The sequence below is a fragment of the Dickeya lacustris genome, assembly GCF_029635795.1.
GTDB lineage: Bacteria > Pseudomonadota > Gammaproteobacteria > Enterobacterales > Enterobacteriaceae > Dickeya > Dickeya lacustris.
The window spans coordinates 1,958,331-2,016,001 of record NZ_CP114280.1 but is presented as its reverse complement, the minus strand read 5'-3'; the positions used below and the strand labels follow the sequence as shown (position 1 = coordinate 2,016,001).

52 protein-coding genes, 1 tRNA gene, 1 other RNA gene and 3 pseudogenes (1 of these 57 only partly in view) are annotated in these 57,671 nt (G+C 53.2%); 32 read left to right on the top strand and 25 right to left on the bottom strand.

Going from position 1 to position 57,671, the window contains the following annotated elements:
• The 9 genes from O1Q98_RS09135 to O1Q98_RS09095 form a co-directional block, all read right to left on the bottom strand.
• Positions 1 to 915 carry the 5' portion of a dipeptide ABC transporter ATP-binding protein gene (locus tag O1Q98_RS09135; protein ID WP_125258143.1) on the bottom strand. The gene continues 828 nt to the left of window position 1, outside the view, so 915 of the gene's 1,743 nt are visible here — the first part of the coding sequence; it begins with the start codon at positions 913 to 915; the stop codon falls past the left edge of the window.
• Positions 915 to 1,811: an ABC transporter permease gene (locus tag O1Q98_RS09130; RefSeq protein WP_416232399.1), complete on the bottom strand. Its 897-nt coding sequence runs from the start codon at positions 1,809 to 1,811 to the stop codon at positions 915 to 917. Before O1Q98_RS09130 ends, O1Q98_RS09135 begins: the two co-directional genes overlap by 1 nt.
• Entirely contained in the window at positions 1,801 to 2,766 is a 966-nt protein-coding gene (locus O1Q98_RS09125; RefSeq protein WP_125258144.1) for an ABC transporter permease, read from the bottom strand. The genes O1Q98_RS09130 and O1Q98_RS09125 overlap by 11 nt, the downstream gene beginning before the upstream one ends.
• On the bottom strand, positions 2,744 to 4,375 hold the full coding sequence (locus O1Q98_RS09120) for an ABC transporter substrate-binding protein (protein ID WP_125258145.1): 1,632 nt from the start codon (positions 4,373 to 4,375) through the stop codon (positions 2,744 to 2,746). Before O1Q98_RS09120 ends, O1Q98_RS09125 begins: the two co-directional genes overlap by 23 nt.
• 197 nt (positions 4,376 to 4,572) lie before the next feature.
• Positions 4,573 to 5,115 carry a YagU family protein gene (locus tag O1Q98_RS09115; protein WP_125258146.1) on the bottom strand — a complete coding sequence of 181 codons (543 nt, stop codon included), beginning with the start codon at positions 5,113 to 5,115 and terminating at the stop codon, positions 4,573 to 4,575.
• 457 nt (positions 5,116 to 5,572) lie between these two features.
• Complete coding sequence (ubiI, locus tag O1Q98_RS09110; protein ID WP_125258147.1) at positions 5,573 to 6,781, bottom strand: FAD-dependent 2-octaprenylphenol hydroxylase; 1,209 nt, start codon at positions 6,779 to 6,781, stop codon at positions 5,573 to 5,575.
• Between the two features lie 22 nt (positions 6,782 to 6,803).
• Entirely contained in the window at positions 6,804 to 7,982 is a 1,179-nt protein-coding gene (gene ubiH, locus O1Q98_RS09105; RefSeq protein ID WP_125258148.1) for a 2-octaprenyl-6-methoxyphenyl hydroxylase, read from the bottom strand.
• A gap of 32 nt (positions 7,983 to 8,014) precedes the next feature.
• Positions 8,015 to 9,340: a Xaa-Pro aminopeptidase gene (pepP, locus tag O1Q98_RS09100; RefSeq protein ID WP_125258149.1), complete on the bottom strand. Its 1,326-nt coding sequence runs from the start codon at positions 9,338 to 9,340 to the stop codon at positions 8,015 to 8,017.
• A 139-nt stretch (positions 9,341 to 9,479) separates the two neighbouring features.
• On the bottom strand, positions 9,480 to 10,064 hold the full coding sequence (locus O1Q98_RS09095; protein WP_125258150.1) for a YecA/YgfB family protein: 585 nt from the start codon (positions 10,062 to 10,064) through the stop codon (positions 9,480 to 9,482).
• A 265-nt stretch (positions 10,065 to 10,329) separates the two neighbouring features.
• Here O1Q98_RS09095 and zapA point away from each other — a divergent pair, with 265 nt between their 5' ends.
• From zapA to O1Q98_RS09080, 3 genes are all read left to right on the top strand, one after another.
• Positions 10,330 to 10,659, top strand: coding sequence for a cell division protein ZapA (gene zapA / locus O1Q98_RS09090; RefSeq protein WP_125258151.1), 330 nt, complete (start codon positions 10,330 to 10,332; stop codon positions 10,657 to 10,659).
• Positions 10,660 to 10,741: 82 nt separating this feature from the next.
• Positions 10,742 to 10,924: non-coding RNA, 6S RNA (gene ssrS / locus O1Q98_RS09085), on the top strand.
• Between the two features lie 52 nt (positions 10,925 to 10,976).
• Entirely contained in the window at positions 10,977 to 11,609 is a 633-nt protein-coding gene (locus O1Q98_RS09080) for a 5-formyltetrahydrofolate cyclo-ligase (RefSeq protein WP_125258152.1), read from the top strand.
• A 7-nt stretch (positions 11,610 to 11,616) separates the two neighbouring features.
• Here O1Q98_RS09080 and nadR read toward each other — a convergent pair whose 3' ends face one another.
• From nadR to serB, 3 genes are all read right to left on the bottom strand, one after another.
• The gene (nadR, locus tag O1Q98_RS09075; RefSeq protein WP_125258153.1) at positions 11,617 to 12,864 is read right to left on the bottom strand and encodes a multifunctional transcriptional regulator/nicotinamide-nucleotide adenylyltransferase/ribosylnicotinamide kinase NadR; all 1,248 of its coding nucleotides are present in this window, start codon (positions 12,862 to 12,864) and stop codon (positions 11,617 to 11,619) included.
• 189 nt (positions 12,865 to 13,053) lie between these two features.
• A complete protein-coding gene (gene radA / locus O1Q98_RS09070) occupies positions 13,054 to 14,439 on the bottom strand; it encodes a DNA repair protein RadA (protein WP_125258154.1) in 1,386 nt (461 codons plus the stop codon).
• Between the two features lie 105 nt (positions 14,440 to 14,544).
• Positions 14,545 to 15,522 (bottom strand): phosphoserine phosphatase, encoded by a 978-nt coding sequence (gene serB / locus O1Q98_RS09065; protein WP_125258155.1) that lies wholly within the window; start codon positions 15,520 to 15,522, stop codon positions 14,545 to 14,547.
• A 129-nt stretch (positions 15,523 to 15,651) separates the two neighbouring features.
• Between serB and O1Q98_RS09060 the strand changes: the two genes are divergently transcribed.
• On the top strand, positions 15,652 to 16,332 hold the full coding sequence (locus O1Q98_RS09060) for a YtjB family periplasmic protein (protein ID WP_125258156.1): 681 nt from the start codon (positions 15,652 to 15,654) through the stop codon (positions 16,330 to 16,332).
• Between the two features lie 15 nt (positions 16,333 to 16,347).
• Here the strand turns inward: O1Q98_RS09060 and tam are convergent, their stop codons facing one another.
• Positions 16,348 to 17,124, bottom strand: a complete 777-nt coding sequence (gene tam / locus O1Q98_RS09055) for a trans-aconitate 2-methyltransferase (protein ID WP_125258157.1) — start codon at positions 17,122 to 17,124, stop codon at positions 16,348 to 16,350.
• Between the two features lie 532 nt (positions 17,125 to 17,656).
• Between tam and prfC the strand changes: the two genes are divergently transcribed.
• The 11 genes from prfC to O1Q98_RS09000 all read left to right on the top strand — a co-directional run bounded on the left by prfC (position 17,657) and on the right by O1Q98_RS09000 (position 26,507).
• A complete protein-coding gene (gene prfC, locus O1Q98_RS09050) occupies positions 17,657 to 19,246 on the top strand; it encodes a peptide chain release factor 3 (RefSeq protein WP_125258158.1) in 1,590 nt (529 codons plus the stop codon).
• A gap of 159 nt (positions 19,247 to 19,405) precedes the next feature.
• Complete coding sequence (locus O1Q98_RS09045) at positions 19,406 to 19,546, top strand: hypothetical protein (RefSeq protein WP_164512944.1); 141 nt, start codon at positions 19,406 to 19,408, stop codon at positions 19,544 to 19,546.
• Between the two features lie 48 nt (positions 19,547 to 19,594).
• The gene (gene osmY / locus O1Q98_RS09040; protein ID WP_125258159.1) at positions 19,595 to 20,224 is read left to right on the top strand and encodes a molecular chaperone OsmY; all 630 of its coding nucleotides are present in this window, start codon (positions 19,595 to 19,597) and stop codon (positions 20,222 to 20,224) included.
• A 114-nt stretch (positions 20,225 to 20,338) separates the two neighbouring features.
• Positions 20,339 to 20,527, top strand: coding sequence for a CsbD family protein (locus O1Q98_RS09035; RefSeq protein ID WP_164512945.1), 189 nt, complete (start codon positions 20,339 to 20,341; stop codon positions 20,525 to 20,527).
• Between the two features lie 9 nt (positions 20,528 to 20,536).
• On the top strand, positions 20,537 to 21,373 hold the full coding sequence (locus O1Q98_RS09030) for a TatD family hydrolase (RefSeq protein ID WP_240632703.1): 837 nt from the start codon (positions 20,537 to 20,539) through the stop codon (positions 21,371 to 21,373).
• Between the two features lie 234 nt (positions 21,374 to 21,607).
• A complete protein-coding gene (locus O1Q98_RS09025) occupies positions 21,608 to 22,327 on the top strand; it encodes a 4'-phosphopantetheinyl transferase family protein (RefSeq protein WP_125258174.1) in 720 nt (239 codons plus the stop codon).
• A 63-nt stretch (positions 22,328 to 22,390) separates the two neighbouring features.
• Complete coding sequence (locus O1Q98_RS09020; protein ID WP_125258160.1) at positions 22,391 to 23,149, top strand: SDR family oxidoreductase; 759 nt, start codon at positions 22,391 to 22,393, stop codon at positions 23,147 to 23,149.
• Positions 23,150 to 23,265: 116 nt separating this feature from the next.
• The gene (locus O1Q98_RS09015; protein ID WP_240632704.1) at positions 23,266 to 23,694 is read left to right on the top strand and encodes a hypothetical protein; all 429 of its coding nucleotides are present in this window, start codon (positions 23,266 to 23,268) and stop codon (positions 23,692 to 23,694) included.
• Entirely contained in the window at positions 23,597 to 25,246 is a 1,650-nt protein-coding gene (locus O1Q98_RS09010; RefSeq protein WP_240632705.1) for a methyl-accepting chemotaxis protein, read from the top strand. The genes O1Q98_RS09015 and O1Q98_RS09010 overlap by 98 nt, the downstream gene beginning before the upstream one ends.
• A gap of 515 nt (positions 25,247 to 25,761) precedes the next feature.
• Entirely contained in the window at positions 25,762 to 26,385 is a 624-nt protein-coding gene (locus tag O1Q98_RS09005) for an HD domain-containing protein (protein ID WP_125258161.1), read from the top strand.
• Positions 26,382 to 26,507 (top strand): hypothetical protein, encoded by a 126-nt coding sequence (locus O1Q98_RS09000; protein WP_269975610.1) that lies wholly within the window; start codon positions 26,382 to 26,384, stop codon positions 26,505 to 26,507. Before O1Q98_RS09005 ends, O1Q98_RS09000 begins: the two co-directional genes overlap by 4 nt.
• On the opposite strand, the gene O1Q98_RS08995 is transcribed toward O1Q98_RS09000, so the two are convergent.
• On the bottom strand, positions 26,504 to 26,737 hold the full coding sequence (locus tag O1Q98_RS08995; protein ID WP_416232400.1) for a hypothetical protein: 234 nt from the start codon (positions 26,735 to 26,737) through the stop codon (positions 26,504 to 26,506). The genes O1Q98_RS09000 and O1Q98_RS08995 overlap by 4 nt on opposite strands.
• Before the next feature lie 180 nt (positions 26,738 to 26,917).
• Here O1Q98_RS08995 and O1Q98_RS08990 point away from each other — a divergent pair, with 180 nt between their 5' ends.
• The 5 genes and pseudogenes from O1Q98_RS08990 to ahpF all read left to right on the top strand — a co-directional run bounded on the left by O1Q98_RS08990 (position 26,918) and on the right by ahpF (position 32,080).
• A complete protein-coding gene (locus O1Q98_RS08990; protein WP_125258162.1) occupies positions 26,918 to 27,745 on the top strand; it encodes an ABC transporter ATP-binding protein in 828 nt (275 codons plus the stop codon).
• Positions 27,729 to 28,742 (top strand): ABC transporter substrate-binding protein, encoded by a 1,014-nt coding sequence (locus tag O1Q98_RS08985; protein WP_125258163.1) that lies wholly within the window; start codon positions 27,729 to 27,731, stop codon positions 28,740 to 28,742. The genes O1Q98_RS08990 and O1Q98_RS08985 overlap by 17 nt, the downstream gene beginning before the upstream one ends.
• A gap of 32 nt (positions 28,743 to 28,774) precedes the next feature.
• Positions 28,775 to 29,770 carry a FecCD family ABC transporter permease gene (locus tag O1Q98_RS08980; protein WP_125258177.1) on the top strand — a complete coding sequence of 332 codons (996 nt, stop codon included), beginning with the start codon at positions 28,775 to 28,777 and terminating at the stop codon, positions 29,768 to 29,770.
• Positions 29,771 to 29,874: 104 nt separating this feature from the next.
• Positions 29,875 to 30,440 (top strand): annotated as a pseudogene (gene ahpC / locus O1Q98_RS08975) (alkyl hydroperoxide reductase subunit C).
• 80 nt (positions 30,441 to 30,520) lie between these two features.
• Positions 30,521 to 32,080: an alkyl hydroperoxide reductase subunit F gene (gene ahpF / locus O1Q98_RS08970; protein WP_125258165.1), complete on the top strand. Its 1,560-nt coding sequence runs from the start codon at positions 30,521 to 30,523 to the stop codon at positions 32,078 to 32,080.
• Between the two features lie 282 nt (positions 32,081 to 32,362).
• Here the strand turns inward: ahpF and uraD are convergent, their stop codons facing one another.
• Entirely contained in the window at positions 32,363 to 32,845 is a 483-nt protein-coding gene (gene uraD / locus O1Q98_RS08965; RefSeq protein WP_125258166.1) for a 2-oxo-4-hydroxy-4-carboxy-5-ureidoimidazoline decarboxylase, read from the bottom strand.
• A gap of 592 nt (positions 32,846 to 33,437) precedes the next feature.
• On the bottom strand, positions 33,438 to 35,744 hold the full coding sequence (locus O1Q98_RS08960) for a heavy metal translocating P-type ATPase (RefSeq protein ID WP_125258167.1): 2,307 nt from the start codon (positions 35,742 to 35,744) through the stop codon (positions 33,438 to 33,440).
• Positions 35,745 to 35,814: 70 nt separating this feature from the next.
• Here O1Q98_RS08960 and cadR point away from each other — a divergent pair, with 70 nt between their 5' ends.
• The 7 genes and pseudogenes from cadR (at position 35,815) to O1Q98_RS08925 (ending at position 43,197) form a co-directional block, all read left to right on the top strand.
• Positions 35,815 to 36,243, top strand: coding sequence for a Cd(II)/Pb(II)-responsive transcriptional regulator (gene cadR / locus O1Q98_RS08955; protein WP_125258168.1), 429 nt, complete (start codon positions 35,815 to 35,817; stop codon positions 36,241 to 36,243).
• A gap of 33 nt (positions 36,244 to 36,276) precedes the next feature.
• Positions 36,277 to 36,609: pseudogene (locus O1Q98_RS08950) on the top strand (hypothetical protein).
• Positions 36,610 to 37,422: 813 nt separating this feature from the next.
• Positions 37,423 to 37,560 (top strand): hypothetical protein, encoded by a 138-nt coding sequence (locus tag O1Q98_RS08945; RefSeq protein WP_164512943.1) that lies wholly within the window; start codon positions 37,423 to 37,425, stop codon positions 37,558 to 37,560.
• Positions 37,561 to 37,629: 69 nt separating this feature from the next.
• Positions 37,630 to 38,804 (top strand): IS3 family transposase gene (locus O1Q98_RS08940; RefSeq protein ID WP_423201727.1). Its coding sequence is split into 2 segments (ribosomal slippage): positions 37,630 to 37,888 and positions 37,888 to 38,804, totalling 1,176 coding nucleotides; the frame shifts between segments, so codons are not numbered across the junction.
• Positions 38,749 to 40,116, top strand: coding sequence for an ABC-three component system protein (locus tag O1Q98_RS08935; RefSeq protein WP_125258178.1), 1,368 nt, complete (start codon positions 38,749 to 38,751; stop codon positions 40,114 to 40,116). Before O1Q98_RS08940 ends, O1Q98_RS08935 begins: the two co-directional genes overlap by 56 nt.
• Positions 40,113 to 40,832: an ABC-three component system middle component 1 gene (locus O1Q98_RS08930; RefSeq protein ID WP_125258179.1), complete on the top strand. Its 720-nt coding sequence runs from the start codon at positions 40,113 to 40,115 to the stop codon at positions 40,830 to 40,832. The genes O1Q98_RS08935 and O1Q98_RS08930 overlap by 4 nt, the downstream gene beginning before the upstream one ends.
• Positions 40,825 to 43,197: an AAA family ATPase gene (locus O1Q98_RS08925; RefSeq protein WP_125258180.1), complete on the top strand. Its 2,373-nt coding sequence runs from the start codon at positions 40,825 to 40,827 to the stop codon at positions 43,195 to 43,197. The genes O1Q98_RS08930 and O1Q98_RS08925 overlap by 8 nt, the downstream gene beginning before the upstream one ends.
• Positions 43,198 to 43,350: 153 nt before the next feature.
• Here the strand turns inward: O1Q98_RS08925 and ccdB are convergent, their stop codons facing one another.
• The 8 genes from ccdB to aspA all read right to left on the bottom strand — a co-directional run bounded on the left by ccdB (position 43,351) and on the right by aspA (position 50,347).
• On the bottom strand, positions 43,351 to 43,656 hold the full coding sequence (gene ccdB / locus O1Q98_RS08920; RefSeq protein WP_125258181.1) for a type II toxin-antitoxin system toxin CcdB: 306 nt from the start codon (positions 43,654 to 43,656) through the stop codon (positions 43,351 to 43,353).
• 2 nt (positions 43,657 to 43,658) lie between these two features.
• Positions 43,659 to 43,877, bottom strand: coding sequence for a type II toxin-antitoxin system antitoxin CcdA (gene ccdA, locus O1Q98_RS08915; RefSeq protein WP_012773205.1), 219 nt, complete (start codon positions 43,875 to 43,877; stop codon positions 43,659 to 43,661).
• A gap of 434 nt (positions 43,878 to 44,311) precedes the next feature.
• Positions 44,312 to 44,387: transfer RNA gene (locus tag O1Q98_RS08905), tRNA-Phe, on the bottom strand.
• Between the two features lie 150 nt (positions 44,388 to 44,537).
• Positions 44,538 to 45,113 (bottom strand): division control transcriptional repressor DicD, encoded by a 576-nt coding sequence (gene dicD, locus O1Q98_RS08900; RefSeq protein ID WP_125258182.1) that lies wholly within the window; start codon positions 45,111 to 45,113, stop codon positions 44,538 to 44,540.
• A 119-nt stretch (positions 45,114 to 45,232) separates the two neighbouring features.
• Positions 45,233 to 46,978 carry a protein-disulfide reductase DsbD gene (locus tag O1Q98_RS08895; RefSeq protein ID WP_125258183.1) on the bottom strand — a complete coding sequence of 582 codons (1,746 nt, stop codon included), beginning with the start codon at positions 46,976 to 46,978 and terminating at the stop codon, positions 45,233 to 45,235.
• The gene (cutA, locus tag O1Q98_RS08890; protein WP_125258184.1) at positions 46,954 to 47,298 is read right to left on the bottom strand and encodes a divalent cation tolerance protein CutA; all 345 of its coding nucleotides are present in this window, start codon (positions 47,296 to 47,298) and stop codon (positions 46,954 to 46,956) included. Before cutA ends, O1Q98_RS08895 begins: the two co-directional genes overlap by 25 nt.
• A 136-nt stretch (positions 47,299 to 47,434) precedes the next feature.
• Positions 47,435 to 48,736: an anaerobic C4-dicarboxylate transporter gene (locus O1Q98_RS08885; RefSeq protein WP_125258185.1), complete on the bottom strand. Its 1,302-nt coding sequence runs from the start codon at positions 48,734 to 48,736 to the stop codon at positions 47,435 to 47,437.
• Between the two features lie 171 nt (positions 48,737 to 48,907).
• Positions 48,908 to 50,347 (bottom strand): aspartate ammonia-lyase, encoded by a 1,440-nt coding sequence (gene aspA, locus O1Q98_RS08880; protein ID WP_125258186.1) that lies wholly within the window; start codon positions 50,345 to 50,347, stop codon positions 48,908 to 48,910.
• A gap of 431 nt (positions 50,348 to 50,778) precedes the next feature.
• Between aspA and O1Q98_RS08875 the strand changes: the two genes are divergently transcribed.
• The 5 genes from O1Q98_RS08875 (at position 50,779) to ubiA (ending at position 55,124) form a co-directional block, all read left to right on the top strand.
• A complete protein-coding gene (locus tag O1Q98_RS08875; RefSeq protein ID WP_125258187.1) occupies positions 50,779 to 51,285 on the top strand; it encodes an FxsA family protein in 507 nt (168 codons plus the stop codon).
• A 194-nt stretch (positions 51,286 to 51,479) separates the two neighbouring features.
• Positions 51,480 to 51,773 (top strand): co-chaperone GroES, encoded by a 294-nt coding sequence (locus O1Q98_RS08870; RefSeq protein ID WP_164512946.1) that lies wholly within the window; start codon positions 51,480 to 51,482, stop codon positions 51,771 to 51,773.
• Positions 51,774 to 51,823: 50 nt separating this feature from the next.
• Positions 51,824 to 53,470 (top strand): chaperonin GroEL, encoded by a 1,647-nt coding sequence (gene groL / locus O1Q98_RS08865; RefSeq protein WP_125258189.1) that lies wholly within the window; start codon positions 51,824 to 51,826, stop codon positions 53,468 to 53,470.
• Positions 53,471 to 53,723: 253 nt separating this feature from the next.
• Entirely contained in the window at positions 53,724 to 54,239 is a 516-nt protein-coding gene (ubiC, locus tag O1Q98_RS08860) for a chorismate lyase (protein WP_125258190.1), read from the top strand.
• Positions 54,240 to 54,275: 36 nt separating this feature from the next.
• Positions 54,276 to 55,124: a 4-hydroxybenzoate octaprenyltransferase gene (gene ubiA / locus O1Q98_RS08855; protein ID WP_125258191.1), complete on the top strand. Its 849-nt coding sequence runs from the start codon at positions 54,276 to 54,278 to the stop codon at positions 55,122 to 55,124.
• Positions 55,125 to 55,165: 41 nt separating this feature from the next.
• Here the strand turns inward: ubiA and plsB are convergent.
• Positions 55,166 to 57,653, bottom strand: a pseudogene (gene plsB / locus O1Q98_RS08850) (glycerol-3-phosphate 1-O-acyltransferase PlsB).
• Between the last annotated feature and the right edge of the window lie 18 nt (positions 57,654 to 57,671).

Here is a 57,671-nt window from a genome sequence, read left to right as displayed (position 1 = left end):
TGGTCGCTCTGCTCTTGTCAGCGAGGAGAGGTGCGCCGAGGCCTGCGAACCCAGCGGGTTTTCGCCCGCCAGCCAGTGGCCTCGGGTCGCGGCGGTTGGAATAGCCGCCAGCAGTTTACGGGTATAGGGGTGCTGTGGCGAGGAGAGTACCTGCCGCGCATCGCCTTGTTCGACCAGCGCCCCTTTTTGCATCACCATGACGTGGGTGGCGACCTGGGCGACAACCGCCAAATCGTGCGTTATCAGCAATACGCCATGACCGGCTTCGGCCAGCGCCGTAAACAGCTTGAGTACCTGCTGTTGAACGGTGGCATCCAGCGCGGTTGTTGGCTCATCGGCGATGAGCAATTTGGGGCCAGCAGCCAGCGCGGAGGCTATCAGTGCCCTCTGGCGCAGGCCGCCGGAGAGCTCATGCGGGTACTGGGCGGCGCGGTTGATTGGGTCAGGAATACCGACGTCACTGAGTAATTGGGCGACGCGGGCGGCAACGTCATGGCGGCTTGCCAGCCGGTGCGTAAGCAGCGGCTCGGCCACTTCCTGACCGATGCGGCGTAACGGGTCGAGCGACACCAGTGCATCTTGCAGGACGAAACCTATCTCGCGGCCACGAATCTGTTGCCATTGCCGGTCATTCAGGGTGCGCAGGTTACAGCGGCTGCCGTCGTGACGTACCAGTTCGATGACGTTTGCCTGAACCTGAGCGCGTTCACCGGCCAGCCCGACCAGCGTGCGGGCGGTGACGGATTTACCCGAACCGGATTCGCCCACCAGCGCCAGAATCTCACCGGGGTTGACCTGAAAAGAGAGGTGGCGAACGGACTCGACCGGCCCGTGCGGGCCGGGGAATGTCACGTGCAAATCTTCAACGCGCAGCAGCGGGGCGGCTGTCGTCAATGGCGAGTCTGTCTGGCTCATCAGCCTTCTCCTCTGGCCAGCAGGGTTTGCAGGCGGCGTCCCAGCAGCGTAATCGCAATCACAGATAATGCGACGATGCTGGCAGGAAACAGGCTAACCCAGGGGGCAATATCCAGAAAACTGCGGCCATCAGCCAGCAGCGCTCCCCACTCGGCGGTGGGCGGCACGACGCCTAAGCCTAAAAAACTGAGCGCCGATGCAGAGAGCACGGCATTACCGATGCCGATAGTCGCCAGAATCAGCAAAGGCCTAAGCGTATTGGGCACAATATGGCGCAGCACGATGTAGATTGGGCTTTCGCCCAGCGCAATCGCGTGCTCGACATAGCCGGATTGGCGCACTTGCAGCACCTGTGAACGCACCAGCCGCGCATAACCGGCGATACCGGCAAGGCCGACCGCCAGCAGGGTATTTTCCGGGCCGCGCCCGAGTACCGCGATAACCAGCAGCGCCAGCAGCATTTCCGGGAAGGCCAGCATGATATCAAGCAGCCTCACCAGCACCTGTTGCACGGCACGCGGGGCCAGCGCCGACAGCGTGCCAAGCAGAATGCCGCCTGCGCAGGCTATCAGCATTGCGCCAACGCCGATACTCAGCGACAGCGACGTGCCGTACACCACGCGAGTAAACACATCGCGCCCCAGCGTGTCGGTGCCAAACCAATGTCCGGCCCCCGGCGGCTGAAGCACGGCGCTGATATCGATATCGTCGGGTTTTAGTGGCGTAAATAGCGTTGGGAAGAACACGGCCAGCAGCAGCAGTAATACCGCGATAGCTGGCAGCAGCGTGGTGGGGGCGCGCCACGGGCTACGAAAGAAGGCGCTGCGCCAGGCGTTGATGCGCGCCAGTGAAAGACTGTTCATGAAAGAGGTCGTGTTTAACGGTTCACTGCTCATAGGCATTCGCCTTTTTTCGCAAACGGGGGTCGATAATCAGGTATAAGGCATCCACCAGCAGGTTGATGACCACAAATAACAATGCCGAGAGCATCACCAGGCCGAGCACCAGCGGCATGTCGCGGCTTTCAATGGCGTGCAGGGTTATCTGGCCGATACCGGTGCGGCCAAACACCGTTTCGGTGAGCACCGAACCGCTTAATACGCCCGCCAGCAGCGTTCCGGTGAGCGTTGAGGCGGCAAGGGCGCTGTGGCGTAGCGCATGGCGCAGGCGTAACAGGCTTTCACTGACGCCGCGAGTGCGTACCGTCAGGGCAAAGGGCTGTGACAGCGCCTCTTCCAGTCCGTCGCGCAGCACCTGACTTAATAGCGCCGCCAGCGGCAGGCTGAGAGTGATGACCGGTAAGACCAGCGCAATCACGCCGTCGTTACCCATCACCGGGAACCACTGTAGATGAAAGCTGAACACGCTCAGTAGCACAATTCCTACCCAGTAAACCGGCGTACTCAGGAGCGTGAGCTCCAGCCAGGAGAGCAGCGCGCGTAAGCGCTGATTCCGGCCCGCAGTCAGCAGCGCGTTAATGATAGCCAGCAGCAATGCCAGCACCAGCGCACTGAGCGCCAGTTGCACCGTCTGCCCCATCGCCTCTCCGATAAGGCCGATAACCGGCTGGCGGTACTGGTAGCTGGTGCCAAAATCGCCAAGCAGCGCCTGACCACAGTAGTGCAGATATTGTACCCAAACCGGCTGATCGAGCCCGAATTGCTTAATCAGCGCGGTGCGGTAGGCCGCATCCACCACATTATCGCCCCCGCTCAGGATAGCGACCGGATCGCCGGGCACCAGCTTGACGGCAATGAATGTCAGGGTGGCTGCGCCCCAGAGCACAGCCACAATGGTGAAAAGACGCTGGAGGGCCGCGACGGCCAGATTACGGTTTAAGCCAGACATCATAGAAGTTCGGTTTCGCGTTAGTGGCCCAGCTAATGCCTTGCACCTTCTTCGACAGGCCTAACTGGAAGGCTGGCACGAATAATGGCACGGCATACGCCTGCTCTATCAGTTCATGCTGGATTTGGCTGTAGAGCTGCTGGCGCTCGGCATCACCGGCTCCAATCGCTTTTCTCAGCTTGTCATCCAGCGCGCTGGCATGGCTGAAGTTGTTGCCATTCGGCGGAATGTAGTTGGAGTCAAACACGGTACGCAGAATGTCTGGCTCGGCGCGCACAAAGTAGTTGGACGCAATATCGTAGTCATTGCCGTTGGTACGGCTGGTAAAGCCTCCGGCATCCACCGGGTTCAGTTGCAGGTCGATACCGGCCTGTTTCACCTGGTACTGCACCGCCTGGAACAGCGTGACATCAGTGGCTTCCGACGATGCGGTACTGTAAACGAAGTTTACCGTCAGGCGTTTGCCCTCTTTGGTGCGATAGCCTTCGGCATCTTTGCTTTTCCAGCCAGCGTCATCGAGCAGGCGGTTAGCTTTGTTGATATCAAAGCCCCACAGTGAAGCGACTGATTTATCGTAATAAAGCGTCGAGGGGCCGAGAATATTATCAGCCGCTTTTACCGTACCGAAAAACGCCACTTTGGCGGCAGAAGCCGCATCCACCGCGCTCTGAAAAGCCTGACGGACTTTTACGTCCTGGAACGGGCCACGCGAGGTGTTGAGGTACAATACCCGGTTAACGCCGGGGTTCTCGCGCGCAATCAGTTCCAGTTTCGGGTCGCTTTTCAGGCTGGCCGCATTGGCAGGGGGAACGGCGTCTATCGCCAACACCTGGCCGCTGCTTAACGCGCCAAGACGCACGGAAGATTCCGGCAGGTATTTGAATTCGATACGGTCAAGGTACGCCGGGCCAGTGTGCGTAGCGTAACCGGGGCCCCAGTGATAATCCGGGCGTTTTTTCAATTGGCTGCCGCTGCCTTTGACGAACGATTCCAGAATGAACGGGCCGGAACCGACCACCGTATTACTGGTGTTTGGCGTGTTCTTCAGGTAAGTCGCGGACTGAATGCCGAGATACGGCAGGCTCAGACCCTGTAGCAGGGCGGCAAACGGTGTTTTATAGCTTATCACCACGGTGTAATCGTCCGGGGTGGTGATGCTGTCTATCGGCCCCAGCAGCGACTTAGCGTAACTGGAGGTGGTTTTCGGGTCGAGAATGCGCTCAAGGTTGTATTTTACCGCTGCGGCATCCAGTTTGGTGCCGTCGCTAAACGTCACGTCCTTGCGCAGGTAGAAAGTATACCGGGTGTTGTTGTCGGTGATGTCCCAGCGCTCGGCAAGCCATGGTGTAAAGCTATTGTCTGGTGCCTGACCGACCAGCGAGTCCACCACATTGCGCCCCACCAGTGCGGCGACGGAAAAGGCCGTGATAGACGGGTCGATAACCGGGGTGTCGCTGCCAAGGCCGATAGTGAGCGTACCGCCTTGCACCGGGGTGTCCGCCGCGTGAACCGCAGGCGTAGCGGTAATGGTCAGCGCCAGTAATCCGGCGGTGAAAAGGGGTGTGTGAGCCGGTTTTTTATATGTCTTTGATACTGAAAAATATTTTTCCATTCCCTGAGTCCTCAAGCTAGACCTTGTCATAAGGATAGTGGTTATGGCACCACTCTAGGGGGGAATGCAGTGCTATGTAAAAGTATAAAAAATTATTTTTAATGCTTAAAAGAATATAAAAAACACGCTCAGACAGAAAAAACGCCCTAACCCGCATGAGGAAGGGCGCGTTGAAATGTGAGAGTCGCAGGCCGGACTCAGTGCGCGTGTTGTGGATGCCGCACGTCGTCTTCTGACTGACGGGTGAAGCGGTTACGCAAATCACGTCGCGCCAGTTCAGCCACCCAGAAGCAGAACATGTGGCCAAAAATTTCCGAGAAATGTTCGGCAAACGGTTGATCCCACGGCGCAGGCACGGTGCCGAACAGCGGCAACAGTACCACATGGAATACCGCCCACAGCACCAAACCGTAGCATGCACCCTGCCACAGTTTGATTCGCGGCCAGAATTCCGCCACCACGCAATAGAGCACGCTAAAGGTAATTGAAAAACCAAAGTGCATAATAAAGCTCATGATAGGACGCGGATTGCCATTAAATAAATACGTCAGATGCGAGAGATCAAATGACATTCCTAACTGCTGCAATAGCTGTTGCGGCGGATTAGTGAGATCTCTTGCCGGTGTCCTTGGTGGGAACGGTATTTCCCAGCCGAATTTAGCGATGGCGCAGATTATCCCGGCAATAAAGCCAATAATTATCGCCAGTATGATTTTGTCCTTAATAGTGCGAGCCTGCATTTTTATCTCCTTGATATTTTTAATGTAAAAGGCAATCCATGCCGATTTTGTGAACCATTAGAATTGCCATTCTCAATAGCATACGCTTTTCTTTTTAATTATTCGAGAAAAGTGAGTGCATTCATTTTTAAAGCGATATTTATTAGTGATAATATATTTTGTGATTATTTATCTGCGGGGTTTTTATATTTTTACATGTTTGTTGCTGATGGGTTATATATGTAGGGTGAAAATAAATGTACTGATAAATAATGGTATGGATCGAGAATGTGTGCAGCACGGATATAAAGTAAACATCACTGGCTTGCTTTTCCGCTCGACCACATTGAACGTGTGGGCGAGGTATTTCACCAGCGGCCACATGCGGCGGAATACCTCTTCGATGAAAGGTGATGTCATCATCAACGAAGAGGCAATGTGGCCGAATCGGTTAGGGTCTGTTGTCAGACTGGCGCTGTTATCGCGTGTGGCCCAGCCATTCCGGTAAGTCATGCAGCCCCATGGCCTGGCGCACCAGCGTCGGTTTCACGCCCGGCAGCGTATCGGCAAGTTTCAGCCCGATATCGCGCAACAGGCCGCTGGCCGGGTGGCGGCTGGCAAACAGCGTGCGAAACCCTTGCATACTGGCCAGCATCATCGCGGCGCTGTGTTTGCGTCGCCGTTCATAGCGGCGCAGGTAGAGATGTTGGCCGATATCTTTCCCCTGAGCTTGCAGCCGTTTGAGCTCGGCGATTAATTCTGCCGCATCCATCAAGCCGAGGTTGACGCCCTGACCGGCCAAGGGATGAATAGTGTGTGCGGCATCGCCCATCAATACCAGCCGGTGTGCGGCAAAGCTGCGGGCGTAGCGTGCGGTCAGCGGAAAACACTGGCGTTCGCTTTCTGGCGTGCAGCGGCCCAGATGCATATCGAACGTGATGGCCAGCTGTTTTTCAAATTCAGCCTGCGGGGCATGTTCCATTTCTTGCGCCCGTTCGGGCGGCAACGACCAAACAATCGAGCACAGGTGCGGGTCACTGAGTGGCAAAAAGGCCAGAATACCGTCGCCGTGAAACACCTGACTCGCCGTCGCCCGGTGAGGGTGTTCGGTACGAATTGTCGCTACCAGCGCGTGATGGCCGTAATCCCAAAAAGTGAGCGGGATATCGGCGTGTTGGCGTAACCAGGAGTGCGCGCCATCGGCACCGACCACCAGCCGTGCGGTCAACATGCTGCCGTCGTCGAGGGTGATGAAGGCTTCATTTTCTCCCCAGGCCACCTGTTGCAAATGCGCATGGGAGAACAGCGTGACATCGCGCGATTGTGCTGCCTGTTGCCAGAGCGCCCATTGAATCACGTCATTTTCAATGATGTGGCCGAGCCGGGTGAAACCGAGGTCTTCACCACAAAAATGAATCTGCCCAAAGCTGTCTTTATCCCAGACATACATGTTGTTGTAGGGGCTAAGACGCTGCGCTTCAATCAGCGGCCAGGCATTGAGTTTGCGCAGCAGCGCTTCACTGGCAGCGTTGATAGCCGAGACGCGTAGCGCGTGCTCACTGAGGGACGGCGCGCTGACGTCGTGTTTTTCCAGCACGGCGACACGTAAGCCGCTGCCTTGTAAGCCACAGGCCAGCGCCAGACCGACCATACCACCGCCCACGATAACCACATCAAATGATTGCATAGAGAATGAATTCCTGTCTGTGTTAACGCTCGACCCAACCCAGCGTTCGTCGTGCCAGCGCATAGCGCAGCAAGGGCAGGTGGTTCATCGCCATCAACCCCAGATTACGGCCCACTTCCATCGGCAACCGTTGGTTAGAGAACAGTTTGACCAGGCCGTCGGTCAGCGCCACGGTATGGTTTTGATCCGGCAAGCGGCGCTGCTGATAACGCTGCAACACCTGCTGACCGCCGATGTCCTCGCCTTGGCACGCTGCATCGACCAGCGTTTGCGCCAGCGTCATCACATCGCGCAGGCCGAGGTTAAACCCTTGCCCGGCAATCGGATGCAGCGTTTGTGCCGCATTGCCGACCAGCGCCAGCCGATGGCCAATGTGCTTGCTGGCTTTGACCAGCGCCAGCGGGTAGCTGTGACGTGTACCGACCTGTTTAAACTCACCCAGTCGCCAGCCAAACGCACGCTGGAGCTGCTGGCGAAAGTGCGCCTCGCTCCAGTGGTCAATTTCAGCCTGCAGCGATAGCGGGTGGCACCAGACCAGCGCGCTGCGCCCCTGGCTCATCGGCAACAGCGCCAGCGGGCCGTGGGCGGTAAAGCGTTCATAGGCTCGACCACCGTGCGCTTCAGCGGTGGTGACATTGGCAATCACCGCCACTTGCGAGTAGGAAGAGGACTGCCATTCGATGCCCGCCTGTTGCGCCAGCGCCGAGCGTGAACCATCGGCGGCAACCAGCAATTGACCAGTGAGCCGGGTGCCGTTATCGAGCAATACGCTGACGCTTTGCGCCTGCCGCTCGCAAGAGATGACCGTTGCCGGGCAGTGCAGGCGCACGCCGGGAGCGCGTTGCAGCAAGGAGAACAGGCGTTCACCGGCTTCATGCAACTCAATCACATGGCCTAGTGCCGCCAGATGATAATCGCGCGCCTGCAAATGTACCCGACCTGCGTGGCCTTGATCGCTGACGTGAATATCGGTGATGGCCGTTGCCACGGATGACAATGCCTGCCACACGCCTATCGCCGCCAATTGAGTACAGGTGCCTTGCGCCAGTGCGATAGCGCGTGCGTCAAAGCCCGGGTGCGGGTGCTGTGAGGGCTGGTGAGTTTCCACCAAATCGATGGCCATACTGCCGCCGGACAAATGCGACAGCGCCAGCGCCAGCGTCGCGCCCGCCATGCCGCCGCCCACAATGATGATGCTCATGGTGTAATTGCTGCTCCGATGTGGTGGCAACGTCAACTCTTGCTGGCGGCGTTCGCCATCAGCGCTTCAATTTCATCCGGGTCTTTGACTACCGCTGCGGTCAGCACCTCATTACCGTTTGCGGTGATGACGATATCGTCTTCAATACGAATGCCGATGCCGCGATATTGCGGTGGAACGTCAGCATCCGGTGCGATATACAAACCGGGTTCAACGGTGAGCACCATGCCTGGTTGCAGTTCCCGGCCCCGGTCGCTGCTGCCGTAATCGCCGACGTCATGCACATCCATACCCAGCCAGTGGCTGAGGCCGTGCATGAAAAACGCCCGGTGCGCCTGTTCGCTGAATAGCGTGTCAACGTCGCCCTGCAGGATGCCTAAACGGATGAGGCCACGCAGCATGATCCTGACCACTTCTTCATTCACTTCACGGATGCTGCGGCCCGGTGCGAACAGTTCAATGGCGCGCTGTTCCGATTCCAGCACAATGTCATAAATGGCGCGCTGTGCCGGGGTGAATTTGCCATTGACGGGAAACGTGCGCGTGATGTCGCCCGCATAGCCCTGGTATTCGCAGCCAGCGTCGATCAGCACCAGATCGCCATCGCGCAGTGCGCATTCATTTTCGGTGTAATGCAGAATACAGGCGTTTTCGCCGCCGCCAACGATGGTGTTGTAAGCCGGATAGCGCGCGCCGTGGCGGTTGAATTCGTGGTGGATTTCGCCTTCCAACTGGTATTCGAACATACCGGGACGGCATTTCTCCATCGCGCGGGTGTGGGCCAGTGCGCTGATTTCACCGGCGCGGCGCAGGATATCGATTTCCGCAGGCGATTTGAATAAGCGCATTTCGTGCACCCAGGGACGCCAGTCAGTCAGGGTTGGCGGGGCTTTAAAGCCTTTACGTGAGCCGCCGGTACGCAAGGTGTCCAGCGCTGCAAACACCAGTTTATCGGCGTAAGCGTATTCGCCCTGAGCGTGGTAAACCACATCTAAGCCATTAAGCAGCAGATGCAAGTGTTCGCCGATATCGTTAAAGGGCAATGCCCGATCAACGCCGAGTCTGGCGGGAGCGGCTTCCTGACCGAGGCGACGACCAAACCAGATTTCAGCGGTAACATCACGCACGCGGTTAAACAGCACGCTGTGGTGGTGATTTTCATCGCTTTTTACCAGCAGCAGCGCAGCTTCAGGTTCATTGAAGCCGGTGAAATACCAAAAATCACTGCTTTGACGGTATGGATACTCGCTGTCGGCGTTGCGTTGTGCTTCGGGGGCGGCAAACAGGATTGCCGCACTGCCCGGAGCCATCTTGTCCAGCAGGGAAAGACGGCGGCGGAGATATTCTTGTTGGGTCATTACCCACTCCTGAAAGGCATCAATACACTGTTTATCGGTAACGTTTTATCGCTAACTTTACACGCTATCTATCAGCATAACAGCGGTTGCGCTGTTACAGCGTTGCACTGTTGCATGATTGCACTGTTGCAGCATTGCATCAGTGCAGCGTCGGTTTCGGTTTTTCCGGCGCAGGCATCACTGGGCGAATGAACTCGTTATGGCACATGATAGCGGCGACGCGCACATATTCGATAATCTCTTCCAGAGACTGCTCCAGCTCTTCTTTGTCTTCGTCTTCGTCATAACCCAACTGGGCAATATTGCGAAGATCGTCAATGGCTTCTTTAATCTCACCTTTCAGCTTGCCGAGCTGGGGCTGCACAACGCCCAGGCCAAGCAGGAAATGGTTCACCCAACCGGCCAGCGCGTCTGCGCGATCGAACACGCTCACGTCTTCTTGCGTATCATCCGGCAAGAACAACTGGAATAAAAAGCCTTCTTCTTCCAGCGTATCGCGCGTGGCCTGATACAACTGCTGCAAGGGTTGTGACAGCGACTGCGGGAAGGAGAGGCCGTCGTTAGTCAGTTCAACGGTTAAGGTTTTCCAGCTCTCATCATGGTTGCCGCCGCACAGCATGCCGCTTATCAGGCCATGCATTTCTGCGGCAGTCAGGGCAACCTGATGCTGATGTAACAACTGCTCGATGGCTTCGTAGCCGGGAAGTGTATTCTGTATGGACATGCGCATTCATCGTCGTTGGCGGGTGGTTCGTGTTATGCTACCACCAAGCTCCGTTGCGATACCAGCAAGCTCCATCTCCCGATAAGCCATCCGGCGCGTTTGCCTGAGTGACACGGTGGCGATGGCGTGTGCCGCAACGGGGATAAAGGGCTTGTATCTTCGATTTGGGATATATATAGTAGCGCCCGCTTTTTCAGGCCCGGTCACGGGTCGCGCAGCGGTGAGCCTCATGCGGGCGTGAAATGACACAAGGCAGGAAGGTGACATGTCTGCACAACCGGTAGATATCCAGATTTTTGGCCGTTCGTTAAGGGTGAATTGTCCGCCAGAACAGCAGGATGCGCTGAATCAGGCTGCGGAAGATCTTAACCAGCGGTTGCACGACCTCAAGGTGCGTACACGGGTGACGAACACCGAGCAACTGGTGTTTATTGCCGCGCTGAATGTGTGCCATGAGTTGGCGCAAGAGCGGTTGAAAACCCGCGATTACGCTGCCAATATGGAGCAACGCATCCGTATGTTGCAGCAGACAATTGAACAAGCGTTGCTGGAACAAGGCCGTATTACCGAGCGTCAGGGCGCGCAATTTGAGTAGCACGTCTCGTTTTGACAAAAGTACGGTTTTTGGGAGTAACACATCGCTGCCAGACGTGGTAAGGTAGCGGTGAAAGAACAAAATTTCTCTGAGATGTTCGTCAGCGGGCAAGTCCCCTGAGCCGATATTTCAACTTTTAGAATGTAATGCTCCGTGGTTGGTGAGCACGCTCGGTTCGCCCGAGAAGCCTTAAGACTGCGACGTTGCGTTCACCTTGAACCAAGGGTTCAAGGGTTACAGCCTGCGGCGGCATCTCGGAGATTCCCTCTTTCTTTTCTCGTTATCATCGCCTCTTTTCTCTTCATCTGTGACTGTGCATGAATTCAGCCAGTGCTTTTTCCGACACCGACACCACGTTGTTACGTCAACAGATTCGTCAACAGGTGCGTGCGCAGCGGCGCAGTTTAAGCCCGCAGCAACAAGGCGAGTTTGCTCACCAGGCGGCTGACCGGGTGATGGCCCATCCGCGAGTCGCGTCGGCCAGCCGGGTAGCGCTGTTTTTGTCATTTGATGGTGAGCTGGATACCAAGCCATTAATCGCCGCGCTGTGGCAGCAACAAAAACAGGTCTACCTGCCGGTGTTGCATCCCTTTTGCGCCGGGCATTTGCTGTTCTTACGCTATAGCGAACACACCGAACTGGTGCGAAATCGGCTGAAAATAGAGGAACCCCGGCTGGATGTGCGCGATGTGCTGCCGGTGTGGCAACTGGACGTGTTGTTGACGCCGCTGGTGGCGTTTGATGCCAGCGGCCAGCGGCTAGGCATGGGGGGCGGGTTTTATGATAGAACCTTGCAGCACTGGCGTACCCATGGGCCTTACCCGATTGGGCTGGCCCATGATTGCCAACAGGTGCCGGTGCTGCCTGTGGCGCATTGGGATATTCCATTGCCGGAAGTGATAACCCCTTCCCGCTACTGGCGCTGGTCTGCCTATTCTGATTCTGAGTGAACGTCGCTCAGGTTTTGGGGATCTGGCGCTCATGGCCGAGTAACTGTTGCACCAACTCCACGCAACGCAGAAATCGGTTGTCGTAGTCAGACTCTGTGATGTGGACATAAGGCACGCTGTTTTCCGCCAGCATCGCCTTGAGCACATCCTGAAAGGCTTTGCGATCCGCCGAGCTGCCGAGGCTGCGTAAGCCATCCGCCACCCACGGCGTGTTGTTTTCCAGCAAAATCACCAGATCAAAACGGTACTCTTCAACCAGCGCCTGTACGAACGGGTGTTCACGGCCTTCATACTTTTTGCAAAACGCCTGCGTGGTGATGAAGTCGGTATCGATGAACGCCACTTTATTCGCGTATTTCACTGCAAAATCAATGTACTGAGCTTGCCCCAGGGCGATTTTGTCGTAATCGGAATACTGTAGCGCCATCTCATCGCCGCCCAGATGAGAAAACACATAATCGCGGCCATATTCCCAGGCGCTGGTGGTGTTGAACATGTTTGCCAGCTTGTTGACCAGCGTCGATTTGCCGCTCGACTCGCCGCCCAGAATCGCCACGGTGCGCACAAAAAACGGTTTCACCTCGGTCGGAATATATTCCCAGTAGCGGAAAGGATCGTTGCGGATCTGCGCGCCGCTGATGTTCATGAACGATCGTTTCGGGTCGATCAGTACGGTGTCGATGCCCAGATGCTCGCGGTATTGCGCCGCATCCTGCTCTTCGCTGGTGTAGACATAGCGCGGGTCGATGCCTTTTTCCGCCATAAAGTGCTTGATACCCCGGCTCCAGACATCCCAGCCGTGCGGATAGGGCTCCATGCCCTGCTCGTTAAAAGCATGAATATGAATATTTTTTTGATATTTAAACGTTTGCAGCAACCAGCGCAGTCGGTCGCTGACCGTTGGCTGTTGCGACATGGAACTGTGTTCAAACAGCAGGCGGTCGCGCGGCTCGTCATAGCCCAGCACCACGTGCAGCTCATCAACCTGACTACAGGCGCGCTGGATCAGGTAAATATGGCCGGTGTGCAGCGGGTAGAATTTACCGAATACCACGCCAATACTCTTTTGCTGGTAGGGAAACTCCAGCCCCAAAAAGCGATGCAGTGATTCAAGCTTTTGCGCGCTGGGGCTTTTGATTTTGGCATTCAGCAACTGGCTCAGATAACCCTTGGTCATGCCTGCGGCATCGGCCACCTGTTGCAGAGTACAGCCTTTTTGTCTGATGGCCGTTTTCAGGTAATCGTAGGGGGACATGCTTTGCTACTCCGGTGCGACGGATAAGGCGCGCTACCTGCCGGATGTCCGTCCGGGGCGGGCGCGCTGCATCAGGTTAGAAACGCTTTCTGTATATGCGTAATCTGTATATGCGTAATAGTAACTCAGCGGTGACATGCACGTCGCCACTGTCTTGCGTCGCGTGGTGGCTAATCTATCAGACAGGTCTTACAGATCGTCAAGGATAGCCAGCGCATCTGATAATTTTTTTACCCCCATCACCTGCATGTTGGCGGGAGGTTTTTTCGGCATATTGGCAAACGGCACGATAGCACGCTTAAAACCGTGTTTTGCCGCTTCGGTGATACGCTCTTGTCCACTTGGCACCGGGCGAATTTCACCGGCCAGCCCGACCTCGCCGAACACCACCAGATCCTGCGGCAGCGGGCGCGAGCGGAAACTGGACACCAGCGACAGCAGCAGCGCCAGATCCGCGCTGGTTTCGGTCACTTTCACGCCGCCGACGACGTTGACGAACACGTCTTGGTCGGCCATTTGCAGGCCGCCGTGACGGTGCAGCACCGCCAGTAAAATTGCCAACCGGTTTTGTTCCAGCCCGACGGCCACCCGGCGTGGATTCGCCATCATCGAGTGATCGACCAGCGCCTGAATTTCCACCAGCAGCGGGCGGGTGCCTTCCCAGACCACCATCACCGAACTGCCGGAGGTGATTTCATCGCCCCGGCTGAGAAAAATGGCCGAAGGATTGCTGACTTCCCGCAGGCCTTGCTCGGTCATGGCGAAAACGCCCAGCTCATTCACCGCACCAAAGCGGTTTTTGTGGCTGCGCAGGGTGCGAAAGCGGGAATCAGCGTCGCCGTCGAGCAGCACTGAGCAGTCAATGCAGTGCTCCAGCACTTTGGGGCCCGCCAGCGAGCCGTCTTTGGTGACATGGCCGACCATGATAATGGCGACGCCACGGGTTTTGGCAAAACGCGTCAGGTAAGCCGCCGTTTCGCGCACCTGCGCCACGCTGCCGGGAGAGGACTGAATATCCGCCAGATGCATCACCTGAATCGAGTCGATGACCATCAGCTTAGGCTGTTCTTGCTCGGCAATCAGGCAGATTTGCTCAATGCTGGTTTCAGACAACATATTGATGTGCTGCGCAGGCAGGCCGAGGCGGTGAGCGCGCATCGCCACCTGCTGGAGCGACTCCTCGCCGGTGACGTACAGGGTTTTCATCTGTTCGGCGAGCTTGCACAGGGTTTGTAGCAGCAGGGTGCTTTTACCGGCCCCGGGGTTGCCGCCGATGAGGATAGCGCTGCCCGGTACCACGCCGCCACCGAGCACCCGGTCAAACTCGAGAAAACCGGTAGAAAAGCGCGGCAGCGCTTCGAGGCTAATCTCAGAGAGTTTTTGCACCCGGCTCACACTGCCACCGTCCCCGGCATAACCGGAGAAACGGTCGCTGCGTGTTGAGGAGGCGGCGGCGGCCAGCCGCACTTCGGTAATGGTGTTCCAGGCGTGGCAGGCGCTGCACTGACCTTGCCAGCGAGGGTAGTCGGCCCCGCACTCATTACAGACAAAGGCGCGTTTAACGGCTTTGGCCATGATTTCCCTCCTGTTTACGGCATGTACTGCTTACGACGTACTGCTTACGGTATGTACTGCTGGCTATTCATGTGTTGCCTGCGGCTGCCAATGCGGCCTGACGATTCAGCTTTTTTCGTGCCGCAGGCTGCCGCTCAGAATACACAGCACTCCGGTCAGGTCGGCGTGACGAATGCTGACTGCGCTCTGTTGGTTGACTTTGGGTTTGGCGTGATAGGCAATGCCCAGCCCGGCGGCTTTGATCATCAGTAAATCGTTGGCACCATCGCCAATGGCGATAGTCTGACGTGGCGCAATACCGAGTTTTTCAGCCAACTGGTGCAGGGTATCGGCTTTGTATTGCGCATCGACAATCGGGCCCACCACTTCACCGGTCAGTTTACCGTCGCGCATGCCCATTTCATTGGCGACGGCGGCGACCAACCCGAGCTCTTCACGCAGGTAATCGGCAAAATAGGTAAAGCCGCCAGAGGCGATAGCCAATTGCCAGCCCGCCTCCTGCAATTGCCTGACCATGGTTTTCAGCCCCGGCATTAGCGGCAATGTGTCGCGAACCTGACGCAGGATATTGGCATCAGCGCCACGCAGTGTGCCGACGCGCTGGCGCAGACTGGCTGAAAAATCCAGCTCGCCGCGCATGGCGCGTTCGGTGACTTCCGCCACCTGCTCGCCGGTACCGGCTAATTTGGCGATTTCATCAATGCACTCAATCTGAATGGCGGTGGAGTCCATGTCCATGACCAGCAGGCCCGGTGCGCGCAGGCTAGGGGTGTTATCCATCGGCGCGACATCCAGCCCCAGATCGTGCGCCACTTTGGTGATGCGCGGCGTTAAGGTGCCAGCCAGCCTGACCACCTGATACTCTTCCACGCTCCAGGCGCTGACCACGACCAGCGGATCGTCAAGACGACGCTGTACCCGGGAGAGCAGGTATTTATCGAGCACGTCGCCATACATCAGCCAGCCAGTGTTGCCAGCGCGATAGTCGAGCGGCATGACTTCGTCGTCACTGAGTGACAAAGGGAGATTTGGCCAGCAATTGATCTCATCGGGCAGATCGCTATAGGTCAAACGGTTCGACATGGGTTAAATATCCTTTCCTGCGGGTCGTGATAAACGGGTGGGGTGGATGGTCATAAATCAACGCAACAAGCTATCCTATCGCTATTGCTTCTGGCAACATGAAACTCTTCAAATCGCGCAGGTACGTTCATGGTTCGGGCCCGAATAAAATTTCGCTTACATCGTACGGCTATTGTGCTTATTTGCCTGGCGTTGCTGGTGGTGTTATTGCAGGGCGCATCTTACTTTAGCCTTAGCCACCAGATGGCGCGATCGGAGCAGGTTGATGAGCTTGCACGCACGCTGGCGCGTCAGGTGGCATTCAGCCTGACCCCGTTAATCGAGGGCAACGGCGATAACAGCGCCAGAATTGAAGAGATGTTGCGCCAGCTTACTGACCATAGCCGTATTCTTGATGCCGCGCTCTATCAGCCAGATGGCACACTGTTGGCGCGCGCAGGCGAGCAGGTCACGGTGCGCGATCGGCTGGCGCTTGATGGTAGCCGGGCGGGCAGCTATTTCAACCATCAGGTGGTTGAAACCATTAACAGTAAAGACGGGCCAATCGGTTTTCTGCGCCTGACGCTGGATACCCATGTGCTGGCGACCGAAGCGCGTCAGGTGGACAACACCACCAATATCCTGCGCCTGATGATCATGATGGCGCTGGCGATAGGCATTATTCTGGCCCGCACGCTGCTACAGCATCGGCGCTCCCGCTGGCAGCAGTCACCGTATTTGTTGACGGCGAATACGCCGGTTCAGGATGATGAGCCCGCACATGACGCCCCCGCTACCGTGCCGGATGACAAGAAAACACCGCCGCCCTGAGATGAGGCCTGCCGGTCACTTGCGCCGCGTTGCCACCAGAAACAGGCGCGGGTAGGTTAGCAGGGTGTTGCCATCAGCCTGCGCCGGGTAAGCCGCCTGCAATCTCGCCTGATACCGTTGCAGAAAATCCTGCTGTTCCTGCGCGTTCAACTGCGCCAGAAATGGCCGCAAGCCTGTGCCTTTCAACCATTCGATGATGGCCGGTGCGCCCGCCATCACGTGATGATAGGTGGTGTGCCAGATATCCAGCTCGCAACCATGGCTGACCAGCAGGTCGTAATATTCGGCGGTACTGAGCAGTGATTGCCGAATCTGGTCTATCTCGCCAAACCGCTCGCGCCACGGCCCTTCGGCGGCAATGTGACGCATCAGTTGATGGGTGGGCTGGTTCAGCGTATCCGGCATTTGTACCGCCAGTACCCCGCCCGGTGCCAGTTGCGCCACCAGGTTAGGCAGCAGTTGGCTATGGTTCGGCAACCATTGCAACGAGGCGTTGGCATAGATAATGTCCTGCGGCGTATCCGGGAGCCAGTTGGCGATGTCGGCCAACTGAAATGTGCAGCCCGGCAAACGCTGGCGAGCCTGTTGCAACATTGCGTCCGAGTTATCAACCCCGGTGATTCGCGCCTGCGGCCACGCCTGATGTAGCAACGCGGTGCTGTTGCCGGGGCCACACCCCAAATCAGTGATAGTCGTGGCGGCCGGATGGGAAATTCGGGATAACAGTTCAATGGCCGGGCGGGTGCGTTCGTTGGCAAAGCGCAGGTAGAGTTCGGGGTTCCAATCAGGCATGGCTATTTCCTCTTTCAATGGGCGCGATTAGGAAAACCGGGCCGTAGCAGCAATAGCAGCATAAGAGACCGGCGCGATTTTTTCTATCCGTGCCATTTCTATCCGTGCCATTTCTATCCGTGCCCGTTCTCTCCCTGTCAGCGGTTAGTGTGGAAAACGGTGTATCGTTGCCTGCCCCGTTTGCTGATGGCGCAGTGTCGCGCCTGATATACTGTTTGCGTTATCACCGCAGTGTTTACGTCATGATCGGCAGTGTTTGCGTCATGATAGATTGTGCCGCGCCGGTAAATCAGAGAAAATGCTGCGCTTATCCATCTGTTGTTACGATGCCTGTCACTTAAGCCTGCGTGGGGGACAATGCGTGTAAAAAGTGCTGAAACCTCTTAGCCGAGCGGCCGCGCCCCTGGTGCGTCCTGATGGCTTAATTGATTGGCATCAGACAGCTTTTATCTGTCTTATTTTCTATTTTTTGGGTGCGGCGTGCTGCGCATGATGGCGGCCGATACCTCATTATTGAAGAAGCCTGAATAACATGTCTCCAAGTGAATACGCTCGCGAAGTCGCAAAACGCCGGACATTCGCCATTATTTCTCACCCCGACGCCGGTAAAACTACCATCACGGAAAAAGTGCTGCTGTTCGGACAGGCCATCCAGATCGCCGGAACGGTCAAAGGGCGCGGCTCTAATCAGCACGCCAAATCTGACTGGATGGAGATGGAAAAACAGCGCGGTATCTCGATTACCACCTCGGTGATGCAGTTCCCTTACCGTGAATGTCTGGTCAACCTGCTCGATACCCCAGGGCACGAAGACTTCTCGGAAGATACCTACCGTACATTGACCGCCGTAGACTGCTGTTTGATGGTGATCGATGCAGCTAAAGGGGTAGAAGATCGTACCCGTAAGCTGATGGAAGTGACCCGGCTGCGCGATACGCCGATCCTGACGTTTATGAACAAGCTCGACCGCGATATTCGTGACCCGATGGAAGTGCTGGATGAAGTAGAGCGTGAGCTGAGTATCGCCTGTGCGCCCATTACCTGGCCGATTGGCTGCGGCAAGCTGTTCAAAGGCGTGTACCACCTCTACAAAGATGAAACCTATCTGTATCAGAGCGGGATGGGCCACACGATTCAGGACGTGCGCATCGTCAAAGGGTTGGATAACCCGGAACTGGACAGCGCCGTGGGGGAAGACCTGGCGGCACAACTGCGTGATGAGCTGGAGCTGGTCAAAGGCGCGTCGCACGAGTTCGAGCAAGAGGCGTTCCTGCATGGCGAACTGACACCGGTGTTCTTCGGTACGGCGCTGGGTAACTTCGGCGTTGACCATATGCTGGATGGGCTGGTGGCCTGGGCACCGGCGCCGATGCCACGTAAAACCGATGCGCGCGTAGTGAAGGCTGACGAAGAGAAATTCAGCGGTTTTGTGTTCAAGATTCAGGCCAACATGGACCCGAAACACCGTGACCGCGTGGCGTTCATGCGTGTGGTATCTGGCCGCTATGAAAAAGGCATGAAGCTGCGTCAGGTGCGTACCGGCAAAGATGTGGTGATTTCGGATGCGTTGACCTTTATGGCGGGCGATCGCTCCCATGTGGAAGAGGCCTATCCGGGCGATATTATCGGTTTGCATAACCACGGTACTATCCAGATAGGTGATACTTTCACGCAGGGTGAAGAGATGAAATTCACCGGTATTCCTAACTTTGCGCCGGAACTGTTCCGCCGCATTCGCCTGCGTGACCCGCTCAAGCAAAAACAGCTACTGAAAGGGCTGGTGCAGCTTTCTGAAGAGGGTGCGGTGCAGGTGTTCCGTCCGCTGATTAACAACGACCTGATCGTCGGTGCGGTCGGGGTGTTGCAGTTTGACGTGGTCGTCGCGCGCCTGAAAACCGAATACAACGTGGAAGCGGTGTATGAATCGGTGAACGTTTCCACGGCGCGTTGGGTAGAATGCGATGATGCGAAGAAATTTGAAGAGTTCAAACGCAAAAATGAACTGCATTTGGCATTGGATGGCGGTGACAATCTGGCTTATGTTGCCCCGACGATGGTGAATCTCAACCTTACTCAGGAACGTTATCCTGACGTGAAGTTCCACAAAACTCGCGAGCATTAATCACCCCAAAACGCCTCACCCAAAACCGCCTGCGCATTTGCGCGGGCGGTTTTTTTTCTGCCTCATGCTATCTCTTTCAATCTGTTGCTCGGCTAGACATAGACATCTCTCGGTTATGGCGTTGTTGCCTGCGCCGGACAAATCCGAAATCCGCCGACCATGACTGATGCATGGCTGGGCTTTTTCCCCGTCTGGGTTATAGTTGCCGTCGCTGTTTTTAGTTTCTTTTTGGTTTTTTATATTGTTTTTATTTTGTTAGTTAGTGGTAAGTTTTCCGGTGTGACGGTGGTGCCGGAGTGAGTAAATGTATGAATGTATGTATGTTGAATCATCAGAAGGAGTTCAGCGATGAATCAAACCAGAAGATCCTCCTGGCCTGGCGTAGTGTTAGTGGTGTTGACGGCACTTCAGCTTGTTTCATCCGCACAGGCTGAACAGACCACAGCCGCGCAACTGGCTGCGCAAGGCATAGACCAAAAAATAGACCGCTCTATCACCCTGGTGGCTGAATTTGTCGATGACAACACATTAACGGCGCAGGTGAAGGGCGCGTTGCTGCAAGATGAAACCATTGACGGTAACGATATTTCTGTTGTGACCGAGGGCGGCGTTGTATTACTCCGGGGCGTGGTCAGCCATCCACAGATGGTTGTGCGCGCGGCAAAAATAGCGACTCAAATACCCGGCGTGAAATCTGTCAATAATCAGTTGCAGTTCAAAAGCGACGATAGCGCGCAAGTACGCGCCCAGTCGATCGGTGAGTACACGGATGATGCGCTTATCACCAGCGCTGTTAAAGCCAAATTGCTGGCTGACAGCCGTGTGCCTTCACGCCATGTGAAGGTTGAAACTCATGATGGCATCGTGTTGTTAACCGGCCAGGTCGTAAGCCAGCAGCAGGCAGACAGGGCCGAGGCGATTGCCCGGGCCGTCAGCGGTGTGAAACGCGTCAAAAATATTTTGACGGTAAAACCCTAAGCGGCCCTGCATCAGGGCGGAGCCAAGCCAGACTCCATGGCACAGAGACTGTCACATTGCGGCGTTACACTGGCTTCGATGGTTTATCCCATGACGCTTTGTGAGGGCACCATGATGAATCTGGATATCGTTATTGGACGGTGGAAGCAGTGGAAGGGCACGCTGTGGGAATTATGGGCCGAATGCGTCGATAGCGAGTCGGCCTGGCTTTGCGGCAATCACGGCTTTTTAGCCGGTGTGATGCAGGAATATTACGGAAAGGCGCAAGACAAGGTATCCTTAGAGGATGACAGGCGGCATTGAGGCACTGTTTTGCACGACTCATCTTCCAGCGCACAGGCTGCGCATACCGTTGTTACGCAAACCGGCGTGGTTGATACCCATTGCCATTTTGATTTCCCCCTGTTTGCCGATGATGCCGAGGCAAGTCTTGCCAGAGCGGCGCAAGCAGGCGTGTATCGCCTGATTGTGCCTGCGGTTGCGGAAGCGCATTTCGAGCGGGTAATGGAACTGAGTGCGCGCTGGCCTGCGTTATATGCCGCGCTCGGTTTGCACCCGCTGTACATTGCACAACATCAGGACGCTCATTTGGCGAGCCTTGCTCAACGGCTGGCGCAAGCAGATCCTCGCGTGGTGGCTGTGGGGGAGATTGGCCTGGATCTGTACATGCCGCAGCCGCAATTTGAGCGGCAAAAGGCGTTTCTTCGCGCACAATTGACGCTGGCGGCACGCCACGATCTGCCGGTGATGTTGCACTCGCGCCGCAGCCATGACCAACTGGCGCAACTGCTGCGCCGTCACCCGGTTCCTCGCACTGGCGTTATCCACGGTTTTGCCGGTAGCTATGACCAGGCAATGGCCTTTATTCGGCTGGGGTATTACATCGGCGTTGGCGGTACCATTACCTATCCGCGCGCCAACAAAACCCGTCAGGCGATATCCCGCCTGCCTCTTGACCGATTGTTACTGGAAACCGATGCGCCCGATATGCCGGTGTATGGTTTTCAGGGGCAACCCAACCGCCCGGAACGTATTACGTCCGTATTCGATGCGCTTTGTGAGCTGCGCGCAGAGTGGCCGGAGGTGATTGCCGGAACGTTGCTGGCTAACACGCTGCGCGTGTTTGACCGAATTTCGTCGCCGGTATGAGGCAAACCGCATATCGCCACGCCGCATATCGCCACGAAGGTGTGGCGTGATTGCCTGCGCAGGCACGTCATCGCCAGCGCGAATTTACCTCGCTTTAGCGTGAATTCAGCTATCCTCAACAACAGGTGCTTTGCGCGGGCAGGCACCGTCAGGTGAAAGCGACCAACAGGGAAGCACATGAACAGGCAAAAGGATGATGTGGTAGCGCCGTATCCGGTGGCTGAGTGTGGTGATATGTTCTCTTTATTTATTCGCGAGATTGAATGGTTAACCTTTGCTATGCCCGGCAGTGGGCGGGCTTACCCGGGGTACTGCGCCCGCTGTCATTTTGATTTGTCGGCGTATCGCGAGGCGCTGTTTGCACCAGCGGAGATTGTGATGCCCGTGGAAGTGCAGCGCTCGGTTCCCAAACGGCAGGCGGAGTACCTCGCCGGGCGCTATTTGGCAAAGCGTGTCCTGTCGCGCCTGAATATTTCCGGGTATGTATTGGCCAGTGGCGTTGATCGCGCGCCGGTATGGCCTACTGGCATCGCTGGCTCCATCAGCCACAATGTCGATCATGTCTTGTGTGCGGTTCACCGCTGCGATGAGCAGATATGCGGCGTCGGGCTGGATATTGAATCCTGGATGAGCGATGCGCGTGCCGATAGCCTGTGGCCCGGTATTGCCGATGACATGGAGTATGACTGGCTGCACCGCCATGCCCCGGTGAAGTTTGCCCAGATGCTGACGCTGAGTTTTTCCGCCAAAGAGAGCCTGTTTAAGGCGCTCTACCCACAGGTGAAGTGTTATTTTGATTTTCTTGACGCCCGAATGACGGCGCTGGATACCGCGCAGCAAACCTTTACCCTGCAACTTCTGACGTCTCTTTCGCCTGAGTTTCCCGCCGGGCGCTGCTTTAGCGGGCGTTATCTCTGGCGTGAGCGCGATATCACCACGTTTTTGTTTCTCTGATGAGTGCATGGCGATAGCGCGTTATCCTGTTGATGAATGTCATAAATATCAGGAGGCTGACGTATGAAGATGACGGGAAATACCATACTGATTACCGGCGGGAGTTCGGGCATTGGCTTTGGGCTGGCGCAGGCGTTACACCAGCGCGGCAATCAGGTGATTATTGCGTCTCGGTGTGAGGCCGCGTTGCGTGCGGCGGCGGCATCTTGCCAGGGCATGGCCTGGCGGGTGTTCGACCAGCGTGACACCGAGGCGACAGCGGCGTTCGTGGCTGAATTGACGCAGGCGTTTCCCGCGCTAAATGTGCTGATTAATAATGCCGGGATTCAGCGGCGTGAGGATCTCACCCGGCCTGATTTATCCACCATCACCGACACCCTTGCGACGAATCTGACCGGGCCATTGTGGTTGACGGGAGCGCTGATACCGCATTTGTTGCGTCAGCCGCAGGCGGCGATACTCAATGTCACCTCCGAGCTGGCATTTTTGCCGCAGGCCATCACCCCGACGTATTGCGCCAGTAAAGCTGCGCTGCATGCCTATACTGAGGCGCTGCGCTATCAACTGCGTCACTCTGCTGTTCGTGTAATAGAGATAATTCCCCCCTGGGTGCAGACTGGCCTACAGGGTGAATGGGGGTTTGACCCGCACGCTATGCCGCTGGCGGCGTTCATCGATGAAACGCTTTCATTACTGGCACAACAGCCAGAGGCGCAGGAAATTGTGGTAAAGCGCGCGCAAGCCTTGCGCTTTGCGCAACGTGATGGCGTTTATGCCGAGCGCTTTCACGCACTGAATTGTCATGAACCGGCGAAGGCGTAAACGCGCGCTGTGTCACCCTATGTGACACGTGCGCATTTACATTGCTGCAACATGATTAGCAGGCGCAATATTCCCGCATCGATACAGTATCTTTTTGTAATGTTTGATGTTTTTCAATGATTGACCGTTGGGCAATTGCACTGATTTTTGGCGTCGTTTTTTGGCTTTTTTCTTATCAAATGTGCGTTGGTTTTATTTTTATTAATGAATATCAACGCATTATAAATTTTACCCTCGGTGTTTTTGCCTTTCTGCTTTATCTGCCGCTGATTTTTTTCCTTTGGTACGCATTAATCTCTGGGATTAACAGGCCGATAACCAATTGTCATGTTTTGTCTGCATTGAATGATCGTGTGCCCTCTACAAGGAAAAAAAATGATGAATACCACTGCTGTGCCCGCTTCGTCGTCAGGCGTGAGTTTTTGGCATCATTGGCGATTAATGCCGATGTTCAGTTCCATCATCGGTGCGATTCTGATTTTGTTTGCACTGGCGATCGGCTTTTCCGTGCATTTTCTGATGCGCAGCAACAGTTCACTGAATGACGTTACCGCCGAAATTCAGGTACGACTCGGCGTGTCGAACAGCTCTAACCACTTGCGCACGGCTCGCCTGATGCTGATTCAGGCCGCTGCCGCTGCAAAAGAGGGCGATAAAGAGACGGCGAACAGCAGCGTTCAACAGGCGGAAGGCCGCCTGAAGCAGTCGGCAGACAGCTTTGCCACCTACCAGAACCGGGAAGTCAAAACCCCGGCAGACCTGGCGCTGGAGGATGCGCTGCAACAGCGCTACAACGAATACGTGAATAATGGCGTCAGGCCGATGCTCGAAGCGGTGAAAGCCGGTCGCTACGATGATGTCGTCAGCCTCGAATGGAAAGTCGTTCGCAAGCTGGATTTGGCCTATAACGATGTGTTGCTAAAAGTGGTCGCTATCCGCACCCAGCGCGCCGAAGCGCTCAATAGCGAAGCGCAGCAAGAGTCGGTATTTGGCTATAGCGTAATGGCGGTAAGTTTTGTGGTGGCGGTGCTGGTTTCCCTCTTTACTTATCTGTGCCTGCGTCGGGTGATTATCAATCCTCTGCGCGCCCTGGTTGCGCGCATTGAGCATATTGCCTCCGGCGATCTGACGATGCCGCTGGCACAGTGGGGACGCGGTGAAGTGGGGCAACTGGGCCATTATTTGCAAAATATGCAGCAGTCGCTGGCGCGCACGGTCAGCAATGTACGTCATGGCGTGGAGGCGATTTATCAGGGCATTACCGAGATTTCCGCTGGTAATAGCGATCTCTCCTCTCGTACTGAAGAGCAGGCTTCCGCCCTCGAACAGACGGCCGCCAGTATGGAAGAGTTGACGTCAACCGTGCGCCACAACGCTGAAAATGCCAACCATGCCAGCCAGCTGTCTGGAAATGCGTCTGGCAAGGCGCGTCAGGGGGGCGAACTGGTGGAAGGCGTGGTGAAAACCATGGGTAACATTCACCAGAGCTCGAAGAAAATTTCAGAAATCACCAACATCATCAATGGTATTGCCTTCCAGACCAATATTCTGGCGCTGAACGCTGCGGTGGAAGCGGCGCGAGCCGGTGAGCAAGGGCGCGGTTTTGCCGTCGTTGCCGGGGAAGTGCGTTCACTGGCGCAGCGCAGTGCCCAGGCCGCAAAAGAGATAGAAGGGCTGATTAGCGAATCCGTCACGCTGGTGGAAACCGGGTCGGGTCAGGTTAGCCGCGCCGGGGAAACGATGCAGGATATCGTCAACGCTGTCACCAGCGTGACCGACATCATGGCCGAGATTTCGGTGGCGTCGCAGGAGCAGAGCAAGGGTATCGATCAGGTCGGGCAAGCCATTAATTCCATTGATAACGTCACTCAGCAGAATGCGGCGCTGGTCGAGCAATCTACGGCGGCAGCGGCATCGCTGGCCGAACAAGCCGCTGGATTGAGTGAGGCGGTCTCGGCGTTTCGTATCGATAGCACATCGAATCGTCCGGCGGTCAGTGCGCCAGCGCGCTCGGCACTGGCGAAACCGGCCTCTCTTGGTGCATTACCGGCCGCGAAGAAAGCCAAAAATAACCAGGATGACTGGGAAACCTTTTGATACTGATGTCAGCCACTCGTCATAACCCGTGAGTGAGCGAAAACAGGTGGCTTTGGCGCCACCTGTTTTTTTGCACTGACGTCAGGGGGGCGCCACAAGCAACTCAGTGAGCGATGGCTACATTTGCGTTAATAGATATCTAGCGCTTAGGTTACGCACGGCGACAGAGAACCCTCACGATAATCTGACAACATTGTGCCATACTGAAAACACGGCGTATTGAGTGCCCGTGAGTGTGAGAGCATATTGACGGGCTGATGCCCATTGCGCAGGTCTATTCCATTCAACGTTCATATTATTTCCAGAACGGGTTTTATTGGCGCTATTTAGAGAAAAGAGATGCCTATATCTTAATATGAGAAATGCTTTCTCTTATATTTTCTAACTGGGCAGGGTTGCCAATAACGTATATTTATTCGTGCAGTATATTCATTGAATTATCAGGGAATCGCATGTGTACCGAGTCTGTATACGGATCGGTGCGGTAAGCTTTTCTGCGTGAAGGAGTGAAAAAAATGACGCTGACTGAACGGGCACGAATATTTGCGACAGAAGCCCATGCCGCATGTGGTCAAAAGCGTAAATACACCGGCGAGCCCTATATTGTTCATCCGCAAGCGGTAGTGGGATTGCTGATGTCGATAGGCCCATCGCCAGAGATGATTGCCGCAGCCTGGCTGCATGACACGGTAGAAGATACGCGCGCTACGCTTGCGGATATCGACGCTGCGTTTGGGCCGCAGGTCGCCTCCTATGTGGAAATGCTGACCGATGTGCTCACCCGTAGCACCGGCGGCGAACGTATTCATCGCAAGAATACCAATTTGTTACACAGCGCACAGGCGTGTCCGCAGGCGCAAAGCATCAAGCTGTGCGATTTGATTGATAACAGCCGCAACATTCTGGAGCATGACCCGGTATTCGCCCGTGGCTATATGGTGGAAATGCGCCGGTTATTGGCGGTGCTGAAGCAGGGCGACCCTGGGCTGTATGCCATAGCGACGCGCCAGTGCGAGAGCACGATTTTGCGTATTCACCGCCAACTGGGTGATGAGCAATGGTATCAAACCCTGTGGCAGCAATATGAGGCGCATCTGCCGCTGAGTCGCGTACTGGATAGGGCGCAGGAGTGGGTGTGAGCGGTACGAGAGCGGCGAAGACTCAGCCCACTGCGCGCTTTGGCCCACGCCACACCACGGATAGCGAGCGATTAGCCATGCCCGCCATGACCATCGTTAACCCTGACTGGCTTCAGGGTTAACGGCCAATGCTCCTCAACTGCGTGCAAAACGGGCAATGGCAACCGCTGACTGACGTGGCATCACACAGACCCAGCGCGCCTGTTGCGGTATTGCCGTGGCTGAATGCCGCTTGAGCCTGCGCCAATCGGCTGGCATCGGCTGGCGCTATCGGCGCGACTTTGGCCTGAAACGCCCCGGCGTTGACCGCCGTGAAGGAGAGAAAAACCAGTGACAGCTTGAGTTTCATCATAATCCCCCTGTGAGTCTTGTCCCGGATAGACCCGCCATGTAGCGGATGTTTTTCATACCTTACCTCGTCATTTCTAAGCGTGCTACTAAACCTGGCGTGACCGATAGCGGCCATTATGACTACGTTGATTTTATTTGTTATGTTATAACATAATAAACTTGACGTTGGGAGTAAGGCGTAATGCGGATGTTAACCCCTGCACGCTTAACGGTAACAAACCTGAGTGTGGCCGATAGCGGTGGGCGAACCTTACTAAAAGATATGCATTTTGAGGTGGCAGCGGGGGAGTGTCTTGCGGTTATCGGGCCGAATGGCAGCGGTAAATCGACCCTGTTGCGCGCGCTATTACATGATTTACCCCCCGCTACGGGCTGCGTTTGCCTTAATGAGACGCCGCTATCGCAGTTATCCCGTTTGCACAGAGCAAGACGTATGGCGCTGATGAGCCAGAACGATACGCCCTGCCTGGCATTGACGGTGATGGATTATGTTGCGCTGGGGAGCTTGCCACAAGCCGGTGTGATGCCAATCGTGCAGCAACAGGCGTGGGTTGCAAAGGCGTTGAACGATACCGGTTTGTCTGAACTGCGTAACAGACCGCTGGCCGCGTTGTCAGGCGGTGAGCGGCAGCGGGCATTTTTGGCCCGGGCTCTGGCCCAACGCCCGCAGGTGTTACTGCTCGATGAACCGACCAACCACCTCGATCCGGTCGGGCGTGCCGCGATGCTGGCGCGCGTCAAACGCTGTGGCATGACGGCGATCGCCGTGCTGCATGACCTGTCGCTGGTGGAATCCTTCGCTGACCGGGTGTTGGTGTTGTCTCAGGGGCGTCAGGTGTGTTGGGACGCCCCCGCGCGCGCCCTGGCCAGCGAAAGCCTGTACCCGGTGTTTGGTATCCAGAGTTTTTTGCTAACGCACCCGCAAACCGGCCAGCCTTTACGTTTTTTTGATGTGCCGACGGGCGCATCGTTTTTACCATCAGAGGATCAGCATGAAACAGATTTTTAGTGCTAAACGATTACGTCGCGTGGTCTCGGGCGTCGCCGTGTGGCTGGTGAGCAGCGGCATATTATGGGGGAGCGGCGGTGGCGTTGCGCAGGCTTCGGGGTTCCCTGTCACCGTGCAAAGCTGTGGTAAACCGTTGACCTTCAATCAGGCACCCTCACGCGCCATCATCAATGATTTGAATATGTCTGAAATGGCCTTTGCCCTGAATTTACAGCCGCAGATCGTGGGGCTGACCGGTATCAGCGGCTGGTACAAAATGACGGCGGAGTTTCGTGAGAAAATGGGCCGCATTGCCGAGCTTTCGCCCAAATACCCGTCGCTTGAGACATTGCTGAACGCGAACCCGGATTTCTTTTTCGCCGGCTGGAATTACGGCATGAAAGTGGGCGGTGAAGTAACGCCGCAGACGCTCGCCAGGTATGGCATTCAAACGCTGGTGTTGAGTGAGAGCTGTATTTTTGAAGATAAGCCGCGCCCACGTGCCAGCATGGCATTGCTGTATGACGACATGCTAACGCTTGGCCGTATTTTTGGGCGCGCAGAGCAGGCGCAGGCGTTGGTTGACCAATGGCAGAAGCAACTCGCCGCGCTGCCGAAACCCCCGTCAGGCCAAGCGCCGCAAAAAGTGTTCGTGTATGACTCCGGCGAAGACAAACCCTTCACCAGCGGTGTGTATGCCATGCCGACGGCGATTATCGAAGCCGCCGGTGGGCGCAATGTGATGGAAACCATGCAGGCGAGCTGGGCGACCACCTCGTGGGAAACAGTCTCTGCTGCGGAGCCGGATGTGATTATCCTGCTGGATTACCAAAACGGCGGCGGTGCGGCGGCGTTACAGCACTTTCTGCAAGTGCATCCGTTGATGAAATATACCCCGGCGGTACAGCACCAGCGCTACCTGAGATTGCAGTATGCTGAACTGACGCCGGGGCCCGCCAATATTCGCGCCATTGAGAAGCTCTCCCGCGTGCTCTACCCGGATACGCCTTCTTCATGAGCCAGCCCGAGAACCAACAGCGCAAATGGCCGATGATGCCGCGATATTACCTGCTGTCTACGGTGTTGTTGCTGGCCCTGCTGATAGGCGTGATGGGGCTCAGTACCGCAATTGGCGCTATCCATATTCCGTTGGCGCAGGTCGCCGCAGCGCTCATTCCCCATGACGGCAGCGTGCCGGAGAGCGTGCGGCGTATTGTGGTGGAATTACGCCTGCCGCGCACCTTACTGGCGGCGCTTACCGGCGCGGGTCTGGCGATTGTCGGCGCATTGCTGCAAACCACCACCCGCAATGATCTGGCTGACCCGTTCCTGTTTGGCCTCTCTTCCGGCGCGTCTGCCGGTGCGGTGCTGGTGATAACCCGCTTTGGCGAATGGTTTGGCCCGTTCACATTGCCGGTGGCGGCGTTTGTTGGCGGGATCTGTTCCGCTATGTCGGTGATGCTGCTGTTCTTTTTGCGGCGAGGTCGGCAGGCCGAGCATTTGGTGATGTGCGGGCTGGCGATTTCATTTCTGTTTGGCGCTGTTACCAGTTATCTGGTGTTCTCCGGCGACCAGCGCGCCGCCAGTTCGGTACTGTTTTGGTCATTGGGCGGACTTGGCATGGCGCGTTGGGACAATTTAGCGCTGGCGCTGTGCAGTCTATTGCTGCTGGTTGCGCTGGTGGTAACGCGCTGGCGAGCGCTCGACAGCTTGCTGGCCGGTGAGCAAACCGCGCTCTCGATGGGGGTACACGTTAACCGCCTGCGCATTGAAGTATTTATGGTGTGTGCGCTTGCTACCGCGCTCTTCGTCTCGCTAACAGGGGTAATTGGTTTCGTCGGGCTGATGGTGCCGCATCTGTGCCGACCGCTCGCTGGGGTACGTCATCTCAAACTTGTTCCGCTATGTGGGGTATTGGGCGCTATTTTACTGTGTGGCGGCGACACCCTCAGCCGGGTGCTGCTGCCTGCTCAGGAGCTACCGGTTGGTATTGTCACTGCGGGGCTTGGTGGGATGTTTGTCATCAGCCTGCTGGCAAAACGTTAGGTATCGCTTATTGATTCGATACGGACAACGCATTAGCGACACCAGTCACATTTCTGTACCTTACAACCCAAGCCAAACACATTGGAACACATGAGGAAACAGTGATGTCCGTTATTAATACTAAAGTTAAACCCCGTTTAAAAATCAGGCCTTCAAAGAGGGTCAGTTCATCGAAGTGACCGAGCAGAACATCGAAGGCAAATGGAGCGTGTTCTTCTTCTACCCGGCTGACTTTACGTTCGTCTGCCCGACTGAACTGGGCGATGTAGCGGATTATTACGACGAGTTCCAGAAAATCGGCGTAGATATCTACTCTGTCTCCACCGATACCCACTTTACCCACAAAGCCTGGCACAGCAGTTCTGACACCATCGCTAAGATCAAATACGCGATGATTGGCGACCCGACTGGCGCGCTGACCCGCAACTTCGAAAACATGCGCGAAGATCAAGGCCTGGCTGACCGTGGTACGTTTATCGTTGACCCGCAAGGCATCATTCAGGCGGTAGAAATTACAGCCGAAGGCATTGGCCGTGACGCATCCGACCTGTTGCGCAAAGTAAAAGCCGCTCAGTACGTGGCCTCTCACCCTGGTGAAGTGTGCCCGGCAAAATGGAAAGAAGGCGATGCCACACTGGCTCCGTCTTTGGATCTGGTTGGCAAAATCTAACGTTCTCGTTTCCCCAGCGCTTCAATTCGTTTATCGGGTGCGTTGCACCCGATTTTTTACGCCAACGCCAAGGATATTCTATGCTCGACAATACTATGCAACTCCAGCTGAAAGCTTACCTGGAAAAATTGACTAAGCCGGTTGAGCTGGTGGCGACGCTAGACGATTCAGCCAAATCAGCGGAAGTTCGGACGCTGCTGACGGAAATTGCCGGTTTATCTGACAAGGTCAGTTTCTTTGAAAATAATGACTTACCGGTACGCAAACCCTCTTTTCTGGTAACAAACCCCGGTTCGGCCAGCGGCCCGCGTTTTGCTGGCGCACCGATGGGGCACGAATTTACCTCGCTGGTGCTGGCACTGCTCCAGACCGGTGGGCATCCGTCCAAAGAGGCGCAGGAACTGCTCGAGCAAATCCGTGACCTGGACGGTAAGTTCCATTTCGAAACCTATTACTCGCTGACCTGCCACAACTGCCCGGATGTGGTGCAGGCGCTGAATTTAATGGCCATCCTGAACCCGAATGTGACCCACACCGCGATTGACGGCGGCGTATTTCAGGATGAGATCAAAGACCGCAATATCATGGGCGTTCCCACGGTATTCCTGAACGGCGAACATTTCAGCCAGGGCCGCATGAGCCTGGCGGAAATCGTCGGTAAAATCGATACCGGCGCGACCGCTCGCGTTGTCGATAAGCTCAACAGCCGTCCGGTGTACGATGTGCTGATCGTCGGCAGTGGCCCGGCAGGGGCGGCAGCCGCCGTATATGCGGCCCGTAAAGGCATTCGCACCGGTTTGATGGGCGAGCGTTTTGGCGGCCAGATCCTCGATACTGTTGATATTGAAAACTACATTTCTGTGCCGAAAACCGAAGGCGCGAAGCTGGCTGGCGCGTTGAAAAGCCATGTTGATGATTACGACGTGGATGTCATTGATGTGCAAAGCGCGCAAAAACTGATCCCGGCGACGCAACCCGGCCAGCCGCACCAGATTGAAACGGCCTCTGGCGCGGTGCTGAAGTCGCGCAGCGTTATCATTGCCACTGGCGCACGCTGGCGCAACATGAGCGTGCCGGGTGAAGATCAATACCGTACTCGTGGTGTGACCTATTGCCCACACTGCGATGGCCCGCTGTTTAAAGGCAAACATGTCGCGGTGATAGGCGGTGGTAACTCCGGCGTGGAAGCCGCCATCGACCTGGCCGGTGTGGTGAAACATGTCACCTTGCTGGAGTTTGCACCCGAACTGAAAGCGGATTCGGTATTGCAGCAAAAACTGCGTAGCCTGCCGAATGTCGATGTAATTGTGAATGCGCAGACTACTGAAGTGCTGGGCGACGGCCAGAAAGTGACCGGTCTGGAATATAAAGACCGCCTCACCGAGAGCGTCCATAAGCTGGCGCTGGAAGGGATTTTCGTGCAAATCGGCCTGTTGCCGAACACCGGTTGGCTGGAAGGTGCGCTGGAGCGTAACCGTATCGGCGAAATCGTTATCGATGCGAAGTGTGAAACCAGCGTGAAAGGGGTGTTTGCTGCCGGAGACTGCACGACGGTGCCCTATAAACAGATTATTATCGCGACCGGCGAAGGCGCGAAAGCGTCACTGAGCGCGTTCGATTACCTGATAAGAACGCAGTAAGCAATGGCGTGCGCCTGCGGTTAAGGCCGGATAATACCGGCGATGACGGCAGGCTCGCCAATACGATTGTCATGATTTCTTTCATTATTTTCCCTCATGCTTCACCTGCTCGCTTGTGGTTATCTACCCCCTTGAATGTGTCTAAAGGGGGTTTTTTTATTGCGCGAGTCAGCACCGCCGGGCCATGTGGCGCGGTGCTGTTTGGAATATATGTCGGCGCATCTGGTCGGTTTAACACGGCGGCCAGGCGGTGAAGCCGCGTTAATGTGCGATTGCTCACGCCTATTCACCCACCATATTTTCCAGCCGTAGCAACGTAATCTGGCGCAACTGCTCCAGCGCTTCTGCGGTTTCCTGCTGTTCGCTGTTTTGTAGCCGCCGATGCAGAATATGCAAAATTTCTTCACCACTGCGGCCTTTGGCCAGAATTAAAAACACCCGGCCAAAGCGCGATTCATAGCGGGCATTCGCGCAGCGCAGCGCCTGCGCCAGGGAATAATTATCGTGTTGCCCGGCTTGCTGCTGGTGCGAGAGCGAGCCTGGGCTGGTGTCGCCGATACGCGGATGATCACGCAATGCCAACGCGAGCTCTTCACCCTGCCAGCCTCGGGTCGCTTGCAATCCGGCGGCCAGCAGCGCAGCCCGATTGCCGTAAGGGCGACCGGCGGTAACGTGTTTTGCAAATCCGGGCAGCGCCACGCAGGGTGCCAATAGCGCCACGGCGTCACTGACACTGAGCTGGTTAAACTGTTCCAACGTGATCATGTTCTCTCCTTGTTCGGTTGCCTGAATACTTCGGTTGCCTGAATACAATGGGGTATCGCTCCCTGCTATTCCCCGGTTTTGCAGGATAAGCTTTCGTCTTTCTGGACGGGCGCGCCATCATCTGCTCGCTTGTTATTTCCTAGCAACTAGCATGCCAGTAGTCGCTTGAGCCGCAGCACAGAAACGGGTGTAGCCATAACGGGTGTAGCCATAACAGGTGTAGCTATCGGCATACAGCTGACACATTCTGGCGCGTCGCCTTGCTCTGCTATGGTGCAATGACCCCGGCAGAATGGGGCGGTGGAAGGGGCATCATCGTATTGAGTGGTGAGCATTTACTCACTTTTGGGGGGCACCTGTCAGCACACCCGCTTGCAAACGGGCGTGATGGCGATGACTGCACCACTTTTCTTTTCGACGTGTTTTCCCTCTCGGGCATCGTGCGCCCATGCTGGCGGGTTTCACGCGATTGGTGTTGATGGATGCTGCGGATATCGTCAGTGGAGGGCGGAGAGGCCCGGTTACAAGCCTCTCTGAGCGATGGTGGGTACTTACATTTATGCGCTGGCGTGGCGCGATGCTCACCGTCGCGTCAGTGGTTCCCGGCAGACTGGCGCAACAAGCGCAAACCGTTGCCGACCACCAGCAGGCTAGCGCCGACATCGGCAAACACCGCCATCCACATGGTGCCCATACCCAGCAGCGTCAGCGCCAGAAACAGCGCTTTGATACCGAGCGCCAGCGCGATGTTTTGTATCAGAATGGCGCGCGTCGCCGTTGATATACGCACAAATTCGGGGATTTTGCGCAAATCATCATTCATCAACGCGACATCCGCCGTTTCAATGGCGCTGCCAGTGCCCATCGCGCCCATAGCAAAACCAATATCGGCGCGGGCCAGCGCCGGGGTGTCGTTAATGCCATCACCCACCATTCCGGCCATGCCCTGCGCACACAGCCGCTCAATGTGCGCAAGCTTGTCTTGTGGTAACAGATTACCGTGCGCCTCATCGACGCCAACCTGCCGGGCGATCGCCTTCGCCACCGTGGTGTTATCACCGGTCAGCATCAGTGTACGAACCCCTAACTGATGCAGCTCGCTGATTGCTTGTTGGCTGGAGGGCTTCACGCTATCCGCCACGGTGATGATAGCCAGCACACGCTCGGTATTACCGAATGCCAGCGTGGTGTTACCGGCCTGCTCCAGGGTGGCAAATTGGCCTGTTAAGGCCTCAGCGGTCTCCTCTCCCAGCCATTCACGCGCCAGACGCAGGTTGCCGAGGAAATAGCGCTGGTTCTCCAGCGTGCCGATGACGCCTTGCCCGGCAACGGCACTGAAGGTTGTCACCGCCAGTAAGTCGGTGGCGGCGCTGGCGGCAGCCTCGGCAATCGCGCGTGATACCGGATGGTCAGAGCGTGCCGCCAGGCTTGCCGCTAACTGGCGGTAGCGGGCAGCTTCTGTCTCATTGAGGGGATAAAACCCGGTTTGTACCGGTTTGCCCTGCGTCAGCGTGCCGGTTTTATCCAGCGCCAGCCAGCGCAGCGCATGGCCTTTCTCCAAAAAGGCCCCTCCTTTAACCAAAATACCGCGTCGCGCCGCCGCCGCCAGCCCGCTGACAATCGTCACCGGCGTTGAGATAACCAGCGCACAGGGGCAGGCAATGACCAGCAGCACCAGTGCCTTGTAAATCCACGCCAGCCATTCACCGGCACCAAATAGCGGCGGCAACGTTGCCACCAGCAGGGCGGCGGCAAACACCAGCGGCGTATAGAAACGGGCAAACTGGTCAACGAAACGCTGCGTCGGGGCTTTGGCACCTTGAGCCTGCTCGACGGCGTGAATAATGCGCGCGAGCGTGGTGTCATTGGCAGCGGCCGTCACCCGATACTCAAATGCGCCATTTTCATTAATGGTGCCAGCAAAAACCGGGTCGCCAACGCCTTTGTCCACCGGCAGGCTTTCACCGGTAATCGGCGCCTGATTAACGGCAGACTGGCCGCTGATGATGTCGCCATCGAGCGCGATACGCTCGCCGGGGCGCACCCGCACAATACTGCCCGGCGTTATCTGGCGTGCGTCGATATCCACCCAGCGTCCATCCGGCTGTTGCACGGTGGCGCTCTGCGGTGCCAGGTTCATTAGCCCGGCAATGGCGTTGCGTGCCCGGTCAAGGGAGCGGGCTTCAATGCGCTCGGCCAGCGTAAATAGCACCATCACCATAGCGGCTTCCGGCCATTGTTGCAGAATAAGCGCACCGGTGACGGCAATGCTCATCAGGGCGTTGATATTCAGGTTGCCGGTACGCAATGCGACCCAGCCTTTGCGGTAGGTATCAATACCGCTCAGGGCCACGGCGATAATGGCAAGCGCGGCCGCCCACCAGACCGGCCACTGCATCCAGTCCACCACTTCCGCCAGCGCGGCGATAGTGATTGCTAACGTGAGCGGCCACCAGGCTTTTTTCTCAACCGGCGGCATGGCGTGCGCGCCCTGCGGTTGGTGAATTTCAGGCTCGAAGCCAACGGCACGGACAGCCGCCAGCACTTCGTCTAACGCATCATGGCGGTGGGTAACGGTCATGACCCGCTGCATCAGGTTAAATTCCATTGCCTTGACCGGCGCTAATCCGCCCAGTTTCTTACGTAATAGCGCCTCTTCAGTTGGGCAATCCATCTGCATGATCCGAATCGGGGTACGCTGCCAGTCACCGTCACGCTGCGCCTGGGTTAATGTTTCAAGCGCATCGCTGGAACCGTGATGGCAGCAAGCTGCGTGTGCAGTTAGGTGCGAAGCGGGCGATACCGCGCGTATCTTTGGGCTTCGCAGCGCACGACCGGGTTGACTCGCCGCAATGGGTTTGAGCGACTGTAGTGGGCGATGAGCATATTTTTCTGCCATGGTTGCATCCTGTTCGATGTTTTGCTGTAGTAAAAACCCTGTAGCGGCTACAGGGTCAAGAGGGCATCACATGAAAATTGGCGATCTGGCAAAACTCACGCACACCACCCCGGAAACCATCCGTTTTTACGAGAAAAAAGGGCTACTTCCCGCGCCTCATCGCACCGAGGGCAATTACCGCCACTATGCTGCACAGCATGTTGAGCGGCTGCGGTTTATCCGCAACTGCCGCTCGCTAGACATGAACCACGATGAAATTCGTGAACTGCTCGCGTTAGGCGAACAGCCCGCCGCCAGTTGCCAGGGCGTCAATAACCTGCTGGAAGAACACATCGGGCATGTGGAGGTGCGCATCGCACAATTACAACAGCTCAAGGCGCAACTGGCAGCGTTACGTCAACGCTGCCAGTCTGTGCAATCCGTTGATGATTGCGGCATTTTGCAGGGCATTTCAACGCTGGAACTGGACGGGGAAGACACCTCTCACACGCATCTTTGATGGGGCGCAAGAAACGGAGGGTCTACAGTTGGAGTGAACACATCAAAAACAGGCAATGACACTTCCTCATTCTGTTGCGGTGTGGCGTCTATGGATAACGGGCTAAAACTGTTGGCGTATTACTGATTGGCTTCCAGTGCTGTAGCAACGAATGCTGCTCCCGGACGCTTTCGCGGCAATATGCCCGATCCAATCCCGGTTGTTGTGCTGGGGCGTCTGGCAGTAGATACATCATTACATGGTCAGGGCGTTGATCGGGCGTTGGTACGGGATGCCGGGCTGCGTGTGGGATTTGAGCCTTCGCTAATTGACCCGATGATGCTGATGGTGACGTTGGAGGATTTGCCGGGGAGTTTATCTATTTGAAATTGATGCTGTGCAAGTGAATATCGAAAAATGAATGGTTCATTGTACCTGGATGCTCATACAACCTGAAAAGCAAAAACCCGCCTTGTGGGCGGGTTCTTTGAATAAGTGGTGCCCGGACTCGGAATCATTCAGTTTTCTATTAAGTTGAAATGTAGCATAAATATTAATCGCTCTAGTTGTCAAGACCCGTGGGTTGACCCGTATTTTTATAGATAGATCAGATTGATGGACCACATACGATGAAAGTTCTCGGTTCGTTCCTGCGATTCCTTATGATGCTAATAAATCATAATGATATTATCCAGCTTCAACTGACTTTAGAGTCGTGATGGACTGGGGTTTAGTTAATCTGGTTTTGTGCATAGTGGTCTAATCTCAGAGAATAATTACTTTGAAGGGGAAGCTTTAAAAGCTAATTATTCATTTTATGGGGATACTTGCAGACTAGGTTGTGGGACACAAACATAATACTTTTCTATCGCAGGCTATTTTTCCTCCGTAACACTTGTATCCATAAGAGGTATTGCACTGGTTCATTTGAATCGCTAATGAAACCAGAGAGATAATTTTGGCTAATGACATCTATGAGAAATTTGGTACAGCGATCTTGTTCACAGTTCTAAACACTGCATAACCTTAGCATTACTGAATCCAAATCATTGCTTTACTATGATTTTTAAGATATTCATATTGTAGCTGAAAAAGCTAATTTGCTATCACTATAGCATAATATTTAAAAATTAAACTCAATCTGAGAATTCATATTAGTTTAATATGATTAACCTTTTGTGAACTTTAAAGGAGCTTTAGATGGCTTTCGATGCGTCTCCTTCATGGAGCGGCTTCAACTACCAAGGCAAGGTTGCTATCTATCACACTTTAACACTTATCAATCAGCAGCCTGTAGATACAGATTTTTCAAATTGGAGCTTAATGCTCGAGGTGTAGTGGCACACTAAATTTGGCCACCTGAATAGAGGTGATATCATCGCCTCATAGTCAAAAACAGGTGACATTATGACCGGACGTAACAGACGCAATTTTAGCCCTGAGTTTCGCCTTGAAGCTGCCCAGCTTGTACTCGATCAGCATTACACTGTTGCCGCCGCTGCCACGGCAATGAATGTCGGCAAATCCACGATGGATAAGTGGGTCCGCCAGTTGAAAGAAGAACGAGCGGGAAAATCACCCATAGCTTCACCCATGACACCTGAGCAGATTGAAATACGCGAGCTGAAGAAAAGACTTCAACGTGTTGAAATGGAAAGGGATATATTAAAAAAGGCTACCGCGCTCTTGATGTCAGACTCCCTGAACAATTCTCATTAGTTGAGAAACTCAGGGCGCGGTTTCCCGTTGCCGTTATGTGCAATGTGTTTGGGGTTCATCGCAGCAGCTATAAATACTGGCGGCAACCAAAGAAGCCTGATGCCACACACGTGGTATTACTCAGTCTTGTTCGTGAAAGCTATCGCGAAAGTCATGGTTCTGCAGGTGCACGTAATATTGCCGCGAGGGTCACAACCAAAGGCGTAAAACTGAGTCGCTGGCGGGCAACAAAGCTGATGAAAGCACTTAATCTCATCAGTTGTCAGCAGCCCGGCCATCGATATAAGAAGGCGTCTAAGGAGCACGTAGAGATCCCCAACTATCTTGAGCGCCAGTTTGCAGTAACAGAACCTAATCAGGTCTGGTGTGGTGATGTGACGTATATCTGGACAGGTAAACGTTGGGCTTATTTAGCCGTTGTGCTTGATTTGTTTTCTCGTAAACCAGTTGGCTGGGCGATGTCATTTTTCCCGGACTCTGCATTGACAACGAAAGCGCTGTCCATGGCCTGGGAAGCGCGAGGAAAACCCTCTAATTTGCTGTATCACTCGGATCAAGGTAGCCACTATACCAGCAGAAATTTCAGACAATTACTGTGGAGATATCAGATAAAGCAAAGCCTGAGTCGCCGGGGGAATTGCTGGGATAACAGCCCGATGGAACGTTTTTTTAGAAGCCTGAAAACAGAGTGGGTGCCGAATAATGGATACGCCAACTTTAGTGAAGCCAGCGCAGCGATAACGAACTACATCACGGAATATTACAGCCAGCTCAGACCCCATCAATATAATGGTGGTTTGACGCCGAATGAATCAGAACGATTGTTCTGGAAAAACTCTAACGCTGTGGCCAGTTTTTGTTGACCACTACAAGGATACTGAAGACTTTGAAATTATTGAAAATGATATCTCAAAGTCATTACATCAAGTAAAAGCATATAATTCGGCAAGTTACAGCAAGTACTCGGATGCACTATTAGAAATAACTCTCGAGTTATATAAGAAAAACAATGCTTTTGGTTTTATTCATACATGGAAGAAAATTGGTTGTAAAGGTACGTTCGCCAATTTAATCGAATCACTTAAAGATGATTTAAGAGTATTATTGTCTGAATATAATTCCATGCCTCGTGATGGAAGAACTCTGATTGAAAAGGCAGTGTCGGCGGAAAATGGTATACCAAAAACTGCCTCTATTCTACGTACTGCATTTCAAGGAAAAACAGCGGATGAAATTTATTTGATACTTGATTCAATACATAATGAATCTAATGACTCCCTTACTAGGCTTAAAACTTACATATATGACGATGGAAATGATTTTTGCGAGTTATCATTAATAAATACGAAGATTGAGGTAGAGATTAAAAAAGCATTAGAGTTAAGAGGTAAGCCTGCCACTGGAAAACAAATAACCAGTACATTCCATTTTTTTCTTGGAATGATGGATGAATATATAACCATTAGACACAAACAAAAACAACAGGATGAAAAAATAAAGATAAGTTTTTTTGAGGTTTTGCAGTCACTTATTCAAGATCGTGAAGAAATCAGTAGCGAATATCTGGCATTTCAATTTAAAGATTTTTTTGCTAGGAAAATAGATGAGTATATGTCTGATGAAGATGATTACAGTCTACCAGCTGATGGGGAAATATGTAATCTCAGTTCAGCGAGAAATTATTTACTCTCGTTAAGTCCACAGGAACTGTGGTCTTATTATCGTAGTTTTTCACCGCATACTTATCTCGAACATGCATCTAACATCGAAAATGCTTTTTGTGTAGATGAAAATGGTATTAGATATGTTTTAGTTAAAATATTATATTCGATGAATCATGGACGTTCATCATGTGATATACATAAGTTCAAGTTCACATATCGAACCTCGCCTTTACCGAAGGGGAATTATTTACCCACAACTATTGTTGCTGGCATGATTTCTGCTGAAAGAATTGCGAGAAGAATAATAGAGAACCCAGGCGTAAATGAGTTATTATATGAAATAGGAAATATTATATATAATGGGACGGAAGTTTATGAATTTTCACCGACATTAGATTTAAATTCACAAGCTCCATTAGAATTCGACTCGGTTATAAGGGAGAAGCATGTAGAGCCGCTAAAATTAATTAAATTGATACCTATTCAAACTGCAAAGGATGCGTTGTTATGATAATAGAAATTATAGAAAATATCTTTTTGAGTAATCAATATAAGAGGTTGGAATTTAATACATCTCATAGTAATGAATTGTTTTATATATTCTACCCAGAAGAGTCAACGGAGAGAGAGGAGTATTTTGTTTTACTGCAATCATTGAATCAATCCAATGATGAAATGAAATTAATTTTAGAGGAAAAAGCACAGTTATTATTTGAGGAAATCATAGGCTCAGATAAGGTTGAACGATTTTTTGAGAAAAACTGTACATTAATAATTTGTCAAAATGATAACGATATTGACCGGCTAACAGCTTTAAGAATTGAAGAAGATCTTTATAATTTCAAAAAGAATGTAATTGCGTATACAGATTCAGAACTCGAGGATTTGGTGAAATACCTAGAGGTGAGAAGTATAAATAAACTCTCAAATAGAGTATTGAATGATGTAATTAATGAGCATGATGGGGAATCATTTATATCTTTCAAAAACTCAAGTGTGAATGCCTCTAACTATTATTCATTAATAGTGAAATTATTTCTTAAACTTCCTTTTTTGACTTACTCCATTGAAGAAAAGGAATTAATAGATTTGAATGGGGAGATTGAAAATAAATTAACTCAACATCAGAAATATATTTTTAAAAAATTAATTTCTAATGAATCTGAATGGACTGATAATAACATTCATGATTTGGTTGTAGTTACGTGGGGGAAGCAAGGTGATTAAGTTAAAAAAGGTTACCCTAGAGAATTTTAAAGTATTTGATGGAAACGCGTATAGCATTAATTTTAATGACAATAATCTTATTTTACTTGATGGTCCAAATGGATACGGTAAAACCTCTGTTTTTGATGCAATTGAACTGGGGTTGACTGGAAATATTTCTAGGTTGACTTCACTGGAAAATAGACAGAATCCTACAGATGTAGTTGTAGCACATAACGGGGCTAATGAGGTTGAGGTTACTCTTGAGTTTGATGATGAAGAAGGAAAAACCAAAGTATTTCGAAGGAAATTAAAAAATAAAATCCCCAATAGTTCTAAGAAGATATCCAAGTTTACCGAGCTTTGGGAGTTGTATGAAATTATTGAAGGAAATGCAATACCTTTATCTGAAAGTGATTTAAATAAATATTTTTGTAGTAATGATTTTTCACGTGACTTTCTCTTGTTCCATTATGTTCAACAAGAAGAAACATCAAGATTTCTAAAAAACAATACTGAAGTGCAAAGAGCCGAAGAACTAGCGAGATTATTTGGAAATACTAAAGACTCTGAGCAGAATTTAAATAAATTAAGCGGAGTGTTAGGTAAACTATCTTCAGCTAAAAGAAATATTTCCACACAGATAGACGATATAAAAAAGTTATATAAAATTGATAACGATGTGAGTACATTAATTGGAGGGAGTGAGTCTCACTTTCATATATTTCCATGGTTGGTTGAAACTTCAGATTACCCATTCTGGGATGCAAGTTCGATACCTGAGTTCAATCAGGAAAAACTCAATATTATCTTGCAAGAGGTTAATAGCATAAAAGAATTAGTCAAATATCGCAACTTTTTTATTCGGGGTCGTACGATAAAAATTGCAGCATCACAAAAGGAACTAATTAGTTTATATGTTGGATATTTTAATGCGGTATCTAATTATGAATTTTATATGGAAAAGCAAATTTCTTACGAATTTGTGAAATCTTCATTAGAAGCTCTACAGAGCTTAGATATTGAAAGAATAAAAAATAATGTCAACTTTGAAAAATTATTTTCAATATTGTCAATTGAAGAACTTGTGATTTTTGAAACTGCTTTGTCTATGCTTGAAAAAGAGAATAATAAGAGTAAAGGTTTGAGTACTGTTTATTCTGAAATAATTAAGCATCATGATGTTATGTCTAAATATGTACATCATTTACCAGAAGAAAGCTCTTGTTTACTTTGCGGTCACGACTATCAAACTCATTCATCTCTTACTCATGCTATATCAGAAAATGCAAAGTTAATCAGAACAGAACTCTCTGATCAGGAAAAACTGTTGGTTCAATCACGAGATCTTTTTAATAAAAATCATTTACAGCCATTAATTAAAATTTGTAGTGCCTATATTACCCAGCAAGTATGCTTTAGTTCTGAGGATTTGATTGAGCTCAATAAAGCAAACTCGACTAAGTCTAGATTTGAGAAACTAAGGAATTGGCTTGACTCTGAAGGGATCGAACATGAAGATTTGTTGATTCATGATTACCCAATAAATGGTCAGCAGATTAATCTCAATTCAGTTGCTGAAGTATTAATGTCTAGAATTCTTGCATTGATCAGTAATGTTCCAGAAAGTTATTATGAGGCCGATGGAGATGGAGTTTTTGAACGGATTTACAGAGAGTATTTCAACAGCAATCAAGAATTTTTATTGAAAATAGATATCCAGAACTTAGAAAAGAAAGAGCGTTATATAAAAGGTTTGTATTTTGATTCATTACGTATCGTTATTGATGAACTAAAAGTACTTAAAGATAGAATGGATGATATAGAACGAGCTTTCAATGACGTTAGTGATATTATTGATATTGTTAGGAGTCAAATAAGGAGGTATCGAAAGAGATTGATAACAGATATTGAAATTCCATTTTACATTTACTCTGGAAAAATACTCCAAACGCATCAGGCAGGTATTGGGAAAGGGATTTTTATTAAAGATCCAACTGGTGAGGATGAACTTAAGAATGTAAGGTTCGTATCAAATTGGAATAGTGATCATGATGTTATTAACACAATGAGTTCTGGGCAAATATCAACTATTGTGATCGCACTGACTCTGGCGATAAATAAAACTTACTGTAATGCTCTTTCAAGTATATTTATAGATGACCCCGTTCAGACAATGGATGACATCAATATGACATCTTTAATTGAACTACTAAGAAACGATTTCAAAGGAAAACAACTGATTCTCTCCACCCATGAAGACAAAGTTTCTAGATATTTTACATACAAATATCTTAAACATGGTGAAAACGTGAAAATTGTTAACCTCATGCAAAGAAAGGAATATATACCAGGAAATAATTACATCTATAGGAAAATGAAATAGTTTGGTAAATGTATTGTTATAAAGTGGGTTGTCATTAAAGGTAACCCACTTTATACATAATGGTTTGACACTGTAAGTAGCCGCTTAAATTAACAATTCACTTTTAGGCAATTTTCAGCATATCCATGCTGTGGATAGTGCTATGTAAACACTCTAAATCCCCCAAAACATAAGATTAATAGCATCCTTGATCTCATCCGCGTAGTCGCCAAGATCCGCAATAACTTCACCAATAACTTCAACGGGAACGCTCGATAATTCAGTCGTCATCAGCCGATAATCTTCGCCGTCGATGCTAATCAGAGGGAACAATGTTTTATTCACTTTCTCGGATAGGCGATGTGATTCGATAAGCGGGATGACCATGCGCCGCTTCGGTGTCTCGACAATATCACTTTGTACATCAACAAGCATTGTGTAGTGACTGGCGCGTTTATATTCATAAACAATGAATTGCATGATCACCAGTTCCTGTTTTCATCCGCAAAGGAGCCATGCTGTGCGATAAATCGGGCGACTTCTTCCATCCCTTCGCGGTTTTCCTTCTTCCACTCCTCAGCCTTGATGCGGCGGGCTTCTTTGCCAATGGCATCATTCACCAGCCCGGAAATGTTGACTCCGGCAGCACTCAGAACCTGATAATTGTCTTTGTCCACGGTAACGCTGACGCGGTGTTTCATGATAGTGCTCCTCTTCTATGCATACTTTCAGTATATACCCCGCATTTTTGTTCAGCAATTAGCCAAAATTCAATGCCAACTTACTCGACGCCTCAAAACGTATAAACCTGAAAAACGTGTCGGTGCTGCACTTCCAGCGGGATTCGCGATGACGTGTTTGATGCTATTGAACAGCAGTTTAATAGCCCGCTTTTTCTGCGGGTCTGGCATGATGTAGAAAACATAAGTGCAGTGCTGCTGAGTGCGCATCAGTAAATGGCTGGTGATAATTGAAAGGTAAGCGAGTTTTGGTTGGCAGGTAGTATCGGTTTCAGTCGCAATTGCTGCGTTAACACGTAATGGGCTTCAAAGAAGCGAGTCATCGAACGGTGTTCGATGGAGAGTCCGCAAGCTGAAAAGCAAAAAACCAGCCTGTAGGCTGGTTTTTCTAAATATGGTGCCCGGACTCGGAATCGAACCAAGGACACGGGGATTTTCAATCCCCTGCTCTACCGACTGAGCTATCCGGGCAACGGGGCGCATTAAACCGGATTCAGGCGATCTCGTCAACGTGAATTCGTTGGTTTATGGTGAGTTTGCCTGCTTTTTCGGCATTCCTGCATTTTTTGCGTAAATAATCGGCGCTTGCCGTTCATTAATGTGTGAGTATTGTGCTGATGGCTATGCCAGCGCGCCATGTTTACGGCACAGTGCCATGTGCAAGATATCTTCAGCGAGCCGTTTCGCCACCTCCACGTCGGACAACTGGCGTTTTACCAGCAACCGACTCAGGCAGCCTTCCAGTACCAGCTCTAACTGTTGCGCCACCATGTCGGCGTCATCGGTTTGCAGTTCGTCGAGTAATGCCCGGGTGTATTGAAAAGAGGCCTGCTTTTGCTGTTCGGCAAGCTGGTGGATAGGATGCGTCGGGTCAGGGTAGGCACTACAGGCGGCAATAAACAGGCAGCCGGGAAAGCGTTGTTGGCGCACGGCGTCCTGCAAGCGCTGATAGCGTATCAGGAGCTTTTGCCGGGGGTTGAGTTGAGGGTCAAGTTGCACCTGTTTGCGCCAGGTACTAATTTGCTGGCTGTGGTAGCGCAGGCAATCGTAGAGCAAAGCATCGCGATCGGGCCAGAACGGGGTTAAGGCCTCCATACTGATGCCCAGTTGCTGCGCCAGCTTCTCGGCGGTGATGTTGGCAAAACCGCTTTGTTCCAGCAACACCAGCGCCTGTTCCAGTACCTGTTCCCGTTGCATGATGTGTCTCCCGTGTTGCCTGTATTGCAGGCTTGATTGGTCGATAGCGCTTGCTCAAGCGGCCAGCCGCGATGCTGTGCCGGCAGATGCTATACCGGTTGATGCTATATCGGCAGATGCTATCGCGGCAATTGTTTGAGATGAGATGAAAACGTCGCCGCATCCATCAAACCGGTTATCCGTGAGCCAGGAATTTCGCGCCCGCTGGCATCAAAAAACAGAATAGACGGTAATCCTAAAACCTGTAAGTGCTGCAACAGCGCCCGTTGTGTGTCGTTGTTGGCGGTGACATCGGCTTGCAGCCGCTGTAGCGCCATGAGTGATGCCTGCACTCCGCTATCGCTAAAGGTATATTTTTCAAACTCTTTGCAGGCCACACACCAGTCAGCATAGAGATCGAGCATGGTGATGCGCCCCTCGCTACGTGCCAGCGCATTGCTCAGTTCACCGAGCGAGCCAACGCGGGTGAATGACAACCGGGCTGATGCCGACGTGTCCGGCACAGCGGGGCCAAATACCCAATCTTGCAAAGGGCGTGCCGCCAGCAGCGCGCCCAGAAACAGTAAAATCTGTACCACTCTCATACCGCCGGTATGACTGCGCAGGCTGAGGGCGAACGCCCAGCCGAAAAACGCCACGCCAAGTAACGCCCACATGCGCCATTCCCAGACTTCACCCAGCACGCGTCCCAGCAGGAATACCGGCAGCGCCAGAATGACAAAGCCAAACCCTTCTTTGATGTGGGTCATCCAGGGGCCGCGTTTGGGCAGCAGTCGGTTGCCAAACAGGGTGACACCGACGAGCGGCAGCCCCATTCCCAGCGCATACAAATAGAGGGTGCCGCCGCCAGCCAGCAGGTTGCCGCTTTGCGCGATATACAGTAGTAGCGCACTGAGCGGAGCCGTGGTGCAGGGCGAGCAAATCAGCCCGGCCAGCGCGCCCATGGCAAAGACGCCGATGGCAGACCCACCCTGCTGACGGTTACTCCAGAGCGTGAGCCTGGTTTGCAGGGAAGAGGGCAGTTGCAGGTTATAGAGGCCAAACATGGATAGCGCCAGTGCGACAAACAGCGCAGAAAGCCCAATCAGCACATAAGGGTGTTGCAGGGCCGCCTGAAAGTGCAGGCCCGCTGCCGCGACAATCAGGCCGAGCAGGGTGTAGGACAACGCCATGCCCTGCACATACAGCAGGGTTAACAGCAAGGTACGCGTGGTGGACAAACGCTGACGCTGGCCCAGAATCAACCCCGAAATCAGCGGGTACATCGGTAGTACGCAAGGCGTGAAGGCAACGCCAATACCAATCAACAGAGCCCAAAGCGGAGAGAAGGGGCGCGTTACAGGCTCCACGGAGGGCACCGGTTGGAGGGCCGTTACCGGTGAAGACGCAGCGGCAGAGGTGGATGCGCCGCTGTTGGTCGTGATGGTGGTGGCACTCAGCGGCAGGTCGCGGGTTTCCGGTGGATAGCATAACCCTTTTTCCGCACACCCCTGATAGCGAACCCGGATTGTGGTATCGGCAGGAATGTCACGCAGCGGCACAGCCAGCGTCAGTGACTGGCGGTAGACGTCTACCTTGCCGAAGAACTCATCTTCATGCGCTTCGCCGGGCGGCAAATTGACCGTGCCACCGTCGATAAAAGGGCTTTCCAGTACGATTTGCTGGCGATAAAGGTAGTAGCCGGGGCGAATGAGCCAACTCACGGTGAGAGTATGGTCACGTTGCTGAAAATCCAGCGTAAACGCCTGATCGACAGGAACAAACTGAGACTGACTGGTACGCCCGAACGGGTTTTGTGCCGCAGCCGACGTACTCAGTAGTACGCCAAGACAGAGCATGATTACAGCAAAGATGCGTTGAGCCATGAGAGATAGTCGCTGTCGCCACCCTCGACCGGCAGCACCAAGAGTTCTGGTGTCTGGTAAGGATGCTGTTGTTTCAGGTGAGTCAGCAAGGCGGACTGGTGTTCCCTGTCGCTTTTAAGCAGCAGTTGAATCTCCGTCTGCTGTTCCAGTTTTCCCTCCCAATAGTAGAGAGAGGTTGCCCCCGGCAATAGGGTGACACAGGCAGCCAGTTTTGCGTCTAGCGCTGACTGGGCCAGTTGCCGGGCGCAGGTTTCATCCGGTGCGGTACACAGTACCACCACCGCGTTGTGCGGTGCGGATGGGGGTGTTGAGTCGGACATCGTGACCTCGATAAGGGTAACGGTGAGGACACTATAGCGTGCAAGGCGGGGGATGATAAGGCGGGATCGCCCTGATAGGGTCGATCCCAAAAAACTTTACGATTGGGCATGGAGTCATGCCCGTGCGCCAGAAACGTCAGAGCACCATGTGGCCTATCACAAAACCGAAGGCGACTGACAACGAAATCGCCACTACGCCTGGGATCAAAAACGCATGGTTGAACACATATTTACCGATACGGGTCGAGCCGGTGTCATCCATTTCTACCGCCGCCAGCAGCGTAGGGTAGGTAGGCAGCACAAACAGCGCCGATACGGCAGCAAAGGACGCAATTGCCGTCACCGGGCTGACGCCCAGCAGCAGCGCGGCGGGCATTAATGCTTTCGCTGTTGCCGCCTGTGAATAGAGCAAGGTGGCGGCGAAGAACAAGACGACGGCCAGCATCCACGGGTGGCTTTGTAGCAGTGTACCGGCGGTGCTTTGAATATCGGTGATGTGTGCTTTGACAAAGGTATCACCCAGCCAGGCAACGCCCATTACGCACACGCAGGCGCTCATGCCAGATTTAAAGGTACTGGCGCTGAGAATTTGTGCGGTATCGACGCGACAGGTGAGGCAAATCAGCGTGGCGATAGTCAGCATGAACACCACAATCGCCTCGTTGCGAGGTAACACCGGGTTGTGGATAAGCCCTACGGTGTCGCTGATGGCGGTGGCATACAGCACCACAGCAATGATCCCGATAAGGAACAAGCCGACAGAGCGTTTGGCACCCGGTTTCAGCACCTGCTGGCCTTGGCCGCGTAAGGACACTTCGCCCTTACGCAGGCGTTCCTGATAGATTTCATCATCTTTCAGCTCTTTACCCAAAAAGTTCGTCATGACAGCCGTCAGCAGAATGGCAATCAGCGTACTGGGAATGCAGATGCCAAGCAGCGCCAGATAACTGACGCCCTTGGGCTCCAGCAGACCGGCGACAAACACCACGGCGGCTGAAATCGGCGATGCTGTGATCGCAATTTGCGAGGCGACCACGGCTATCGACAGCGGGCGTGAGGGGCGAATACCTTGCTCTTTGGCGACTTCGGCGATAACCGGCAGGGTGGAAAACGCCGTGTGGCCAGTGCCTGCCAGCAGCGTCATGAAATACGTCACTAACGGTGCGAGAAAGGTGACGTAGCGTGGCTGGCGGCGCAGCAGTTTTTCCGCCAGACTCACCAGATAGTCCATACCGCCTGCTATCTGCATCGCGGCAATAGCGGCAATTACCGCCATGATGATTTCTATTACGTCAAACGGAATCGCGCCTGGCTTGATATGAAATCCCAGCGTGAGCACCAGTACCCCTAGCCCGCCGGCGAAACCGATGCCGATACCGCCAAGCCTGGCCCCCAGATAAATAGCGAGGAGTACGATAAAGAGTTCCAGAATAAGCATGTTGATGTTCCTTCTGATTTTGTTGCCCGTGACATTGCAAAACGTCTTTCCATATCTTTTTCTTATGATTATGGGTAAAGGCTGGCCTTTTGCAGCGCGCAAAATAGTGGATAGAACAAAGGCACGCAGCCCTAACGGACTGACGTGCCTTACAGAGAAGACATTACGGAGTTAGGACGCGTCTTGGTCTTCGGTGTAGCGTTTGGCTTTGTACGCTGGATGCATCAGGTTTTGTACCGAGAAAATGTCATCTAGTTCGGATTCGGTCAGCAGGCCGCGCTCCAGCACCACTTCACGCACGCTCTTACCGGTTTCGGCGCAGATTTTACCCACAATGTCACCATTGTGGTGGCCGATAAACGGATTGAGGTAGGTAACGATACCGATAGAGTTGAACACGTAGGATTCACAGATGTCTTTATTTGCCGTGATACCTTCGACGCATTTTTCCAGCAGGTTATAGCAGGCATTGGTCAGAATCTGGGTGGATTCAAACATCGCCTGGCCGATAACCGGCTCCATCACGTTCAACTGCAACTGGCCTGCTTCAGCGGCCATGGTGACGCAGGTGTCGTTACCAATCACTTTGAAGCACACCTGATTGACCACTTCCGGCACCACCGGGTTGACTTTGGCTGGCATGATGGAGGAACCGGCCTGCAATTCCGGCAGGTTAATTTCATTTAAACCAGCGCGCGGCCCGGAGGAGAGCAAGCGCAGGTCATTACAGATTTTAGACAGTTTCACCGCCAGACGTTTCAGCGCGCTGTGTACCATCACATAGGCACCGCAGTCAGAGGTCGCTTCAATCAGGTCTTCTGCCGGGACGCAGGCCAGTTTGCTGACTTCTGCCAGTTTTTGTACCGCCAGTTGCTGATAGCCATCGGGGGTATTGAGGCGTGTACCGATAGCGGTCGCGCCAAGGTTCACTTCCAGCAGCAGCTCTGCGGTGCGCAGCAGGTTTTTATTCTCTTCTTTTAGCAGCACGTTGAACGCGTGGAACTCCTGGCCCAGCGTCATCGGCACGGCATCCTGTAGCTGGGTGCGCCCCATTTTCAGAATGTTTTCAAATTCTTTGGCTTTTTTGTCAAACCCGTCGGACAGCACAGTAACGGCTTCGACCAACTTCAGAATGCAGCTATATACCGCAATACGAAAGCCTGTCGGGTAGGCGTCGTTAGTGGACTGACATTTATTCACATGATCGTTGGGGTTGAGGTACTGGTATTCGCCTTTCTGGTGCCCCATTAGCTCCAGACCGATATTGGCCAGCACTTCGTTGGTGTTCATGTTGACGGATGTGCCCGCGCCACCCTGAAACACGTCTACCGGGAATTGATCGAGGCATTTACCGTTAACCAGCACTTCGTCGCAGGCTTTGATGATGGTGTCGGCAATTTTACGCGGTATGGTCTGAAGTTCACGGTTTGCCATGGCAGCGGCTTTTTTCACCATCACCATGCCGCGTACAAATTCCGGCACATCGCTGATTTTTTGGTTGCTGATATAGAAGTTTTCTATCGCACGCAGTGTGTGGACACCGTAGTAAGCATCGGCCGGAACTTCGCGCGTACCTAACAGATCTTCTTCAATACGAATGTTATCTGACATGAGAGCCTTCTCTTTTACTTCTGTCGATTAGAATTTATAGGATGTATCGTCTTACCGTGGAGGACGGCAGCAGAATGTTTAACCACCACGCTTGCCGTTGTTGTTATGATATTCTGTAGTCATGCAGGAATTCCGTTGCCCCGATCACATCTGGGCGGTGTTCTCCCCCTTGCTGTATGAACTGTGATGAGAGTCATGGCCTTGATGATGGCGGCGAACGATATCGCGGCCTTTGGCTTGAAAAAGGGCATTGTCACTCCCATCTCTTGATAATCGTTCGCCGATACGGGCCGCCTGAAGTTCTGTACTGTACCACGCAAGCAGGGCGTCTTTTCATACCCGTTCATGATGACCCGGCGCAGTAAGAATGGGTCGATTAGTGTGTAAATTTATTTTTTATCAATGGGTTAATGTAACCACAGGAGTTCCAGGTGCGCTGGCTACCGTTTTTGCTGATTTTTTTATTCGTCTATATCGAAATCTCCATTTTTATTCGCGTGGCTGAAGTGCTGGGTGTGGCCTTGACGCTATTGCTGGTGGTGTTGACGTCTTGTATTGGCGTGTCAATGGTGCGCAACCAGGGCCTGAAGAACATTATGCTGATGCAGCAGCGTTTACAGGCGGGAGAAAGTCCGGCTGCTGAAATGGTGAAAAGCGTCTCGCTGATTTTTTCCGGTTTTTTACTGGTGTTGCCCGGCTTTTTTACCGATTTCCTCGGGTTACTGCTGTTGCTGCCGCCGGTGCAAAAGCACCTGACGCTTAAGCTGATGCCGCATTTGCAGGTTTGGCGTGGCCGTTCGGGAACGGCGGGTTCCGGCACGTCAGGCAATGTGTTTGACGGCGAGTTCCAGCGTAAAGATGACCATCCGTCGTTGCATCATCCACGTACTGAAAACCGTGATGGTTCGTCATCGGATGATGACGTCACCCGGCGTTAGTGTTGAACCGGCTAGGTGGGTCGGCAAAAAAAAGGTGGGTCGGCAAAAAAAGTGCGCTTTAATGCAAAAAAAATTGTTTTCCTCCCTTGAAGCGCTATCAAACGTCCCCACTTAGTTCACCACAAGGCCGGTTGTCAGAGGATGACCGGCGTTTTACCTAAACTGATATGGACTTTCTCAAAGGAGAGCTATCAATGAAAATTCGTCCATTGCATGACCGCGTGATCGTCAAGCGCAAAGAAGTCGAGTCAAAATCTGCTGGCGGCATCGTTCTGACCGGTTCTGCAGCGGGTAAATCTACCCGTGGTGAAGTCCTGGCCATTGGCCATGGCCGCATCCTGGAGAACGGCGACGTGAAACCGCTGGACGTGAAAGTAGGCGATATCGTCATTTTCAATGATGGCTACGGTGTGAAGACTGAGAAGATCGACAGTGAAGAAGTGTTGATCATGTCTGAAAGCGACATCCTGGCGATTGTTGAAGCCTAATCTCACGTAATCTTCTGTACTGAACGAAACGAATTCAAGGGAAACTACCAATGGCAGCTAAAGACGTAAAATTCGGTAATGACGCTCGGGTAAAAATGTTGCGTGGCGTAAATGTGCTGGCTGATGCAGTCAAAGTCACGCTGGGCCCGAAAGGTCGTAACGTAGTGCTGGACAAGTCCTTCGGCTCTCCGACCATCACCAAAGACGGCGTGTCCGTAGCACGTGAAATCGAACTGGAAGACAAGTTCGAAAACATGGGCGCACAGATGGTGAAAGAAGTAGCCTCCAAAGCGAACGACGCTGCGGGCGACGGTACCACCACTGCGACCGTACTGGCACAGGCCATTGTCAACGAAGGTCTGAAAGCCGTTGCTGCGGGTATGAACCCGATGGATCTGAAACGTGGTATCGACAAAGCCGTTATTGCCGCTGTTGAAGAACTGAAAAAACTGTCTGTACCTTGCGCGGATACCAAAGCGATCGCTCAGGTCGGCACCATCTCTGCTAACTCCGATGAAACCGTAGGCAAACTGATTGCCGAAGCGATGGAGAAAGTGGGCAAAGAAGGCGTTATCACCGTAGAAGAAGGCTCTGGTCTGCAAGACGAGCTGGACGTGGTGGAAGGTATGCAGTTCGATCGCGGCTACCTGTCTCCGTACTTCATCAACAAACCGGAAACCGGTTCTGTTGAACTGGAAAGCCCGTTCATTCTGCTGGCTGACAAAAAAATCTCCAACATCCGCGAAATGCTGCCGGTGCTGGAAGCCGTTGCCAAAGCAGGCAAACCGCTGCTGATCATCGCTGAAGACGTAGAAGGCGAAGCACTGGCAACGCTGGTGGTTAACACCATGCGCGGTATCGTGAAAGTGGCTGCGGTGAAAGCACCGGGCTTCGGCGACCGTCGTAAAGCAATGCTGCAAGATATCGCTACCCTGACTGCCGGTACGGTGATTTCTGAAGAAATCGGTCTGGAGCTGGAAAAAGCGACGCTGGAAGACCTGGGCCAGGCTAAACGTGTGGTCATCAACAAAGACACCACCACCATCATCGATGGCGTGGGCGACGAAGCGGCTATTCAGGGTCGTGTTACCCAGATTCGCCAGCAGATCGAAGAAGCGACTTCCGACTACGATCGTGAAAAACTGCAAGAGCGCGTCGCTAAACTGGCTGGCGGTGTTGCGGTTATCAAAGTCGGTGCTGCGACCGAAGTCGAAATGAAAGAGAAGAAAGCCCGCGTTGAAGATGCGCTGCACGCGACCCGTGCTGCCGTTGAAGAAGGCGTGGTTGCCGGTGGTGGCGTGGCGCTGGTGCGCGTAGCGGCTAAACTGGTTTCTCTGACTGCTCAGAACGAAGACCAGAACGTCGGTATCAAAGTTGCGCTGCGCGCGATGGAAGCGCCGCTGCGTCAGATAGTCTCCAACGCCGGTGAAGAGCCGTCTGTGGTTGCTAACAACGTGAAAGCGGGCGAAGGTAACTACGGTTACAACGCGGCCACTGAACAGTATGGCAACATGATCGACATGGGTATTCTGGATCCGACCAAAGTGACCCGTTCTGCGCTGCAGTATGCGGCTTCCGTTGCTGGCCTGATGATCACCACCGAATGTATGGTGACTGAGCTGCCGAAAGGCGACGCGCCTGACTTAGGTGCTGCTGGCGGTATGGGCGGCATGGGCGGCATGGGCGGCATGATGTAATTGCCACATGCAGGTGACGATGTTGTCGCCTTGCCTTGATAGTTTAAGGCTTTGATAGCTGAAGTAACGACCCGGCATGTGCCGGGTCGTTTTTTTTTACGGCTAACGCTATCCCTGCATCGTTAAGGTGACGTTGATAAATTGTTGCTACGGTATTTTGATTGGCAATCAGGCATAGCTTCGCGCTAAGGCGCGTCTGCGCTACAATAAGGCCGCTTATTTTATTTATTAAACACCGGGTGGAAGGGGATACATGTCTGATGAGGCTTTAGCTCGCCTGCGCTCGGCGATGTGGTGCGCACCAGAGGATATTCCTGCACTGGCTGCTGATTGGCTGATTTATCACGACTCGATGACACGCCGTCTGGAGCGCTATTGCCTAAAGCTGAGTGTCGAAGTGAATCAGGAGCGATTTATCACCTCGCCGGATGTTGCCGGGGAGTCTGCCCTGTTGCCACTGAGTGAGCGTTACTGGTTGCGAGAGGTCACACTGCTCGGAGATGGTACGCCTTGGCTGTTTGGCCGCACGGTAATACCTGAGCAGACGCTGGATGAAGCCGATCTTGACCTGACCCAGGTCGGTTCGACGCCGTTAGGACGCTACCTGTTTTTGCAGGGGCCGCCACCGCGCGATGTGATTCAAATGGGGCGATGTGATGCGCTATGGGTGCGGCGCTCGCGCTTGCTGTTATCGGGTAATCCTCTGCTGATTACCGAGCTATTTTTACCGCAGGCTCCCCTCTATTTCCCCGATGTTTGTCAGAACTGAGTGCAGAAGGAGAATCAGGCGTTGGAAAGACTGTTTATGTCAGGACGCTGTGGGGCATATTGCCGTTTGATGCGTATTGATAATCCGATTGGTTCACTGTTGTTGTTATGGCCAACGCTGTGGGCATTATGGCTGGCCGGACGCGGCACACCGACAACCTGGACGTTGCTGGTGTTTGTGGCGGGTGTTTTCCTGATGCGTGCCGCCGGATGTGTCATCAATGATTATGCCGATCGCCATTTCGATGGGCATGTGAAACGCACCGCATCGCGCCCATTGCCTTCGGGGTTGGTGAGTGAGCAATCGGCTAAGGTGCTGTTTGTGGTACTGGTGCTGCTGGCCTTTGGGCTGGTGCTGACCATGAACCAGATGACGATTTGGCTGTCGGTGGCGGCGCTCGCGCTGGCTTGGGTTTACCCGTTTATGAAGCGCGTCAGCCATTTGCCGCAACTGGTGTTAGGGGCCGCTTTTGGCTGGTCAATCCCGATGGCGTATGCTGCCGTCAGCGAGTCGTTACCGGCGACCTGCTGGCTGATGTTTTTCGCCTACATTTGCTGGACTGTTGCCTATGACACCGAATATGCAATGGTTGACCGCGATGATGATTTGAAAATCGGCGTGAAATCTACCGCTATTCTGTTTGGCAGCCACGACACGCTTATCATCGGCGTACTGCAATTGATGACATTAGCTGCAATGCTGGCGCTTGGCCGGATGATGGCATTAGGGCAGGTGTTCTACTGGTCTGTTTTGGCGGCGGCGGCGTTGTTTGCCTATCAACAGAAATTGATTGCCGGGCGTGAGCGCGATAACTGTTTTCGCGCATTCAAAAACAATAACTACGTTGGTATGGTGCTGTTTTTCGGCATTCTATTCAGCTTGTAAGCACGATTCCCCTGCGGCAACGTGTACCGCAGGGGAATGCATTACTCCGCGTCGCCCTGTTTTTCCGCGCTCTCCACCGGCTCTGCGTCTGCCGGTGCTGCGCTCTCTTGCGCAAGGCTTGCGCTTTCGATAGTCAGCTTCACCTCTGGGGTAATGAGATTACCCAACATGGCATACATGGCCTGCACTTGCTCTTGTACCGCTTCTCCGTTATCGCTGAAATAGCCCTCGTTACGCAAGGTATTGACCAGCGTTGAGAACACGGCTTTATCAAAGAATTCCGGCGCGTTGATGCCATGCAGAACAGACAGACGCTGCGCCATGCTGCGGCTCTCTTTTTCCAGCGCGCCGCGACTGATGGACGGGTTCGCATGCAACAGCGCCAGCGTGATGGTATAACGCTGCAAGGTTTCACGAATGCCTGCAGCCAGAAGTTGCAGGGTGCGAATGCGTGCCGGGTTTAGCTCTAACTCGCCGTCGTTGTTGATAATCAGGCGCTGGCTGACCAGCTCCGCGACCAGGTTATCGAGAATTTCCGGCAGGTCGGCTTTGTCATGGTGTAAAAACAGCTCTGCCTGCAACAGCGGGTAGATTAAGGCCAACTGCTGCAACAGCGCGGAGGTGTGAATACGCCGATGGTGCATGACGATACTGGCAATCAATGAAGGCAGCACCAGCAGGTGATGAATGTTATTGCGATAGTAAGTCATCAAGACCGCCTGTTCGCGCGGCAGGATGATAATGTCGCCGACATTATCTTTTTCTACCTCAAACTTGTTCATCCCCAGCGCGTGTTCCAGCAGTTCGGCTGCGGTTTTGTTCGGCACCGTGATATCGCGGCTGTAAGGCACATTACGCAGTAGCTGCAAGTAACACTCTAACTGCTCTTCCATTTGCTCACGCGTCAGCGCCCGCTGGCGAGAAGCCAGCAGTGCGGTACAACACAAATTCATCGCGTTGGCGGCAGCGGCATTATTAATGCGCACCATGATGTCATCGGCAATGTGCTGCACGGTTGGCGTTAGCCAGGCCGGGCGTTGCGGCTCTATGGGGTCAATCGCATCGCGCCATTGCGGTACATGCTGGTTGAGGTAGGTTGATAGGGTTAGCGGTTCGCCGATATTGACATACCCCTGACCAAGATTACGTAATTTACGCAGCCCCCGCACCATTTGCAGGAACCCTTCTTTCTCTTTCGCTGCGCCGCGCAACTCCTTGGCATAGGTGCCGACTTCCATCACATGTTCGTAGCCAATATACACCGGTACCAGCGTAATACGGGCGTGTACCGCCGCGTAGCATCGCCTGAATTGTCATCGCCAGGGTACCGGTTTTGGGCTCAAGCAGTCGCCCGGTGCGTGAGCGGCCGCCTTCAACAAAATATTCGACGGAATAGCCACGGGTGAACAATTCCCCCAGGTATTCGCGGAACAAGGTGGAATAGAGCTTGTTCCCTTTGAAGGTACGGCGGATAAAGAATGCGCCAAGGCGGCGGAATATCGGGCCTGCTGGCCAGAAATTCAGGTTGATGCCAGCCGCAATATGTGGCGGAACCAGCCCCTGATGGTAAAGGACATAAGACAACAACAGATAGTCCATATGACTACGGTGACAAGGCACATAAACGATTTCATGGCCGTCTTGCGCTAACTGACGCACGCGTTCGGCATTATGTACGTTGATGCCCTGATATAACCGGTTCCACGTCCAGCTCAGAACCCGGTCAGAGAGCCTGACCGCTTCATAAGAGAAATCAGCGGCTATCTCTTCAAGCAGCGTGATCGCGTTTTGCTGGGCCTTATCATGGGAGATTTTTTTGACGCGCGCTTCGTCATCAATCGCCTTGGCAATTGCCCGGGAAGCCAGCAGTTGATTAAACAGCGCCTGACGCACGGGCAACCTTGGGCCGACTGTCGCTAATCGCAGGCGAGAGAAGTGCATGCGGGCTACGCGTGCCAGTTTGTGGGCGATGGTTTTATCCGTGCCATGCTCTGTTGCCATGTAACGCAGGGATACCGGCACCGAGAAGCGCACGAAGCTGTCACGCCCCAGCCATAAAACGGCAAACAGCTTCTCAATCCCGTTTAACAAGCGCAGATGCGGCATGCCCTGATGCTGGCCTTCCCGCCCAGGAGAGCGACCGAACATCACTGCAACAGGCACCATCTGTATATCCAGCTCTGGGTTATTGCGGTGCAAATCCAGATAGTCGTGAAACAGCTTGATGGACTGTTGTTTCGGCACGTAATAGCGAAACAGGCGCGGGCCGTCGCTGACGAAAACATAGCTAGGCAGCGTTTTGCCATCAATATACTGGGGTTGCAGTGGGTCTGGCAGGTTTAGCTCCAGACACTTTGTACGCAACGTCAGCAGGTCTGCCTTAGAACTGTAAGGCAGCACATAAAATATTGGCCTTGAAGGATCCAGACGTTGCTCGTTAACGGGGTCCTGTGGAATAACCTTACTCTTTACTAAGAGTTTTAGAGGGAAATTCAGTAACTTGTAGTAAATTTTACGCCAACCTGACATAACAACCAAAAGCCTCTT

Coding starts and splice junctions, on each gene's coding strand:
- O1Q98_RS09130 (WP_416232399.1), bottom strand. CDS start 1,811: ATGAGCAGTGAACCGTTAAACACGACCTCTTTCATGAACAGTCTTTCA.
- O1Q98_RS09125 (WP_125258144.1), bottom strand. CDS start 2,766: ATGATGTCTGGCTTAAACCGTAATCTGGCCGTCGCGGCCCTCCAGCGT.
- O1Q98_RS09120 (WP_125258145.1), bottom strand. CDS start 4,375: ATGGAAAAATATTTTTCAGTATCAAAGACATATAAAAAACCGGCTCAC.
- O1Q98_RS09115 (WP_125258146.1), bottom strand. CDS start 5,115: ATGCAGGCTCGCACTATTAAGGACAAAATCATACTGGCGATAATTATT.
- ubiI (WP_125258147.1), bottom strand. CDS start 6,781: ATGCAATCATTTGATGTGGTTATCGTGGGCGGTGGTATGGTCGGTCTG.
- ubiH (WP_125258148.1), bottom strand. CDS start 7,982: ATGAGCATCATCATTGTGGGCGGCGGCATGGCGGGCGCGACGCTGGCG.
- pepP (WP_125258149.1), bottom strand. CDS start 9,340: ATGACCCAACAAGAATATCTCCGCCGCCGTCTTTCCCTGCTGGACAAG.
- O1Q98_RS09095 (WP_125258150.1), bottom strand. CDS start 10,064: ATGTCCATACAGAATACACTTCCCGGCTACGAAGCCATCGAGCAGTTG.
- zapA (WP_125258151.1), top strand. CDS start 10,330: ATGTCTGCACAACCGGTAGATATCCAGATTTTTGGCCGTTCGTTAAGG.
- O1Q98_RS09080 (WP_125258152.1), top strand. CDS start 10,977: ATGAATTCAGCCAGTGCTTTTTCCGACACCGACACCACGTTGTTACGT.
- nadR (WP_125258153.1), bottom strand. CDS start 12,864: ATGTCCCCCTACGATTACCTGAAAACGGCCATCAGACAAAAAGGCTGT.
- radA (WP_125258154.1), bottom strand. CDS start 14,439: ATGGCCAAAGCCGTTAAACGCGCCTTTGTCTGTAATGAGTGCGGGGCC.
- serB (WP_125258155.1), bottom strand. CDS start 15,522: ATGTCGAACCGTTTGACCTATAGCGATCTGCCCGATGAGATCAATTGC.
- O1Q98_RS09060 (WP_125258156.1), top strand. CDS start 15,652: ATGGTTCGGGCCCGAATAAAATTTCGCTTACATCGTACGGCTATTGTG.
- tam (WP_125258157.1), bottom strand. CDS start 17,124: ATGCCTGATTGGAACCCCGAACTCTACCTGCGCTTTGCCAACGAACGC.
- prfC (WP_125258158.1), top strand. CDS start 17,657: ATGTCTCCAAGTGAATACGCTCGCGAAGTCGCAAAACGCCGGACATTC.
- O1Q98_RS09045 (WP_164512944.1), top strand. CDS start 19,406: ATGACTGATGCATGGCTGGGCTTTTTCCCCGTCTGGGTTATAGTTGCC.
- osmY (WP_125258159.1), top strand. CDS start 19,595: ATGAATCAAACCAGAAGATCCTCCTGGCCTGGCGTAGTGTTAGTGGTG.
- O1Q98_RS09035 (WP_164512945.1), top strand. CDS start 20,339: ATGAATCTGGATATCGTTATTGGACGGTGGAAGCAGTGGAAGGGCACG.
- O1Q98_RS09025 (WP_125258174.1), top strand. CDS start 21,608: ATGTTCTCTTTATTTATTCGCGAGATTGAATGGTTAACCTTTGCTATG.
- O1Q98_RS09020 (WP_125258160.1), top strand. CDS start 22,391: ATGAAGATGACGGGAAATACCATACTGATTACCGGCGGGAGTTCGGGC.
- O1Q98_RS09015 (WP_240632704.1), top strand. CDS start 23,266: ATGATTGACCGTTGGGCAATTGCACTGATTTTTGGCGTCGTTTTTTGG.
- O1Q98_RS09010 (WP_240632705.1), top strand. CDS start 23,597: ATGTTCAGTTCCATCATCGGTGCGATTCTGATTTTGTTTGCACTGGCG.
- O1Q98_RS09005 (WP_125258161.1), top strand. CDS start 25,762: ATGACGCTGACTGAACGGGCACGAATATTTGCGACAGAAGCCCATGCC.
- O1Q98_RS08995 (WP_416232400.1), bottom strand. CDS start 26,737: ATGATGAAACTCAAGCTGTCACTGGTTTTTCTCTCCTTCACGGCGGTC.
- O1Q98_RS08990 (WP_125258162.1), top strand. CDS start 26,918: ATGCGGATGTTAACCCCTGCACGCTTAACGGTAACAAACCTGAGTGTG.
- O1Q98_RS08985 (WP_125258163.1), top strand. CDS start 27,729: ATGAAACAGATTTTTAGTGCTAAACGATTACGTCGCGTGGTCTCGGGC.
- O1Q98_RS08980 (WP_125258177.1), top strand. CDS start 28,775: ATGATGCCGCGATATTACCTGCTGTCTACGGTGTTGTTGCTGGCCCTG.
- ahpF (WP_125258165.1), top strand. CDS start 30,521: ATGCTCGACAATACTATGCAACTCCAGCTGAAAGCTTACCTGGAAAAA.
- uraD (WP_125258166.1), bottom strand. CDS start 32,845: ATGATCACGTTGGAACAGTTTAACCAGCTCAGTGTCAGTGACGCCGTG.
- O1Q98_RS08960 (WP_125258167.1), bottom strand. CDS start 35,744: ATGGCAGAAAAATATGCTCATCGCCCACTACAGTCGCTCAAACCCATT.
- cadR (WP_125258168.1), top strand. CDS start 35,815: ATGAAAATTGGCGATCTGGCAAAACTCACGCACACCACCCCGGAAACC.
- O1Q98_RS08945 (WP_164512943.1), top strand. CDS start 37,423: ATGGCTTTCGATGCGTCTCCTTCATGGAGCGGCTTCAACTACCAAGGC.
- O1Q98_RS08935 (WP_125258178.1), top strand. CDS start 38,749: ATGAATCAGAACGATTGTTCTGGAAAAACTCTAACGCTGTGGCCAGTT.
- O1Q98_RS08930 (WP_125258179.1), top strand. CDS start 40,113: ATGATAATAGAAATTATAGAAAATATCTTTTTGAGTAATCAATATAAG.
- ccdB (WP_125258181.1), bottom strand. CDS start 43,656: ATGCAATTCATTGTTTATGAATATAAACGCGCCAGTCACTACACAATG.
- ccdA (WP_012773205.1), bottom strand. CDS start 43,877: ATGAAACACCGCGTCAGCGTTACCGTGGACAAAGACAATTATCAGGTT.
- dicD (WP_125258182.1), bottom strand. CDS start 45,113: ATGCAACGGGAACAGGTACTGGAACAGGCGCTGGTGTTGCTGGAACAA.
- O1Q98_RS08895 (WP_125258183.1), bottom strand. CDS start 46,978: ATGGCTCAACGCATCTTTGCTGTAATCATGCTCTGTCTTGGCGTACTA.
- cutA (WP_125258184.1), bottom strand. CDS start 47,298: ATGTCCGACTCAACACCCCCATCCGCACCGCACAACGCGGTGGTGGTA.
- O1Q98_RS08885 (WP_125258185.1), bottom strand. CDS start 48,736: ATGCTTATTCTGGAACTCTTTATCGTACTCCTCGCTATTTATCTGGGG.
- aspA (WP_125258186.1), bottom strand. CDS start 50,347: ATGTCAGATAACATTCGTATTGAAGAAGATCTGTTAGGTACGCGCGAA.
- O1Q98_RS08870 (WP_164512946.1), top strand. CDS start 51,480: ATGAAAATTCGTCCATTGCATGACCGCGTGATCGTCAAGCGCAAAGAA.
- groL (WP_125258189.1), top strand. CDS start 51,824: ATGGCAGCTAAAGACGTAAAATTCGGTAATGACGCTCGGGTAAAAATG.
- ubiC (WP_125258190.1), top strand. CDS start 53,724: ATGTCTGATGAGGCTTTAGCTCGCCTGCGCTCGGCGATGTGGTGCGCA.
- ubiA (WP_125258191.1), top strand. CDS start 54,276: ATGTCAGGACGCTGTGGGGCATATTGCCGTTTGATGCGTATTGATAAT.